The sequence below is a fragment of the Janthinobacterium sp. GW460-12-1-14-LB5 genome (genome assembly GCF_059423585.1).
Window position 1 is genome coordinate 1 of the sequence record NZ_JBWKYD010000029.1, and the last position, 55644, is coordinate 55644.

Sequence of the window (55644 nt, forward strand, 5' to 3'; positions counted from 1 at the left end):
GAATATGGCTAGGTGGGGGGCGGGGCTTGCCAATATTTGCTGCACATCCATTCCGCGAGTGTGGTATCCGGGAATGATGGTACTGGTGCGATGGGATATGCCGGAAGAACATACGCATATTGTCAAAGAAAAAATGCTGGAAGTGGAAAAATACGATGAGCCGGGAGATATCTATATGCATTTTTTTGAGAATGGCGAGGTGAGAGTAGTTGTGTCAAATGCTGGAGGGCGTGGAAAAACTCATCCTATTCTTCATGCTGGAAAACCTGCCAGTTTTCCTTGATAGGGAAATTGATAAATTTTCTATTTTTCATCGTTTCTTTTATTGAACCTTCTACGTGCCAGTCGTCCCATATTCTTGAGTCGTATTGCCGAGCTTTTCATTCGATCCCGACATGGCTGCTACTTCCTTGGCTAGCTTTCTCGGCATTAAATTTTATTTGAAGAATTTTCTGTTTCCGGAAAATGATCGCTATCCAGATATGAAAAAAATCATTCTTATCATATTGTCCCTGTTCATTCTGGCTGCCTGCAATGCCAGGGAGAAGGAGGAGCGATTGCAAAAAGAGTTAAGTGAGCAAACTTTTACGACCACTTCCTATAACTACACGCCATACGACCTGTATTCCATCGCGTTCAAGGAAATCTCGCTCCCCTTCAATATCGATGATGCGCCCAGCGGCGGCTCCGTTTTTTTTCGCGACGCAAGCGAGGGGAGATTGGATAATGGCGAAAAAGTTGCCTTCAGCAGTGGCAATTGCTGTTTAAGCTGGGATCGGCCGGTCGACAAGCCGCTGAGGGTGCGGGTGGTGTGGAGCGTGGTATTCGATATGCGCTACCACGATGGTCAATCCAGTATTTCTTATGATGAACGTACTTCCAGACAAGGTTCTCCTGGCAGCCGCTGGTGCCAGGCCATTGTCGACATTCTTCCCGCGACTGGTCCCGATCGCCCGACTAGCGTGCTCTTGCACTTTCTTGCCGATGGTACGGTTCAGGCGCGGCTGGGAACATTCAAGACGGCGGCGCCGCTTGCTGCCGCCGAGGTGAAATTGCATGCCTCGCGCCTTCCCCAAGGGCAGTTTTGCAGACAAGAAATTGAAAATCCTTTCTATGGCATTCCCCGCAAGCCGCATAGGGAATGACTGATGGGCAAACCGGCTGCGCCGCTCGGCAAGGCTGGTGCCGAAGGGAGATCAGCCGATGATGCAATCGAACTGCTTTTATAAAAGGAAAAATGATGAAATGGTTTATTTATCTTGGCACTGCCTTGCTGCTGAGCGGTTGTACGTTCCAGGCCAGGCAGGTGGAGGAAGCCGGTCCAAGGTCTACCGCGACGGCGCAGGTGGGTATTGTGAACCATACGGGGAAGTATATTTATTCCGCATCGGTGGATGGGGCGGGAGGCGCCAATATGGCCAGATGGGGAGCGGGAGGAGCCGAGGTTTGTTGTGCATCCATTCCTCGTGTGTGGTATCCGGGAATGATGGTCCTGGTGCGGTGGAATATGCCTGAAGGGCATACCGATGTTGTGAAAGAAAAAATGGTGGAAGTGGAAAAATACGATGAGCCGGGAGATATCTATATGCACTTTTTCCCCAACGACGAGGTGAGAGTGGTTGTGTCCAATGCAGGAGGAGGTAGCAAAACTCATCCGATACGTCACCATGGGAAACCAAGGGATCCCAATTCTTAGACACGGATGGTGGACCGATCTTGCGATGCAAAGGCTGCCGCGGGTACCGGTTCCGCATGTGAGATCAAGGATGGGAAATGGAGACGTTCGGATAAGGAGCGGCACCAGCGAGGCTGGCGCCGATGGAGGATCAGCCGATGAAGGAATCGAACTGCATGTCGAATTCCTGCAGCGCCTTCTGCGCATTTTGCATCTTCTTGCGGAATTCAGGCCCGCGCTGCAGGGCCAGGCCCACTGCCAGCACGTCGATCACGACCAGGTAGGCCAGGCGGGCCGAAATGGGCGTGTAGGGGTCGGTGTTGAAGACCAGGTCGATCGGGATCAGCACGGTGGCCAGGTCGGCCAGCGGCGTGCCCGATGGGGCCAGCACGACGACGTCGGCGCCGCCGCGGCGCGCCAGTTTCACGGAGCGGACCAGGGCGGGGCTGTTGCCGCGCTGCGAGATGGCCACCAGGCAGTCGCCGCCGCGCAGCAGGGCGGCGGCGATGCTGTGGATGTTCGGGTCGCTGTAGGCCACCGTCGGCACGCCCGAGCGGAAGAATTTGTGCTGCGCGTCGGCCGCCACGATGCCCGAGGTGCCCTGGCCATAGAATTCGATCTTGCTGGCGCGCGACAGGATGTCGAGTGCGCGCTGGATCGCTTCCGGGTTCAGGTTGTTGCGCAGGTCGAGCAGGGTGTTGATCGAGCGGCTGCAGATTTTATTTACCAGGTCGGCCGCCAGGTCGTCCTGCGCCGGCTGCTCGTTCGCGCCCGGCATGGCCAGGGCCAGGCCCTGTGCCAGTTTCAGCTTGAATTCATGCCAGCCGTCATAGCCCAGGGTGCGGCAGAAGCGCACCACGGTCGGTTCCGACACCTGCGCGCTTTTCGCCAGCGCCGTGATGTTCTGGCTGACCGTCTGGTTGGGCTGGTCAAGCACGGCCAGCGCGACCTTTTTCTCCGACTTGGAGAGCGAATCGAGCTGGGTGCGGATGGAATCGAGTAGCATTGATTAATCTTCTGGCAGTAATGCCGTAAGTTTGCGTCCTTTTCACCCCAAAAGCAAAGTTCCGGGGCCGAACCCTCAGGGTCCGACCCCAGTATTTTGCCGTTCAGGGTTAAGCCAAATCTTAACGGCTTTAGTCCTCTGGCAAGGCCTCTTCACGCCACTGCAAGCCGTCGCGGCCGATCAGGGCGCTGGCGGCCGCAGGGCCCCAGGTGCCGGCCGTGTACGGAATCGGCGCACTGTCGTTCTGCTCCCAGTTGTCGAGAATCGGCTCGACCCATTCCCAGGCCGCTTCCAGCTCGTCGCCGCGCATGAACAGGGTCAGCTGGCCGCGCAGGACGTCGAGCAGCAATCGCTCGTAGGCGTCCATGCGCGGGGTCTTGAACGATTCGCGGAAATCGAGTTCCAGCTCCGCCGGTTTCAAGCGCATGCCGTCGCCCGGGGTTTTCGCCATCAAATTCATGCGCAAGCCTTCGTCCGGCTGCAAACGGATCACCAGGCAGTTCGGCTGGAAGCTGGACGTCGGCTGGTTGAAGATCGAATGCGGAATCTGCTTGAAGCGCACGACGATCTCGGCCAGGCTGTCGGCCATGCGCTTGCCCGTGCGCAGGTAGAACGGCACGCCGGCCCAGCGCCAGGTATCGATTTCCGCCTTCAGCGCGACGAAGGTTTCGGTGCGCGAATGTTCCGGCGCATCGGGCTCGTCGCGGTAGCTCGGCACGGTGGCGCCGTCAACGTGGCCGGCGCGGTACTGGCCGCGCACGATGTTTTGCGCCAGGGTGGTCGGCGTGAATTTTTTCAGCGAGCGCAGCACTTGCAGCTTTTCATCGCGTACGGCGTCCGGCGCGATCGAGGTCGGCGGTTCCATGGCGACGATGCACAGCAACTGCAGCAAGTGGTTTTGCAGCATGTCGCGCAGCGCGCCCGAGGTGTCGTAGTAACCCATGCGGTTGCCCACACCCAGCTTTTCAGCGATGGTGATCTGCACGTCGGAAATCCATTCGCGGCGCCACAGCGGTTCGAACAGGATGTTGCCGAAGCGCAGGGCCAGCAAGTTCTGCACGGTTTCCTTGCCCAGGTAATGGTCGATACGGTAGATCTGCGATTCCTGGAAAACCTTGCCCACTTCGGCATTGATCTGCTTGGCGCTGGCCAGGTCGCGGCCCAGCGGCTTTTCCAGCACCACGCGCGAATTCGGCGTGACCAAGCCGTTGTCTTCGAGGTTGTCGCAGATCAAGGCGAACAGGTGCGGCGGCGTGGCCAGGTAGTACACGCGCGTCAGGTCGGCATCGCCGCGCAGCGCTTCGACCAGCGGCGCGTACGTGGCCGCATCGCTGGCGTTGAGCGACACGTACACGATGCGCGCGCAGAATTTGCTCCAGGTGGCAGCGTTCAGGGTGCTGGCCTTGATGTGCGGGCGCGAATTGGTCTCCACCATCTTCAGGAAGGCATCCTGGCCGCTGTCCTGGCGGCCCACACAGATGATGCGCGCCGTCGGCGGCAAATCGTTCGCGACGTCGCGCGCATACATTGCAGGCAACAACTTGCGCATTGCTAAATCGCCGCTGCCGCCAAACAGGACCAGGTCAAAATCGGTAAGTGCCATAAGTGAGTGTCGTCGCAAAAGTAAAAGGGCCGGAGCGGGGAGGAAGCCGACCGGAAGTGCCAGTCTGTCGCTACTATAATCGGTAGTGTAAATTTACTACGCGGAACAGGCAATTGCAAGAAATTTTACTACATCCCTGCCGCTGCCGTCGCCATTTTGCCCGGTATGCATGCCAGTGATATCGGCATGGCCATTATATGCCGTTCGCCGGCGATGGCGCAGCGCCATGCTTGTTGTCGGCTTTGCAAAGCAACCATGGTTGCCAGGGAAATTTCCAGTTCTCTCCGTCATCATTTGCGCTGTAGCAACAAGCAAATCAAGAAATGCTGTCAGGATTGCCGTTGGCAGCGTAAAGTAGCTTTGAGGAAAGTAAAAAAACGTATAATTCAAGCTCGAATCGATAGCAACTATTGGTTGTACGAAGTTGTACGATATACACTGCACCGCAGCGCCGGCCATGCCCCGAACCCGCCATCCGACGTCCATGCGACGTGCAGTCCGCACTGCCCGCAGCATCAGGGGTAGGCAGACTTAACTTTACAAGACGGCTCAAGGGGACACAATGAATTCAATGCAGCAAGATGTCGATGAACGCACCAGCCTGACAGGCAATAACAAATTCGAGCTGTTCCTGTTCAAGCTGGGCACCAGTGATCACTCGACCAGCCGCGAACTGTTCGGCATCAACGTGTTCAAAGTCCGTGAAATCATGGAAATGCCGGCCATCACGGCGGTAGCCGGGTCGCACCCGCACATGCTGGGCGTGGTCAATATCCGCGGCCAGATCGTGCCCGTGATCGACTTGCCGATGGCGGTTGGTTGCAAGAGCAGCGGCTTGAAGATCCTGATGGTGACTGAATTTGCTCGCTCGACACAGGCGTTTGCCGTGGAAGAGGTCGATGAAATCGTGCGCCTCGAATGGAACCAGGTGCTGTCGGCCGAATCGAGCGTCGGCGGCGGCCTCGTCACCAGCATCGCCCGCCTTGATGGCGACACGGACAAGACGCGCCTGGCGCAAGTGCTTGACGTAGAACAAATCCTGCGCAACGTGCTGCCGTCGGGCGACCCGGACGTGGACGAAAACAGTATCGGCCCGCAAGTGCGCTTGCCGGCCGGCGCCGTGATCCTCGCGGCCGACGACTCCTCGCTGGCCCGCTCGCTGATCGAAAAGGGCCTCGAAGCGATGGGCGTGCCTTTCATCATGACCAAGACGGGCAAGGAAGCGTGGGAGCGCCTGCAAGCGATCTCGGCCCAGGCGGCCACGGAAGGCAAGACGGCGAAAGACAAGGTCGCGCTGGTACTGACCGACCTGGAAATGCCGGAAATGGATGGTTTTACCTTGACGCGCAACATCAAGAACGACGGCCGCTTCTCCAACATCCCCGTGGTGATCCACTCGTCACTGACGGGCTCGACCAACGAAGACCACGTCAAGGGCGTGGGCGCCGACGGTTATGTGGCCAAGTTTGTAGCGGCTGAATTGGCGGAAACCATCCGCAAGGTGCTGGCCCGCTAGTCTGCACGCCGCATGTTAAAAAGCGCCGGCACCCGCGAGGGTTCGGCGCTTTTTCATGTTGGCAAACGATTACGCCTGGTAAGCCGTTTCCGGCTGGCCCGCCACGTCCACGCGCACGGACAGCACGTGGCCCGTCAGCGGGTAATCGGCGACTTCTGCGTCTGACCTGTTGTGGCTGGCGCTGGTGATGTACAGGGTGCGCAGGTCGGGGCCGCCAAAGGTCACCATGGTGGGGCAGCGCACGGGCACGGTAATTTCGCCAAGCAGATGGCCATCGGGGGCGAAGCGCAAGATCTTGCCGCCTTCAAACATGGCCGACCAGTAATTGCCTTCGCTGTCGACGGCCGCGCCATCGGGGCGTCCGCCGTAATCAAACGCTTTCTTGTCCATGGAAAAGCGCTGGAACGGTTGCGGTGCGGAAATGGCACCCGTGGCCGCGTCGAAGTCGAAGCGGTCGATGCGGTGCGTGGTGGTATCCGCGTGGTACATGGTATGCCCGTCGGGACTGAAGCCCAGGCCGTTCGACACCGTCATGCCGCCCGACCAGACCTTGCGCACTTGTCCCTTTTCCAGTACGAACATTTCCGCCGCATCGGCGCTGCGCGGCTCGAATATCGTGCCGACCCAGAAGCGGCCAGCCGGATCGACCTTGCCATCGTTGAAGCGCGTGGTGGCCATGTCGAACGGCGCCGGGGCGATTTCCGCCAGGCTGCCCGTCTTCGTGTCCAGGTGGGCAAAGCCGCTGCGCAGGGCGACGATCAGGCCGCCGCCGGCATTGATGGCCAGCGCCGACGGTTCCGTCGGCATGCTCCACTGTTCATGCTTGCCGCTGGCCGGGTGCAAGCGGTGCACGGCACGGCCATCGATGTCGACCCAGTACAGGGCCGCTTCCTTGCCATGCCAGAGCGGGCATTCGCCCACTTGCATGGGCTTGTCGCTGACTACTTTGATTTCGTAAATATTCATCTATCTCTTTTTAGTATGCTGCTTTTGCTGCTTTAGCCAGGGCAATCAAGCCATTGGTCGAGCTGTCGTGGTGGTCGGGACGGGCTTCGCCCGTCAATTCGGCCTGGATTTTCTTGGCCAGCACCTTGCCCAGTTCTACGCCCCACTGGTCGAAACTGTTGACGTTCCACAAGACGCCCTGCACGAAGGTCTTGTGCTCGTACAGCGCGATCAGGGCGCCCAGGGTGGTCGGGGTCAGCTGGTCCATCAAAATGGTGTTGCTGGGGCGGTTGCCAGGGAAAGTCTTGTGCGGCACCAGCGCTTCGATTTCGCTTTCCGGCAAGCCCTGCGCCTGCAAGTCAAGGCGCACTTCCTCGGCCGTCTTGCCCGTCATGAAGGCTTCCGACTGGGCGAAGCAGTTCGCGAGCAGGGCGTCGTGGTGGCCGGGCAAGTCGTGCGTGGCGCGCAGGGCGGCAATAAAGTCGATGGGCGTGATGTCCGTGCCCTGGTGCAGCAGCTGGAAATATGCGTGCTGGGCATTCGTGCCGCAATCGCCCCAGATGACGGGGCCGGTCGGTACGTCGACGGGCACGCCATCCTTGGTGACGCGTTTGCCGTTGCTTTCCATGTCCAGCTGTTGCAGATAGGCGGCAAAGCGGCTCAAGTCCTGGTGGTAGGGCGCGATGGAAACGGAGCCGCAATCGAGGAACTGGCGGTTCCAGAAGCCGACCATGGCCAGCACCACGGGCATGTTGTCTTCCAGCGGGGCCTGGCGGAAGTGCTGGTCCATCGCATGCGCGCCGGCCAGGAAATCGCTGAAGTATTCAAAGCCCACGGACAGCGCCACGGCCAGGCCGATCGACGACCAGACGGAGTAACGGCCGCCGACCCAGTCCCAGAACGGGAACATGTTTTCCGGCGCAATGCCGAAGTCGACGATGGCTTGCGTGTTGGTCGACACGGCCACAAAGTGTTGCGCCAGATCCTTCTCTTCGCCTTCCAGCAGGAACCAGGCGCGCGCCGTGTTGGCGTTGAGCATGGTTTCAGCGGTAACAAAGGTTTTCGAGGCCACGATGAACAGGGTGGTTTCCGGATCGACCTTGGACAGGGTCGCTTCCATGTCGTGGCCGTCGACGTTGGAAACAAAGTGCATTTCCAGGCCCGGGTTGGCGTAGGAGCGCAGCGCCAGGCAAGCCATCTTCGGTCCCAGGTCCGAGCCGCCGATGCCGATGTTGACGATGTCGCAAATCGGCTTGCCCGTGTAGCCGAGCCAGCTGCCATTGCGCACCTTGTCCGTAAACGCCTTGACGCGTTGCAGCACATCTTGCACGTCGGCATCGATATCCTGGCCATCGACCACCAGTTTCGTGCCGCGTGGCGCGCGCAAGGCCGTATGCAGAACGGCCCGATGTTCGGTAAGATTGATTTTCTCGCCGGTGAACATCGCTTCGCGCTGCGCTTCCACGCCGCGCTCGCGCGCCAGGTCCATCAGCAGCGCCATGGCGGTGGCGTCGACCCGGTTCTTCGAGTAATCGAGCAGCAGGCCGGCCGCATCGACCGTCATCGTCGAGAAACGCGCGGGGTCGGCGGCGAACAGCTGGCGCAGATGCACTTCGCGCAGGCTGGCGCCATGCGCTTGCAGGGACTGGAAACTGGCGGTGGCGGTGATGGCAGGAGTAGGTGCTGGCTGGCGCATGGCGGTCGGCTTGGGTGCTTGTCTCGGTTGAAAGGAGCGCGGCGCGTTCGTCGTGGCGAACAGCGGTTCCGGCGTTGGTGTGAGAATAATACATCAGAAAAACGTAATTTCACTACAGTTTGTGATGTCAAGCCGATTTTGTTGTGCTTTTTTTAGCGATTGCACCAGTGATACATAAGGGATGTGTCGGCAGGTGCTGGTACGCGATATTTCATGGATTTGCTTTGATATGCCGCAATCCGTGGCTTATTTGTGTTGTTTGCCCATGCAAGAGTGCGTCTTCTTCAGTATTTTGTAGTAAAATTTCACGAAATACTCATTTTTAAGGAAATCCATATGGCGCTGCATCCAGTAGTCGAATCCGTAACAGCGCGCATCATCGCGCGCAGCCGGCCATCGCGCGGCGCCTACCTGGCGCATCTGGATGCGGCCCGCATCCAGGGCGTGCAGCGCGGCGCCCTGTCGTGCACCAACCTGGCGCACGGCTTTGCCGCTTTTCCCGCCAACGACAAGCTGTCGCTGAAGGAATACAAGAAGCCGTCCGTCGCCATCGTCTCGTCGTACAACGACATGCTGTCGGCGCACCAGCCCTTCGAAGGCTTCCCGCAGATCATCAAGCAAGCCGTGCGCGAAGTGGGCGCCGTCGCCCAGTTCGCCGGCGGCGTGCCCGCCATGTGCGATGGCGTGACGCAGGGCCAGCCGGGCATGGAATTGTCGCTGTTCTCGCGCGACACCATCGCCATGTCGACGGCCGTGGCGCTGTCGCACAATATGTTCGACGCCGCCCTGTACCTGGGCGTGTGCGACAAGATCGTGCCGGGCCTGCTGATCGGTGCGTTGCACTTCGGCCACTTGCCAGCCGTCTTCGTGCCGGCCGGTCCGATGACGTCGGGCCTGTCGAACCAGGAAAAAGCCAAGGTGCGCCAGTTATATGCGCAAGGCAAGGCCACGCGCGAAGATTTGCTCGAAGGCGAATCGAAAGCCTACCACGGCGCCGGCACCTGTACTTTTTATGGTACGGCCAACAGCAACCAGATGCTGATGGAAGTGATGGGCCTGCACTTGCCGGGCGCCGCCTTCATCACGCCGAACACGCCGCTGCGCGATGCGCTGACCAGGGCCGCCGCCCAGCGCGCCGCCGTCATCACGGCGCAAAGCGCCAATTACTTGCCAGTTGGACATATCGTCGACGAGAAATGTATCGTCAACGCCGTCGTGGGCTTGCTGGCCACGGGCGGTTCGACCAACCACACCCTGCACCTGGTCGCGATCGCCAAGGCGGCCGGCATCGTCATCGACTGGAACGATTTCAATGAACTGTCTGCCATCGTGCCGATGCTCACGCGCATCTACCCGAACGGCGACGCTGACGTGAACCATTTCCACGCGGCCGGCGGCACCGGTTATCTGATCCGCGAACTGCTGGACGCGGGCTTGCTGCACGAAGACGTCAACACCATCCTGGGCCACGGCTTGCGCGCACACTGCATGGAGCCGTTCCTCGGCGAAGACGGCAAGGTCTTCTGGAAAGATGCACCGGCCGCCAGCGCCGACGAAAACGTGCTGCGCCCCGCCTCGAACCCGTTCGCGCCGGACGGCGGCATGGTTCTGGTGGCGGGCAACCTGGGCCGCGCCGTGATGAAGGTCTCGGCCGTCAAGCCGCAGCACCGCACGGTTGAAGCGCCGGCGCTGGTATTCAATTCGCAGGAAGACTTCATGGCCGCCTACAAGGCCGGCACGCTGGACCGCGACTTCGTCGCCGTGCTGCGCTTCCAGGGCCCGCGCGCCAACGGCATGCCCGAACTGCATGCGCTGACGCCCGCGCTGGCCAACCTGCAGGATGCGGGCCGCCACGTGGCGCTGGTCACCGATGGCCGCATGTCGGGCGCGTCGGGCAAGGTGCCGGCCGCCATCCACGTCTCGCCTGAAATCCTCGCCGGCGGCCCGCTGGGCCTCGTGCGCGACGGCGACATCATCCGCCTCGACGCCTTTACGGGCGTACTGGAGGCGCTGGTGCCGGCCGACGTCTGGCACGCGCGTGCGCTGGTCACGGCCGACCTGTCGCCGAACCACGTCGGCATGGGCCGCGAGCTGTTTTCCATGTTCCGTTCCACCGTCAGCGCGGCGGAAGAGGGTGCTACCACCTTCGGCCTGCCGTCGCCGATTCCCACCACCGTCGCCTTGCACGACGCCGACAATGTCGGTGATACCGTACCGGGTTCCGATGAAGACTTTTTGGCTAGGAAATAAGAGATGACCATGACACTACTGGAAATTATGCGCACCTCGAGCGTGATCCCCGTGATTGCGATCGACGACCCTGACCACGCCGTACCGCTGGCGCGCGCGCTGGTGGCGGGCGGTATCCGCGTGCTGGAAGTAACCCTGCGCACCAGGCATGGCCTGGAAGCGATCCGCGCCATGTCGGAAGTGCCAGGCGCCATCGTCGGCGTCGGCACCTTGACCCGTCCCGAGGAATTTGCCCAGGCACGCGATGCGGGCGCCGTCTTCGGCGTTTCGCCGGGCCTGACGTCGGCCCTGGTGGCGGCGGCGAAAAGCAGCGGCCTGCCTTTGCTGCCAGGCGTGATGACGCCAGGCGAAGTGATGGCGGCGCGTGAAAACGGCTTCCAGCAGCTGAAACTGTTCCCGGCCGTACCGGCGGGCGGCATCGGCATGCTCAACGCCATCTATGGCCCGTTGCCGGACATCACGTTCTGCCCGACGGGCGGCATCTCGCAAGAGACGGCGTCGCAGTTTTTGGCGTGCAAGAACGTCGCCTGCGTGGGCGGCTCGTGGCTGACGCCGAAAGACGCGATTGCGGCCGGCAACTGGGACCGCATCACGGAAATCGCGAAAGCTGCCAGCGGTTTACGATCCGCGTAAGCGGCACCGGAGCGGCAAGCTTGCATGCCTGCTGCTTCTTTCTTTTGACGGAGTGCCATGCGCGTACTGCGCCGCCCCCTCACCATCGGCGAAACCGCCATGGCCCGCAGCGTCTTCCAGGGCGCCATCGACTACGCGCGCGTGCGCGTCGTGCGCGGCTCCTTTCTACCGTTCGGCCTGCAGGACCAGAACACGGCCATGACGCCGCGCGGCAGCCTGCACTTCATGCCGGCCCAGTACCGCGACGACTTTTCCCGCGAAGGCAACAGCGGCAAGCTGTTCTTCATCCACGAGATGGTGCACGTGTGGCAGTACCAGCTCGGCTACGGCGTGCTGCTGCATGGCGTGCTGCTGGCGCTGTGCGGCGGCTACATCCGGCAACGGGCCTACCGCTACGACGCGCAGGCGGGCGGCATCCTGTCCGATTTCAACATGGAACAGCAGGGCGACATCATCGCCCACTACTTCGGCGCGCGCCAGCTGGGCATTCCCGCCTACGTGGCGCAGCTGCCGCAGCTGCAAGATATCCTGCAAGGCTTCCTGATCAATCCTGCCGACCGCCGCCTGCTGCCGCGCTGACGCCGCCGTTACTGCGCGTTCGATGCCAGGCGCACGTCCGGCGCGCGCAGGCTGGCCGCCGCATCCTTGCCCAGCAATAAACGCAGGTCGGCGCCCGCGCCGATGCCGCCACCGTCCGCCGCCTGCAGTTGCGGCATGCCGCCCAAGGCCAGGGCCAGGGCGGCGGCCGCCTGCGCATGGCCGGGGCGGTAGACGATGCTGCTGGCCTGGACGCCGTACGGCCGCTGGTTGCCCAGCCGCAGCACGCTGATGCCCATGCCACCGAGCATGCCGCGCATGCGCGCCGCCATGCCCGTTTCGCCATTGCCGTTGATGACTTCCAGCCGTGGCAGGGGGGCCGCCGGCGCCAGCGGCGCTGCCAGCTTCACGGGAACGGGCACGGCGGCGCGTGGCGCCACGGGAGCATCGCGCCAGCTCAGCGCAAAGATATTCGGCTGCAATTGCGTCAGCTGCAAGCGGCTGGCCGGTGCCGCCGGCTTGGGCGCCGGCGCCAGGTCGGGCGCGATGGCCTCCGCGGTGGCATCGACGGCATCGACCGTGCTGACACTGCGCGCCAGCGCCGCGATGGTGAGATCCAGATTGGCGCGTGCCGGCTGCTGGCCATTGTCGAGCTGCAGCGACTGGCGCAGCACGGCCGCCGCCTGGGCATACTCTCCCTGCAGGTACAGCACATAGCCGAGGTTGTTGTACGCCCTGGCCGTGGGCGCCTCTTGCGCCAGCGCCTGCAGCATGGCGCGGGCCGTGTCCAGCTGGCCCAGCTGCGCGTGCAGCACGGCGGCGCCATTGCGCGCATCGGACGAGCCGGGCTCAAGCAGCAGCGCTTCGCGGTAGGCGGCCTGCGCCGCGCGCGGGTCGCCCAGTTCCTGCATGCGCTTGCCCAGCTTGCAGAAGGCGGCGCTGCGCGCTGCGGCGCTGTCTTCGGTGCGCGCCTGGGGCGGCGCAGCGTGATTGTCTTGGCTGTGCTGGCTGGCCGGACCGGGCAGGTGGCCGCAGGCGGGCAGCAGGCCGGCGCAGGCGAGCATGAGCATCAGGGTGGTGTGCTGTGACATGGCGGTTCTCCGGTCAGTTGCCGCCGCCCATGCTGGGCAGGAGCACGCGGTAGATTTGCAGGAAGGCTGGTCCCATCAGGACGACCAGCAGCGACGGGAAGATGAAAAAGATCAAAGGAAACAACAGCTTGAGGGCGATCTTCGCCGCTTCTTCCTCGGCCATCTGGCGGCGCTTGGTGCGCAGCTGGTCCGACTGCACGCGCAGCGAGGCGGCGATGCTGGTGCCGAAGCGCTCGGCCTGGATCAGCATGGCCACCAGCGCGTCGACATCCTCGACGCCCGTGCGCAGGGCCAGGTTGCGCAGCGCCCGCTCCTTGGTGTTGCCGGCGCGCAGTTCCAGCATTACCAGGTGCAATTCCTCGGCCAGCACCTTGCTTTTCAGCGAGATTTCGGCCGCCACCCTGGCCAGCGCCGCATCCATGGCCAGGCCCGCTTCCACGCATACCGTCATCAAGTCCAGCGCGTCGGGAAAGCTTTCGAAGATGTCGCGCTGGCGCCGCTTGATCATTTGTGCCAGCACAATATTGGGCAGGTAGTAGCCGATGGCGGCCACGATCAGCAGCCAGAACAGCAGTGCCTTGCCTGCCATCTGGCTGCCCGACGCGCTCAGCCCCAGGAACAGCAGCAGGGGCAGGCCGATGGCCAGCATGGTCTTGGCGGAAAAGAACAGGATGGGCGCCGATGCCTGGCGCAGGCCGGCATTCATGAAGCGCCGGCGCATCACGGAGCCTTCCCAGCCCTGGTCGGGCAGCGACAGTTTGGCCAGGGGGCCGCTCAGGCGCACCATGCGCGCCAGCCACGGGCTGGGCGCGGATGATGCGCCAGGCGCCGCCGCGCTCTTGCCGGTGGCGTTGTCCATGCGCTGGCGCAAGGGATCGGGCGCAAAGCTGCGCATGGCCACCAGCACGGTGCCGAAGACGGCAATGAAGAGCAGGGCGAGAAAGGCGATATGCACGGGATTCATGAGAGTTCTCCTTGCGGGCTCAGACGCGGATGCGGATGATATTGCGCATGACCAGGACGCCGCACGCCATCATCACCAGGGCGCCGGCGAGCATCTTGCGTCCGCCCGGGTCGACGAACAGCATTTCCAGGAATTGCGGATTGGTCAGGTGGATCATGGCCGCCGCGCCGAAGGGCAGCAGCGACAAGATCCAGGCCGACAGCCTGCCTTCGGCCGACAGCACGCGCACCTGTCCCAGCAGCTTGATGCGTTCGCGGATGATGCGGCTGATGCTGTCGAGCAGTTCGGCCAGGTTGCCGCCCGTTTCGCGCTGGATCAGCACGGCGATGACGAAATAGCGCAAGTCCGTGCTGGGCACGCGCGTGGCCAGGTTCATCAGCGCGTCCTGCATGGCGATGCCGAAATTGACTTCATCGAAGGTGGCGCGAAATTCCACGGCCAGCGGCGCGTTCATTTCATCGCCGACCATTTTCAGGGCCGTGGGAAAGGCGTGGCCGGCGCGCAGGGCGCGCGCCATCAGGTCCAGCGCATCGGGCAATTGCTGCTCGATGCGCTGCAGGCGCTTGGCCTTGGCGCGCAAGACCACCAGCAGCGGCAGCAGGGCCGCGCCGGCCACCAGCGGCAGGCGCAGCATCCACGGCACGCTGAAGTAGCTGAGCAACAGAAACGCGGCGCCGGCCGTGGCCAGCATCACGCCGGCGAAGCTGGCCACGCTCCAGCTCAGGCCCGACTGTTCCAGCAGGCGGTCAAGCGCATGCACGCGGGGCACGCTGAGCAGCACGCGCTGCAGGGCCGGGGTGTCGCTCAGCAGGCGCTTCTTGATCATCGAGCTGCCCGTGTCGCCATGCGCGCCGGCCGACATGATGCGCAGGCGGCGCGCGACCCTTTCCGCTTCCGGGCCGCGCGAGGTGTTCCACGCCAGGTACACTCCCTCGATCAGCAGCACCACGGCGATGAAGGTGAGGATGGCGAATACGTAATAGAGATAGTCCATGATGCTCCCCTTAATGGTACTGGCGGGCGGGATCGAACAGGGTTTCCGGCAGGCTGATGCCGAAGGCGCGCAGGCGTTCCAGGAAATGCGGCCGCACGCCGCTGGCATGGAAATGTCCCTGCACCGTGCCATCCTCGCCGATGCCCGTCTGGCGGAATGTGAAGATTTCCTGCATGGTGATCATCTCGCCCTCCATGCCCGTGATTTCCTGGATCGAAATGATCTTGCGCTTGCCGTCCGTCAGGCGCGCCACCTGCACCACCACGCTGATGGCGGAACTGATCTGCTGGCGCATGGCCTTCACGGGCAGGCCCGCCGAGGCCATGCTGATCATGTTTTCCAGCCGCGTCAGCGCGTCGCGCGGGGTGTTCGCGTGGATGGTGGCCATCGACCCTTCGTGGCCCGTGTTCATGGCGCCCAGCATGTCGAGCGCCTCGGCGCCGCGCACCTCGCCCAGGATGATGCGGTCGGGGCGCATGCGCAGCGCGTTGCGCACCAGCGCCCGCTGCGTCACTTCGCCCTTGCCCTCGATGTTCGCCGGCCGCGTTTCCAGGCGTACCACGTGCGGCTGCTGCATCTGCAGTTCGGCCGCATCCTCGATGGTGACGATGCGTTCGGCCGTGCTGATGAAGCCGGAAATCGCATTGAGCATGGTGGTCTTGCCGCTGCCCGTGCCGCCCGAGATCAGGATGTTGACCTTGGCCTTGCCCAGCGCCTGCAGGGTGGTGCTCATTTCCTCCGTCAGGCTGTGCTTGAGCATCAGGTCGGCCAGGCGCAGGGGCTGGGCCGAGAAGCGCCGGATCGACATCACGGGGCCGTCGATGGCCAGCGGCGGGATGATGGCGTTCACGCGCGAGCCGTCGGGCAGGCGCGCATCGACCATGGGGCTCGATTCGTCGATGCGCCGGCCCACGCGCGAGACGATCTTGTCGATGATCTTCATCAGGTGGGCGTCGTCGGTAAAGCAGATGTCGCTCAGCTCCAGGCGGCCGTGGCGCTCGACGTACACCTGGCGGTAGGTGTTGACGAGAATATCGGACACGCCGGGATCGGCCAGCAGCGGTTCGAGCGGGCCGAAGCCGAGCACTTCGTCCTGGATGTCGCGGATCAGCGAGCGCCGTTCCAGCTCGTTGATCACCACATTGTCTTCCGTGAGCACCTCGCTGACGAGGATTTTCAGCTCTTCGCGGATCTGTTCGCGCGACAGGCGCTGCATGCCCTCCAGGTCGACGCGGTCGAGCAGCGCCTGGTGCGTGCGGTGCTTGAGTTGCTGGTAGCTCTGGCTGGCGGCGCCCTGGTGCGCGGCATCGTCGTTCAGGCTGGCGTCATCCTGGGCATAGCCCAGGCGGTCCCGCAGGGTGAGTTTTTCGGCAGTCATGGTCGGTCTCCGGTGTATGGGGGTATCTGGTTGGAACCTCAGGCACGCGCCAGCAGCCGCGCCACCCAGCCTTGCGCGGCCGGCGGGGTTTCGCCGGCCAGGCTGGCGGCCAGCTCCTGCAGGGCGCGCGAAACGGGATTGTGCGGGGCCAGCTTGAGGATGGGCACGCCCTGGCTGACGGAGGCCGCCACCGCCTCGTAGTGGTTGGGGATGGACTTGTAGACGTGCTTGCCATACGCTGCTTCCAGGTCGGCGACGCGGATGCTGTCGCTGCTGGCATAGCGGTTCAGGATCAGGCGGATCTTGTCTTCGCGGTAGCCGAGGCCGCGGAACACGTCGAGCAGGCGCTTGCCGTCGCGCACGTACGGCAAGGTTGCCTGCAGCACGGGGAAGATCAGGTCGGCCCGGTCCAGCGCGCGCACGCTGACGGCATCGAGGCCGCGTCCGACGTCGAGCAGGATGTAGTCGTATTGGCTGCGCGCCAGGCTCAGCAGACGGTCGATATGGTCCGCTTCGATGTCGGCCGCGTGGGCGGGATCGTCGGCGGCGGCCAGCACGCTGTAGGCGGGCGTGATCTGGATCATGCTGGCGTTCAGCAGCGAGGCGTCGAGGCGCACGATTTGCTGCGACAGCTGCGACAGGGTGGTGGCCGGCTTGTGGTCCGAGACGAACAGGGCGGCATCGCCGAACTGCAGGTTCAGGTCGAACAGCGCCACCTTGCGCTGTTCGCCGGCGGCCAGCGCGTAGCCGAGGTTGGCGGCGATGAAAGTGGCGCCGCTGCCGCCCTTGCACGAGACGAAGGCCAGCACCTGGCCCTTGCGCGTGACCTGCTTCTGCAGCTTGTCCTCGATGCGGCGCAGGGCGGCGCACAGGGCCGCGTCGTCGTCGGGCTGCAGCACTTCGCGCACGCCGGCGCGCATCGAGCGCAGCAGGAATTGCGGACTTTGCTGCGGACATTGCACGATGATGGCCAGGTTCGGATGGCGCCCGCCCAGCAGCTCCAGCCGTTCCAGTTCCGCCTCGCCCGTCTGCTCCTGCTCCAGCAGCAGCAGGTCGGGCGTGACGCCGTTGTCGAACACATCCGGTATGCTCGCCAGCAGCGCGACGCGGTCGGCCGCGCTGCGTTCGCGCAGCAAACGGGTGAGCCGTTTGAGCTGGGCTTCATTCTTCGAGACGATGACGATATTCACTTGGTACTCCCTGGTAAAGGCGTTCAGTTGATCTGGAAGCCCAGGCTTTCGGCGTGCATGACCACCACCGAGGCCGGCACGGCGATATTCAGAAAGCCGAACAGGCTGACCATCGGCGTATAGCTGACGTTGTCGATCGACACGCGCACGCTGTCGATGCAGCTGGCCGTGCGCGTGATGTCGCCGCAGGCCGACAGGTTGTCGCCCGGGTCAGTCGGCGGCAAGGTCACTTCGGCGCCGCTCTTGTTCAGGTAGCTGATGGTGATGTTCGCGGCCGTCAGTTCCGGCGCGGCCGGCAGGGCCGTGCCGCCGAACAGGGCCAGGGTCTTGATGGCGGCGGTCTGGTCGATCCAGCGCACCACCGCTTCGCGCGCGGCGCGGCGGCTCACTTCCTGCACCGTGTTGTACAGGAACAGCATGCGGCCGAATTCCAGGATGCCGAACAGCAGCGTGAAAAACAGCAGCGCCACCAGGGCGAATTCAACGGCGGCGGCGCCGCGCTGGCGGCCGGCCCGGGGGGCAAGTGGAAGGCGGTGGCGCATGGCGTTCTCCTTACAGCATGTAGCGCATGGTGGTGCGCGGCGAGAGCGGCGTGGCATAGCTGCTGGCCGCGCCGATCACGAAGGGCAGGTACTGGCCCACCGACAGCGTGTAGTTGACGACTTCGACGCGGATGCCGCCCGGCGCCGTGCCATCGGTGCAGCTGCTGTCGTTGAACGCCGCGTCCAGGCAGGTGACCGTCACGTTGGCCGTGGTGAAGTCGCTGATGCCGGCGCTGACGGCCGCGTCGGCCACCGTCTGTTTGGCGGCAGGCACGCCCTGCGAGGCGATGCTGGCCTTGGCCTTGACGGACATGTTGCGCGCCGCGTCGCGCGTCGCCTTGGTCAGCGCGTCGTAGTACCAGAAGGCGCGGCCGAAGCCGAAGATGCCGGCCAGCAGGGTGACCAGCAGGGCCAGCACGATGCCGAATTCGACGGCGGCGCCGCCGCGCTGGCGGGGATGGGAAAGGGGGATGCGCATGGCCGCCTCACTTGTAGAGTTTGATTTCGGAATTCGGCACGGGCTCGATCAGGCCTGCGAACTCGACGTCGAGGCGCTTGGTGCCGCCGCTGAAATCGGCCTTCATCGTCATGAAGAACTTGCCGATACCCACCGCGTTGATGCTGCCGCACGAGGCCGGCCCTACTGGCGCCGTGCGGCAATCGACCAGCACCACGTTGAGGATGCGCCGGTTGCGCTGGCCCGGATGGCCCGCCGACGGCGCCTGGAACGTGGGGCCGCTGGTCTGGTTGTACGGCGAAGGCGGCGTACTGGCAGGAAAGCCGGCGCCGGGGCTGACGGGATAGCTGGCCGTGTCGAAGTAATTTGCCTTGGCCGTGCTGTACATGGGGTTGGCGTTGCCGTCCGCGACGCTATACGCCGTGCCTGCCTTGGCCGGCGTGGCGCCATTGCTTTGGTAGGCGGGGCCGTAGGACCACAGCACGCCGTAGCCGGCGAACTGGGCGAACGTGGCCGAGGGCACGGGCACGCTGCCCGCCGATGGCAGCTGGTAATTCGGCTTGTTGCCGGCCAGGCTGACCGGCTGCTGGCTGGGCAAGGTGCTGGCGCCCGGCTGCATCCAGCCCGTGGGCGGCGAGTTGGCGGCCGTGGCGGCGCAGGGGGACGCGCCGCCCACGCACGGATATTCCTTGATGTTGGTGTCGGGCGGCGCCGTTGCGGGGTCGCACACGGAGGGGCCGCCGTAGTCGTCGAAGCGTGAATTGAGCGAGGCGGCCAGCGAGGCCGTCATGCCCGTGTTCGTGTAGACCTGGCCCGTGCCGCTGGTGATGACGGCGCTGCTGCCCGTGCACATGAACGGCGCGGTGGAGGCGGCGCTCGAATGCGAGGCGCTGCAGCTGCCGGGCGGTGCGTCGACGGGGTTGATCAGGTAGGGATCGGACGGGCCGCCCAGCGGATTGAGGCCGAACAGGTTGTAGGTGACGCCGCGGCGAAAGCCGAATTCCACCAGCTCCGTCAGGCCGCTGCCGGCGGGCGCGGCCGGATACGTGTATTGCGCCGTCTTGTTGGCCGGATCGACGGCGCATACGCCGATCGGCGTGACGTCGTTGACGAAGCGCCCCGCCACGGCCACGCCCGAGGTGCTGGTACTGGCGATGCCGGCAATGCCCATCAGGTAGGTGGCGAAGGTCTTGCTGCCCGTGTCGACGCGGATGAAGGTCTGGCCTTGCGGGCTGGTGCGGGCGCTGGCGCCGGATGACCAGGGACCGTCCGGACTGGGGCCGAACTCGATGTTGGCAGCCGTCAGGGTCAGTGCGGTGGAAAAATCGTAGCGGTTCTTTTGCGCGATGGCGATGGCCTTGGCCTGCGCATTGTCGATGCCGGCGGCGCTTTGATTGAGTTCCACGGCGCCGGCCAGGGCGGCGCTGTCGGCGCCGTTCTGCAGTTCGCTCTTGGCGATGTACAGGTGGCCCAGGTCCAGCACCAGGCCGCCCATGGCAAACAGCACCACCAGGGTCAGTCCCAGCACGATGGCGATCGCGCCTTGCTGCCTGTCGTGCCTGCGGAATGCGGTTTTCATGGACGTCTCCTGGTGGCCTGGGGGGAATTCATCGTGGGGCTGGCACCTACTGGCGCCCGCCCACGCCGATGGCGAAGACATTGACTTGCGGTTCCGGCGCGCTGAACGATTTCTGATAGCGCTGGTAGGCGCTGGCGCCGGCCTTGCCATCGATGCCGCTGACGGGATTGGTATTGCGGTAGGCGTCCGGGTGGATGATCTGTTGCGCCTTGAGCAGGGCCACCGATTCGCCAAAGTGGGAATCGAGCACGGGCGTGGTGGTGGCGGCGCAGCCGGCCAGCAGGCATAACAGGGCGGCGCCCGGCAGGCAATGTACGGTTTTCATGGTGTTCTCCTATTTGAGGTCGAAGCCGGCGGCAGGCTGGGGCGCGGCCGCTTGCGGCTGCATGGGCGCTGCTGGCGCTGCGGGGGTGGGCGCAGTGCCTTCCATTTTTCCCTGCATGAACATGTCGCCGCGCGTCGGCTGGATGTACTCGTCGGTGGGCAGCTTGTAGTCGGGCGGCAGCGGCTTGACCAGGTGCGGCGTGATGATGAAGACCAGTTCCGAACGGTCCGTCTGGAAGTCCGTGCTGCGGAACAGGGCGCCCAGCACGGGCACTTCGCCCAGGCCCGGCAAGGCCTTGATATTGCTGGTCACATTGTTCTTGATCAAGCCGCCGATGGCGAAGCTCTGGCCGTCGAATAGCTGCACCGTGGTGGTGGCGCGCCGCGTCGTGAACGAGGGCAGGATGGCCGTCGCCGAGATGCCGGTGGCGGTGATGCCGATGCCGTCCTTGTTCAGGTCCGACACTTCCGGCGCCACCTTCAGATTGATGCGTCCCCCTTCGAGCACGGTGGGCGTGAATTTCACGGCCACGCCGAACTCCTTCTCTTCCAGCGTGATGGTGGGCACGCCGTTGTTGTTGGTCTGGCTGACGGGGATGAAGATTTTGCCGCCGGCCAGGAAGCTCGCCTCCTGGCCGCTGATGGCCATGATGTTCGGTTCGGCCAGCACCTTGATCAGGCCATCGCGCTTTTGCGCGTCGAGGCTGAAGAAGTTGTTCTTGCTGGCGCCGCTCAAGCCGCTGGGATTGTTGCTGAGCAGGCTGGACAGGAACGAATAAGACCAGCTGCCGATGGTCTTGTTGATGCCCAGGCTGGCGCCCAGCTGGTCGACCAGCACCTTCGACACTTCGGCCACCTTCACTTCCAGCATCACCTGCTGCGGCGCGGCGATCGACAGCAGGTTGATCACGCGCGGCATGGCCGCATCCGGCGTTGCGGCGGGCGCCGGGGCGGCGCCGGCGGCAGGCGCCGCGGCACCGGCGCTGGCCGCGCCGCTGCGGGCGCTGCGCTGCACATAGGCGTTGGCCAGCGACAGGGCCTGGTCGGCCTTGACGGCGTCGCTGACCATGCCCGACAGGATCAGGGTGTCGCCTGCCACCGTGACGTGGATTTTTTCGTTCGGCAGCAGTTCGGCCATGCGTGCCTGCAGGCTGCTGCTGTCGATGCCGACGGCCAGGTCGATGATGGTGGCGTCATTGCTCTTGTTCCACAGGATCAGGTTGGTGGTGCCGACGGAACGCCCCAGCAGGTACACCTCGTTGGGATTGAGCAGGATGACGTCGGCGATGCGCGGGTCGCCGACGGACATGCGGCTGGCGGCGAACGGCAGGCGCATCAGGGTCGACTTGCCTTCGGCCAGGCTCATTTGCGGCGCCATCTCGGTGCGGCCGGCGCGCGATTCGCTTTGCGGCGGCGTGGACTTGGGACGGACGGCCGCCCGGCTGCTCCTGGCGGCGCCCGCTTCGGCAGCGGCGGCGGTAGCGGCCGTGGCGGCGACTGGCTCGGCGTGCGCCCGGGGCGCCAGGGCGCCGATGGCGGCGATGGCAAGCGCCAGGCGCAGGCCCCGGATGCCGCTTGCTGTGCGATATGTACTCATGGCTAGGCTCCTCTGGTGCAGGTTAGAATTGTTGGGAGCTGCGTTCCAGCCCCTTGATGACATCGACGCGGGGACCGGCCTGTGGCGCAGGTGCGGCGGCAGGACGGCGGCGTGGGAGCGGCTTGGCTTGCACCATGGCGGCGGGTGCTGCCACGGCGACTTTTTCATCGAGCAGGCTGGATTTGGTGGCGCCTTCCGTGTTGACGGGCTTGTCCTCGACCTGGTTGCGCAGCACCAGCGACAGGGTGCCCACGCTGCGCGCCAGGTCGAGTTTTTCCGCCTGTTCCGGCGTCAGCTCCAGGGTCACCGCGTTGACCACCTTGGGCTTGGTGTCGTCGCGGTTCGATTCCTGGGCGATGGCCAGCACGAGTATGCGTTCGAGCACGATCTTGGAAATGTTCGGATCGCGGTCCGGCGTCTTGCGGGCGCCTTCGCCCTGGGTGTTGACGAGGATGTCGACGAAGTTGCCGGGCAGGGCGAAGCCGGCCACGCCCACCACATCGTTGACGCGCACGGTCATGGCGCGCTTGCCCTCGGCGACGACGGCCGACAGGCCGCCTTGCGTGCCGGGAGGCGCCAGCTTGCCTTCCATGATCGGTTCGCCGTGCTGGATGCTGGTGCGCGTGACGCGCGTTTCCAGCAGCTTCGGATCGTTGATGGCGCCCGGCGGCAGCGCGTTCGATGGCCAGTCCACCATGCGCACCATGTCGGGCGTCAGGCGTGCCCCCAGGCTGATGTCGACCTGGGCCACGGCCACCTTGTTGATGTTGCCCGAGGCTTGGGCATTGATCCAGCGCGCGGCCACGATGACCGCGGCGAACGCCAGGATGACCGCAATGGCCATCATCGTCAGAGCGCGTGCGTTTCTCATTTTGCTTCCCCTTTGTGCTGGACCGCTGCCGGTCCGTTATGTGTGCTTGCAAGGTCGTCATCGCTGCCGAAATAGTTTTTCCATGCCCACAGCAGCACTTCCGGAGACAGCTGCGCCGCGTGGTCTTCATAGCGCGCCTGGTCGCAGACCTGCGCCAGGATGTCGCGCGGATAGCAGGCCAGCAAGGGCCGCTGGTACTGGCTGTGCAGGTACAGCAGATAGGTGTAGGCCGCTTCGTCGAAATTGATGCCCAGCTGGGCGCAGGTGCTGCGGAACACGGCCAGGTAGTGGTAGGCGCTCAACGGGCCCACGTGGATCTTGTAGCCGATGCGGCGCAGGAAGGAGTCGTCGGCCAGCTGCTGCGGCGCCAGGTTCGACGAGAACACGACGATGACGTCGAAAGGCACGGGGAACTTGTACCCCGTGTGCAGCGACAGGTAGTCGATATGCCGCGCCATCGGCACGATCCAGCGGTTCATCAGTTCCACGGGCGAGCAGCGCTGGCGGCCCAGGTCATCGATGATGAAGATGCCGTTGTTGGCCTTCAGGTGCGGCGGCGCCTGGTACAAGCGGGTGCCCTGGTCGAATTGCAGGTCCAGCATGTCGAGCGTCAGCTCGCCGCCCGTCAGCACGGCGGGGCGCTCGGCGCGCACCCAGCGGGGGTCGGATGGCACGGGGCCTTTGCTTGACAGGGTGTGCAGCATGGGGTCGAGGAAGGGCAGCACTTCGCCGTCGACCATCACGGCATGCGGCAGGGCGATGGCGCCGCTGAGCAAGCCGTTCAGGCGCTCGGCCAGGTAGCTCTTGCCGCTGCCGGCGGGGCCGTGGAAGAACAGGGCGCGCCCGGAATTCATGGCCGCGCCCAGCTGGTCTAGCACGGACGAACTGGCCACCACGTCGCGGAATTCGCGCTGCACGTCGTCGCGCGTGACGTGCATGTCGGCCACGCTTTGCGCCAGCACCTGGTTGCTGTAATCGGCCAGGGTGACGGGCGCGGGACCGCTGTAGGCATTGCGGCGCATGTATTCGGCGGCGCGCAGGCGGCCCTGGTCGCCCAGCAGGTAATACAGGTCGGCGTCGGTGCCGCTGCCGCCGTTGCGGCGCGCTTCGCACAGCTTTTCGGCGCGCATGAAGGTGAGCAGCGGTTCGAGCACGCCGGCGCCCAGTTTCACATGCGTCGACAGTGCGGGCAGGCCGATCTGGCCGCGCAGGAAAAGGATCTTCACCAGCAGTTCGACCAGGAACAGGAAGGGCAATCCCGTTTCCTCGACCGTGCGTGGCGCGCGCTTGGCCGCCGGTTCGACGCCGCCGCCGTCGCTGCGTTCTGGATAGGTGTCAGGCATGATGGATACTCCTCGTTCGGGTGGCCGGTGATCAGAAGATGAAGGGCAGCAGGCGGTACTTCACCTGCCGCATGTAGACGCGATAGCGCACGTCGGTGGACAGGAAGCGTTCTTCGCGCAGCAAACGCGCCACCATCATGCTCATCGTCGCAACATAGGTGACGGTGTTGGCGGGCGAGGTATTGGCCAGCAGGTAGCCGCTCAGCGAAATCAGGTAGCTGGCATACAGGGGATGGCGTATCACGCGGTACACGCCGCCCGTCTTGATCTCGCGCTGCGCCGCCACCAGGCCGAAGCTGCGGTTCAGCGACAGCAGGCCGGCGATCTGCAGCAGGCTGCCGACGGCCAGCAGGTAGCGCGCGCCGGGCCAGATGGCCATGTCGGCGGGGGACAGAAGGAAGGGGGCGAAGGTGGCGCCGATGGCCAGCAGCCAGTCGCCCGCATCGGTGGAGACGCTGACGGGGGCCGAGCGCACGATGAAGAACAGGGCGGCCAGGGTTTCGGCGGCGCAGAACAGCAGATAGCTCCAGTCGCCGCTGTGCAGGAATCCCACCACGTGGGCACTGGCAAACAGCGCCCACAGGCAAGCCATGGTGATGCTGGTGAACAGGCTGGCGCGGCGCGAGTGGCAGAGGGTGGCGATGGTGTCCATGGTCAGTTCCTGGGGTGGCGGGCAGGCGGCGCGTTTCAGCGCAGACTCCACAGATGGTTGTATTGCAGGAATAGCTGCAAGCCGGTGCCGCTGGCGATGGCGAAGGCGTAGGCCAGCTTGCCGGTGGCCGGCGGCGGTTCGGCGATCGTGGCGGCGCCGCCGGCAAGGCTGTGCAGCAGCGCGCCCAGCATCATGTGATAGGTGTTTTTCAGCACCTGGTGCAGGCGCTGGCCGGCCAGCGCGGCGGCCAGGGCCAGCACGCCGCCGCACAGGAAGGTCAGCAGGGCCGCTTCGAGCACGGCGTCGGGGCCGAGGAAGGCGCCGCACATGGCCATCAGCTTGACGTCGCCGGCGCCCAGGGCGCGCAGCAGGTACATGGGCAGCAGCAGGGCCAGTCCGGCGGCGGCGCCGGCCAGCGCCTGCAGCAGTCCCAGGCCGCCGAAGGAGGCGTCGAACAGGCCGGCGCCGGATGGCACGAAGCCGTTGAGGATCAGTCCCGCCAGCGTGCCCCACAGCACCAGGCGGTTCGGGATGCGGCGCGTGCGCAGGTCGTGCCACAGGGCGCTGGCGAGCAAGGTGGCCAGCACGGCCAGGCACAGCAGCATGGGCAGGTGGGCGTTCATGATGGCAGTCCTTCCTTGCTCATGCAGGGCACCGTGGCCAGGTGCATGGCGGGTGCGGCGGCCTGGCTGCCCAGCAGCCGTCCCACCAGGCGCCATACCAGCGCCGCGCCGGCCGCGCCCACATAGCCGTCGAGCGCATAGTGCCAGCCCAGGTGGATGGAGCCGAGCAGGATCAGCACGGCGAAGGCGGACAGGGCGATCCCGGCGGCGCGGCTGACTCTCCAGCCCATCATGGCCATCAGCACGGACGTGGCCACATGCATGCTGGGCATGGCGGAGATGCCCAGCTCGCCGTTCGCGCCCTTGCTTTGATAACCCTGCCACAGCATGTCCTGCACCTGCAGGGCCCAGACGGGGACGTGCTGGTTGGCGTCATGCAGGTAGGCCATCAGCGGCGCATACGGGTCGCTGGCGTGCAGGTGGCCGTAGTAGCAGGGGCCGACCGAGGCAAACAGCACGGCCAGGATGCTGCCGAGGGCGATCCAGGTCAGCGCAAAGCTGAGCAGGAACTGCATGCGCAGCAGCGGGCGGCGCGTATCGAGGATGAGCCAGTACAGGATGGCGTAAAACAGGAAGAACCAGAAGTGGTAGTTGAAGTTGAGCAGGCCCGTGATCAGCGGGTGGCCCAGCAGCGGCTGCAGCCTTTCCCAGGGGGCCATGCCGCCATGCAGCGCCATGTCCCAGGCGGACAGGCTGGCATCCCAGGTGTAGGGATGCAGGCGCGGGATGGCGGCCTTGAAGACGGTGAAGCTGGAGGCGAAGATGGGGATCAAGAGCATGGCCGGCAGCGCGTGCAGCAGGCGCTCGTTGCTCAGGTAGCGGCGCAGATCGTGGTACAGATAGTGGCACAGGCGGTGCGGGCGTTTCGTCACCATGACGTGGATGGTGTAGCCGCACAGGATGAAGACGGGGCCCGTGAGGATGGCCACGAGGAAGCCGGCCAGCACGTTGAGGGCGTCCGAGGCGCTGGGCAGGCTGCCGGCCAGCAGCGCCGCCGCGGCGGCGTACGGCAGCACGATCAGCAGCAGGGCGCGGTGGGTGCGCAGCGAGGCGCGCAGGGTGTTCATGACAGGGCCAGGACCACCTGGTCCTTGACGTAGACAAACAGCAGCTTGACCTGGTCGCCGAGCAGGGTGATCGTGAGCACCAGCACTGCCGCTATCAGGCCCGCCAGCAGCGCGTATTCGATCGCCGTGACGGCCGACTCGTCGGATAAACGGCGGAAGAGAGATTTCACGATGGGCCTCGCTATGCGTTCGTCAAGGTGGGCGTGCCGGGAATGTGGGGCAGCGTAGTCCGGGCTGGCGCTGGGCCGGCCCGGACAGCACCGCGTCAGGCATTGGCGGTGGTGAGCTTGGAGCCGATGGTGCTGAAGGTTTTTTTCAGCTGCGTGCCGACGATGGTGACGGCGGCGATGATCACCACGGCAATCAGGGCAGCGATCAGGCCATACTCAATTGCGGTGACGCCATCTTCTTCGCGGATAAAGTTTTTGATGAGGTTCATGACAACTCCTGGTGGTGGTTAAGGTACAGCGGTGGGTAAAACGGCATTGCAGTGTTGCTTTCTGGTGCTTTGACCTGGCGGGGTCATGGGCTCTCGCCCAGTGCCAGCAGTCCGATGATGCAGACCACCGCCATGAGGGCCGCCACCAGGGCATAGCGGTAGAACGCAGCCTTTTCCTTGCCCTGCAAATAGGTGATCAGGGCTGTCGGAAGGAACTTGTCAAAGCGCATGCTGTGCTCCGTGTCGTGGTGGGCCGCGCGGTGATTTGCACTCCGGTAAATCCACTATAGAAGTCGGCACATTGATCTACATCAGAAGAACATCCTTTTATTGCAAGGAGGAACTGCTTGTTTTTTTCGTGACAATTGTCATGGTCGAGCTGGACGCGCGGGGGCGTGCCCAGGCTGGCCATTGAGGCCGCTGGCGTCGCTGCAGGGAGGGGGAGGCGCGCGGCGAGGCAGGCGCCGCGCGGTGCTGCGGTGGTGTCAGGCGCCGGGCGGCAATTGGCCCAGCTGGTGCTTGGTGGCGTAGGCGTACAGCTCCAGGCGGTTGTACACGCCCAGCTTGCGGTAGATCGAGGTCAGGTGATTGCGCAAGGTATGTTCGGAGATGAACAGCTGGTCCGCCAGCAGCTTGGCCGGCGTGCCGCTGCCGTGCACCAGCGCGGCGATGATCTTGCGTTCCTTGATGGTCAGGCTGGCGACGGCGATGGCTTGCGCCGAGCCGCCGCCCGGCTGGGTCAGCTGCGTCAGCATGCGTCCCAGCATCGCGTGCTCCAGCCACAGTTCGCCGTGATACACCTTTTCGATGGCCTTGAGCACCATTTCCGCCGGCGCATCCTTGCTGACGATGCCGCGCGCGCCTTTGAGCACCGTCTGGTCCAGGATGGCCTGGTCGTGGCTGGCCGTCAGCACCAGCACGCGCGTGCTGCCGCATTGCGCCAGCGCGGGCAGGATGGCCAGCGAGCTGATGCCCCCCAGGTCCAGGTCCAGCACGATCACATCCGGTTGCAGCGCCTTCGCCAGTTCCAGCGCCTCGGCGCTGTCGGACGCCGTGGCGACCACGCGCATGCCCGAGTGTTCGCCGCCGATCAGCCGCTCCAGGCCCCACAGCATGGTCTTGTGATCGTCCACCAGCATGACGCTGATGGTATGGCTGGGCGGTGGCATGGCACGACTGTCATTCATATGGGGATCTCGATTTGCACGGAAGTGTTGCCCAACATGCTATGCGTGACGCGGGCCGTGCCGCCCAGGGCGGCGGCGCGCTCGGCCAGCGAGTCGGGCAGGAAGTCGGGTACGTGCGCGGCCGCGCATTCGTTGTCTATGCTGATGTGCAACGCGCCCTGCACGCAGGTCAGCTTGACGGCGCCATGGCGCGCCGACGTATGCTTGCGGATATTGCTCATGCCCTCGTTGACGATCTGGAACACCTCGGCCGCCAGGCGGTCGTTGATGTGCAGGTCGCCTTCGATATGCAGGGCGATGTCGATGCCGTAGAACTCGCGGATTTGCGTGGCCTGGCGGCGCAGCGCCACCAGCAGTTCCGGCTCGCTTTGCACCTGGCCATTCTTGAACGTGCGCGCGTAGCTGCGCAGGTCGGTGATCACCTGGCCCGACATGAGGATCAGCTTTTCCAGCTCGGGCAGCAGCGGGTTGCCCGGCGTGGCTTCGTTGCGCAGGGCGGCCAGGCCGTGGCGCAAGCCGATGTACGGCTGGATGGCCGTGTCATGCAGGTCGCGCGCGATCTTTTCGCGCTCGCGCGAGGCCGCCTGCGACGCCAGGCGGTCGAGCAGGTCGATATTTTCAATGACGGGAAACGCTTGCGCGCCGATATGGCTGAGAAACAGGGCATCCGTCTTGCTCATGCTCGTGGCGGACACGACAAAGATGCGTCCCTTGCCATTGCGCAAGGGCAGCGGCGCGCTGATGAATGCATGCGCTTCGAGCAGTTCGGCCAGGCGGGCGCCGGCCGCATCGTCATGCCGCAGCCAGCGCCCGCTGTCGGGATCGAGCATGCGCGCGCCGCCCGTCCACGGCAGCCAGCGGCCGGCGGGCTGGTTGTACAGCGCGATTTTATCGAGCGGAAAAGCAAGCAGGGGGCTGGCCGCGTCGTCGCTGAGGAGCGAACTGGTATGCACGACGCCCGTGCCCGTATAAATCACGCTGCGCAGCGACCAGACCCGCGAGCCCTTGTCCTGCATGATCAGCAGGCAACTGCGGCCATTGAAATAACTGCGGGTCTTTTCCAGCACCGAGGTGATGGTCTGGTCGACGCCGAAACGGGGATTGGACAGCTGGCTGACGTCGCGCAGCAGCGCCAGGTGGCTGCGCTGGGTGATGGCCGAACCGCCCCAGTAGGCGATCATGTAGCCGAGCGCCAGCAGGAAGGTGGTGCGCAGCAGCAGGCGCGACAGTTCCGCATCCGTTTCGCCGAACAGGGCGGTGGCGGCGAACAGGCCGGCCGAGGCCAGGGTGACGCGCGCACCTTCCTCGAAGCCCCGCTGGAACGAGGAGGTCAGGATGGCAAAGAAAAAAAACAGGAAGAATAAATTGTTGTGGCTGCTGGTGGAAAACACGATCAGCGCATACCAGGCCACGTCCAGCCAGTACAGCAGGATGTCCTGCGGCAGGCTGAAACCCAGCAGGGCCAGCAGGTAGAGCAGCAGGCTGTGCAGGGTGTACGCGGAAAAGATCAGCCAGGTGATCTTGCTCAGCTTGCCGGCGCTTTCGGGGTCGATGAACAGGGTCAGCAAGGTAGCGCTCGACAGCAGCAGGCGCATGCCGTTCACCATGGTCGTATCCATGCCGGCACCCGGCAAGCCGGATCTGAGGGGAGGGTCGAGATTCACAAGCGCTCCTGGCCGTGCCCCGCATGGGCGGGCCGCGCAGGGATAGATACCACAGATAAATTCTTGTTGTTGTTGCTGCAATCAGTAACGAGTCTACGCACACGCCGTAAAGATGTCTACTGGAATCCTTTGCCCTGCGTTGCTTTTTTTTACAGCGGCTGCACCATCACGCGGTTGCGCCCGGCACCCTTGGCCAGGTACAGGGCGCGGTCGGCGGCGCCGATCAGGGCGGAGATGGCCAGCGGCTGCTGCGGGTGCTGCGTGGCGATGCCGATGCTGACCGTGACGTGCTTGACGTCGTTGCCCGTCTTGGCATGCGGAATGCGCAAGTCGGCCGCCCGCTGGCGGATCGCCTCGGCCATGCTCAGCGCTTGCTCGGCCTCCGTGTCGGGCAGGATGGCGGCAAACTCTTCGCCGCCATAGCGCGCCAGCAGGTCGGTGGGGCGCTGCAGCATGGCGGCCAGTTCGGCCGCCACGCGGATCAGGCAATCGTCGCCCTGCTGGTGGCCGTAGTGGTCGTTGTAATCCTTGAAGTGGTCGATGTCGATCATCAGCAGCGACAACGGGCTGCTGGTACGCGTGGCGCGCCGCATTTCCTTTTCGATGGCCACGTCGAAGTGGCGGCGGTTGGCGATGCCCGTCAAGCCATCGGAAAAGGTTTGCGAGCGCAAGACCATGGTCTGTTCGCGCAGCAGCTTTTCGCGGCCCACGGCGATGGTGACATCATTGATCTGGATCAGGCAGTGGCGCGGCGAAGCGGGTAAATTGATCGGTGTGACGGCGATCGCCTGCTGCATGCGTTCCTCGCCGTCGTTGCCACCTGCGGTCGCGCCATGCGTGTACAGGGCAAACGGCGCCTTGTGCAGCGTTTGCGACAGCAGCGACTGGAAATTGTCGCGCAGGGCCTGGGTGATGGCCGAATCGATGCGCTTGTGCCGCAGTTCCGGAAAGACGGCGAAAAAATCCTGGCCCAGCACGGCGTTCGCCTGACAGGCCGAGTGGCGCGCCATCCAGTTATTCCACAGCACGATGCGGTGCTGCTCATCGAGCACGATGGCGCCCAGGTTCACGGCGCCGAGTATGCTCTCGAGCAGGGCAAGTCGGTGTAAGGCATCCGGCATGATCGTCACGCCTGTCCCAGAACCTTGGCCAGGTAGCGGCTGACCTGCTGCTTCAGGTCGTGCAAGGCGGACAGGTCGAGCACGAATGCCACATAGCCATGGATCTGGTGCTTGGACAGCACGAAGTCGATATGCAGCATCAGCACGACGGCCTCGTCATCCTGGCCGCCGAACGAGGACAGGATTTCCGCGCTGGTGCCCACGTGGTACAGAGGCAGCGAACCATGCAGTTCGCTGTCGAACAGGTTGGCCAGGGTTCCGACGCAGGAATTGAGGATGATGTTGCCGATCTCGCTCATCGCTTCCTGTTCCATCTCCGTCAGTTCCTGCAGCGGCATGGCGTCGCCCACCATCAGGCGCACGATTTCCAGGCTCTTATCTTCGGGAAACATCAGGATGGCTTCGGTGGCGAAGGCGCCATCGTAATGCTGGCTGACGCCGCAGATGCGATCGCCATCCTTCTTGCTTCCCAGCAAGGCGGCCGCGTCGGCACGGTTCAGGAAGGTGATCGACGGCACCGACATGGTGACTTCTTCATTCACGATCTCGCTCATGGCCGCCGCCGCATGGCCCACCCCGATGTTGAATATCTCTACCAAGGCATCGTTTTCGAGTTCGGAGAGATTGACCATGCTCACAGTCCCAGGGAATCGATCAGCTGGTGGATGCGCGTTTCCGTGATCGGTTTTTCCATGAAGCCGACTTTCATTTCGCTGGCGCGGTTGCGGGTTGCGTTCTGCACATTGGCCGTGACGAGAATGATGTGCGTCTGCGGGCACAGCGCGCGCAATTGTTCCGCCGCTGCGATGCCGCCCATGCCGGGCATGTTGACATCCAGTAGTATCAGCACAGGGGTAACGGTCTTGACTTTTTCCAGGGCTTCCTCACCCGTCGCCGCCTCAATCACTTGCCAGTCGGCATGTTTGCTGAGGATGAACTGATGCGACATCAAACGTGAAACCCGGCTGTCATCGACAACAAGTACCTGCTTACTGTGATTCATGTGCTATTCCTGAAACGTCATATCGGTCAATCGTTCCATTTTCGCATATTTTAGAGGGCATAGAGTGTAATTGGGTGCGCAATTGCCCTAGGGCAAGGTTTTCCCGTTTGCCTGTTGTATTGAGTCGCCCCATCGGTCATGATGGCCGGCTGGCCGGGCTGGCAATCCGTTAAAATAGCGCCATTCCTCACTTTAGCCTGAATGCCATGACCCAAGACGAATTGAAGCAAGCCGTAGCCCGCGCCGCCATTGACTATGTAGTCGATGGTGAAATCATCGGTGTCGGTACCGGCTCCACCGCCAACTTTTTCATCGATGAACTGGCCAAGATCAAGGACCGCATCAAAGGCACGGTTGCGTCGTCCGAAGCGACGGCCGCGCGCCTGGCAGGCCATGGGATTCCCGTCTTCGACCTCAACGACGTCGAGTCGATCGCCGTCTACATCGACGGCGCCGATGAAATCACGGCCAGCGGCGCCATGATCAAGGGCGGCGGCGCGGCATTGACGCGCGAGAAGATTGTTGCTTCCGTAGCGAAACAGTTCGTCTGCATCGCCGACGGCTCCAAGCTGGTCGAGACCCTCGGTGCCTTCCCGCTGCCGGTGGAAGTGGTGCCGATGGCGCGCGCCGCCGTCTCGCGCCGGCTGGCCGCGCTGGGCGGCACGCCCCGCTTGCGCCTGAAGGCCGCCAGCACCGAAGCGTTTATTACCGACAACGGCGGCGAAATCATCGACGTCGTGGGCTTGCAGATTGCCGACCCGGTGGCGCTGGAGCAGCAGATCAACCAGATCGTCGGCGTCATCGCCGTCGGCCTGTTCGCCGTGCGCGGCGCCAACGTTTGCCTGCTGGGCATGCCGGAAGGCGTGCGTACGCTGGCCTACTAAGACGATAGCCGGCGTTTGCATCTGATCTACACGGCGGCCCCTTGCGGGCCGCTTGTCATTTGCGCCGCCCGGTACACGGCCACGGTACGCAGCAAGCCACCGAGGAAGATGCCGCTGAAGCAGCCATAGGCGAGGCAGACGGGCAGGCTGAAGCCGATTGCATGGGCGTAGGCCGGCGCGATGGCCAGGGTCACGGCGACAGCATATTTCATGCAGAAGATGCTCATCATCAAGGTCAACGGCACCCAGCTGCCGGGGCGCTGCACGCTGGCCCGTTCGGGAATGGCGACTATCTTGCGCGTATCGACCAGCGACCATGCCAGCGCCGCGCCGGCCAGGGCGCCGATTGCCCAGGCGAATGGCGCGCTGCCGGCCAAGCCGAAGCTGCCATGCACGCCGCTCAGGGACAGGGCCAGCATGACCAGGGGAATGATGCACAGCTTGCGCAAGGTCACTTCGCGCGCGCGGCTGGCGAGCACGCCGCGGTACACGAGGAAGCCCAGGATGGCCCAGACATACAGGGGAGTGTGGCTGAAGATTTGCTGCAACATGGTGTCCGCCTTGGAATGAGGTTGTCGATGGACGTACTGTGCCAGCCGGCGGCAGGGGCGGCGAGCGGGGGGCGACGAAACGGGGAAGGTCAGCCGTGAAACAGCATCAGGCGGCGTGAAACGGGGAGGGGAATGCTACCCGTGGCGCGGCGGCCACGGGCATTCAAAGCGAAAAACTTACTCGGTAGGGGGGACGTAGCCCATGGCCGCATCGGCGCCATCACCGAAGAAATGTTTTTCCATCTGCGTGGCCAGGTATTTGCGGGCGCGCGCGTCGGCCAGGTTCAAACGGTTTTCATTGACCAGCATGGTCTGGTGCTTGAGCCAGGCGGCCCACGCTTCTTTCGACACCGATTCGTAAATCTTCTTGCCCAGTTCGCCCGGGTACGGCGGGAAATCCAGTCCTTCGGCTTCCTTGTTGAGTTTGATGCAGTGGATCGTGCGGGCCATCTGTGCTCCTGAATCAGTGTAGAGATAAAGCGTGATTATAAGGTACTTTGCGTGTCTCCTCGCGGGGCCGTCGCGGCCTGGCCACGCGCCGTTTGCCGCGCCCTTGCGCTGGATCAAATTTGATCTGCGCCGCCCTAGCTAGTAAGATGCCTTGTCGCGCCAGCCGCTGGCTGCGCCTCTTCCAAGCAAGTAGTAATAATTAACCAATATGGAATCCCTATGACCTCAGTGAAAGTCCATGGCATCGATGTCAGCAATACAGGCAGCTTCGCGCTGTTTGGCGGCATCAACGTGCTCGAATCGCGCGATCTCGCCATGCGCGCCTGCGAAGAATATGTGCGCGTCACGCAAAAACTGGGCATTTCCTATGTGTTCAAGGCCAGTTTCGACAAGGCCAACCGTTCCTCGATCCATTCCTACCGCGGCCCGGGCCTGGAAGAAGGCATGCGCATCTTCCAGGACGTCAAGGCGGCGTTCGGCGTGCCCGTGATTACCGACGTGCATGAGCCATGGCAGGCTCAGCAGGTGGCCGAAGTGGTCGACGTGCTGCAATTGCCCGCCTTCCTGGCGCGCCAGACGGATCTCGTCGTGGCGCTGGCGAAAACGGGTAAAGTGATCAACATCAAGAAGCCGCAATTTTTGAGCCCTGGCCAGATGGCCAATATCGTCGAGAAATTCAAGGAAGCGGGCAACGACCAGTTGATCCTGTGCGACCGCGGCACCTGCCTCGGTTATGACAACCTGGTAGTCGACATGCTGGGCTTTGGCGTCATGAAGAAGACCTGCGACGACTTGCCCATCATCTTCGACGTCACGCATGCGCTGCAGCAGCGCGATCCCGGCGGCGCCGCTTCGGGCGGCCGCCGCCAGCAAGTGGCGGACTTGGCCCGCGCCGGCCTGGCCGTCGGCATCGCCGGCCTGTTCCTGGAAGCCCATCCTGACCCCGACAACGCCCGCTGCGACGGCCCCAGCGCCTTGCCGCTGGACCAGCTGGAGCCGTTCCTGGCGCAATTGAAGGCGCTCGACGACCTGGTCAAATCGTTTGCCCCGCTGAACATCAAATAATTGATTATCAAATATTGATGTTGCGCAAAGAAAAAGCCCGGCATGCCGGGCTTTTTCACGTGTTACAGGGTTTTAATCAAGACTTGCGATTTACGCTGCCAGTTATACATATGCTGGCGGTCCTTCGGCAAATCGTCGACGGTGGCGGGCACGAAGCCGCGTTTCTTGAACCAGTGCGAGGTGCGCGTGGTCAGCACGAACAGTTTGTTCAGGCCGGCGGCGCGCGCGCGGTTTTCCATGTGTTTCAGGATGCGTTCGCCGTCGCCCTGGGCTTGCACTTCCGGATTGACGGTCAAACAGGCCATTTCCGCCATTTTTTGCGCCGGGAACGGGTACAGGGCGGCACAGCCGAAGATCACGCCGTCATGCTCGATGACGGAGAAGTAATCGATTTCGCGTTCGATCAGCTCGCGGCCCCGCTTCACCAAAGTGCCGTCCGCTTCCAGCGGTTCGATCAGTTTGATGATGCCGCCCACGTCCTCGATGGTGGCCTGGCGCAGGCTTTCCAGGTTTTCGTGGCTGATCATGGTGCCCACGCCATCATGGGTGAACAATTCCAGCAGGGCCGAACCGTCCATCGAGAACGGTACGATGTGCGAGCGCTCGACGCCGTTGTGGCATGCCTTGACGCAATGTTTCAGGTAAAACGCCGTGGCGTCGGGCAGGAAGCCGGCCATCAGCACGGCTTCGGCCTGGTGCGACGACAGTTCGCGGATTTCCACGCCCGTGGCGTCTTCCATCATCGGCGTTTCGGTAATGAAAATCAGCTTGTCCGCGTGCAGGGCGATGGCGGCGCTGCACGCCACGTCTTCCATGGTCAGATTAAACGCTTCGCCCGTCGGCGAGAAGCCCAGCGGCGAGAGCAGCACCAGGCCGTCCGAACCGAGGATGGAGTGGATGGTTTCGGCGTCGACCTTGCGCGTGATGCCCGTCAGCTCCAGGTCCACGCCATCGATCACGCCCAGCGGGCGCGCCGTGATGAAGTTGCCGGAAATGATACGGATGGCCGCATGCGACATGGGCGTGTTCGGCAAGCCCTGGCTGAACGCGGCCTCGATATCGAGGCGCAGCTCGCCGGCCGCTTCCTTGGCGCATTCCAGCGCGGCGATATCCGTGATGCGCACGCCGTTGTGGAAGCGGCCTTCGACGTTACGCAGCGCCAGTTGTTCCGCCACCTGCGGCCGCGAGCCGTAGACGACGGTGACATTGATGTCCAGCGCATGCAGCAGGGACAAATCATGGGCCAGCACCTGCAGCGCCCCGGCGCTGACGAGTTCACCGGGGAAGGCGACCACGAAGGTCTTGCCGCGAAAGGCGTGGATGTAGGGCGCGACGGAGCGCAGCCATTGGACGAATTGGGTAGGGTTTTCCATTAAGCGCATTATAATTCGCTGCGCGATGTGCGCGCTTAAAATACCTGTAAAAAACAATGTCTTCAGCCAGCAATAAGTCTTCCCCTCCTTCCACCGTTGCAAATGTGCCCGCCAGCGGGGATGTTGCCATGCCTGCCGCCACGCCTGCGCAAGGCCGCCAGCGCCCGCCCGTGAGCCAGCAAAGGCCGCAATCGCCGCGCGCGGAGCAGCCGAAAGTACAACAGCGGCAGCAACAGCAGCAGCGCGCCCAGCGTCCGCCGCGCGAGGGGCAGGCGCCGCGCAATGACCAGGCCAGCCGCGAGAGCCGTGACGCGGCCCGCGCCGCGCGCGAAGCGGAAAAGGCTTTCCGCAATCCGCTGCCGCCGATTACCTATCCGGAAGACTTGCCCGTCTCGGGCCGGCGCGAAGAAATCGCCAAGGCCCTGATGGACAACCAGGTCATCATCGTCTCGGGCGAGACGGGTTCCGGCAAGACGACCCAATTGCCGAAGATTTGCCTGGAACTGGGACGGGGGCAGAAGGGCCTGATCGGCCACACGCAGCCGCGCCGTATCGCCGCTTCCTCGACGGCCAAGCGCATCGCGCAGGAGCTGGGCACGCCGCTGGGCGAAACCGTGGGCTTCAAGGTGCGCTTTGCCGACACGCTGACCAAGGGCGCGTCCGTCAAGCTGATGACGGACGGCATCTTGCTGGCCGAGACGCAGACCGACCCCTTGTTGAAAAATTACGACACCATCATCATCGATGAAGCGCACGAACGCAGCCTGAACATCGATTTCCTGCTCGGCTATCTGAAGCAGCTGCTGCCGCGCCGGCCGGATTTAAAGATCATCATCACCTCGGCGACCATCGATGCCGAGCGCTTCGCGCGCCATTTCGGCACGCCGGAAAAGCCCGCGCCCGTGATCGAAGTGTCGGGCCGTTTGTACCAGGTGGAAGTGCGCTACCGCCCCGTGGAACGCGAGCAGGTGGCCATGCCGGGTGCCGCGAACGCGGACAAGCCCGGCCAGAGAACGGCTGCCGCGCGCGAAAAGCGCGACCTGATGGACGCCGTCGTCGATGGCGTGGAAGAGCTGTGCCGCATCGGCTCGGGCGACGTGCTGGTGTTCTTGCCGGGCGAGCGCGAAATCCGCGACTGCGCCGAAGCGCTGCGCAAGCACCATCCGCCGCACGTGGAAATCCTGCCCCTGTTCGCCCGGCTGTCGGCCGAAGAGCAGGAGCGCGTGTTTAAAACCAGCAATGCGCGCCGCATCGTGCTGGCCACCAACGTGGCGGAAACCTCGCTGACCGTGCCCGGCATCCGCTACGTGGTCGACGCGGGGCTGGCGCGCGTGAAACGCTACAGTTATCGCAACAAGGTGGAGCAGCTGCAGGTCGAGCCGATCGCCCAGTCGGCCGCCAACCAGCGCGCCGGCCGTTGCGGCCGCGTGGCCGATGGCGTCTGCATCCGCCTGTACGAAGAGCAGGATTACCTGCTGCGCCCCAAATTCACGGAGCCGGAAATCCTGCGCTCCTCCTTGGCGGCCGTCATCCTGCGCATGAAGTCGCTGCACCTGACGGACGTGGAAACCTTCCCCTTCATCGAGCCGCCGCTGGCGCGCGCGGTGGCCGACGGTTATCAACTGCTGCAGGAACTCGGTGCCGTCGATGAAGTCAATAAACTCACGCCGCTGGGCAACAAGCTGGCCAAGCTGCCGCTCGACCCCCGCGTGGGCCGCATGATTTTGGCCGCGCTCGATAACGCGTGTCTGACGGAAGTGCTGATCGTCGCTTCGGCCCTGTCCGTGCAAGACCCGCGCGACCGCCCGATGGAGCACCAGCAGGCGGCCGATGAGGCGCACAAGAAATTTGCCGATGAAAAGTCGGAATTCTTGAGCTATCTGAAAATCTGGCGCTGGTTCGAGTCCGCCATCGAGCACAAGAAAACCAACCGCCAGTTGCAGGACAATTGCCGCACGAATTTCCTGTCGCAGATGCGCTTGCGCGAATGGCGCGACGTGCACTCGCAGTTGTTGACCATCGTCAAGGAACAGGGCTGGCGCCTGAACGAAGCGCCCGCCACCTATGATAATCTGCACATGGCCTTGTTGACTGGCTTGCTGGGCAATATCGGCTTCAAGGGCGAGGACGAGCCGGGCGCGGGGTATTTGGGCGCGCGCGGCATCAAGTTCCACATCTGGCCTGGTTCTTCGCTGCTGAAAAAGCCGGGCAAGTGGATCATGGCGGCCGAGCTGGTCGACACGACGCGGCTGTACGCGCGCTGCGTGGCGCAGATCCAGCCCGAGTGGCTGGAAAAAGTGGGCGAGCACCTGCTGAAGAAGTCGTGGGGCGAACCGCGCTGGGAAAAACGCTCGGCGCAAGTGACGGCGTCCGAACGGGCGACTTTATATGGACTGGTGGTGTACAGCCAGCGGCGCATCAATTACGGCAATTTCAACTTGCCGGAAGCGCGCGAGATTTTCATCCGCGACGCCCTCGTCGGCGGCGACTTCGACACGCGCGCGCCGTTCTTTGCGCACAACCATAAACTGATCAAGGATATCGAAAACCTTGAGCACAAGTCGCGCCGCCTGGACGTGCTGGTCGACGATGAACTGATCGCCGCCTTCTACGATAAATTGCTGCCGGCGGACGTGTGCAATGGCGCCGGTTTCGAGAAGTGGCACAAGGAAGCCACGCGCGAGAATCTGAAGCTGCTGTACCTGAACCGCGAAGAGCTGATGCGCCACGAGGCGGCCGGCGTGACGACGGATCTGTTCCCGAAAACCATGTCCGTGACGGGCCTGGAAATGGGCCTCACGTACCACTTCGAGCCGGGCAGCGTGCGCGATGGCGTGACCTTGAGCGTGCCCCTGTATGCCTTGAACCAGTTGCCGCGCGAGCGTTGCGAATGGCTGGTGCCGGGCATGCTGAAGGAAAAAGTGCATCTGCTGTTGAAATCGCTGCCGCAAAAGCTGCGCCGCCACTGCGTGCCGCTGCCCGATTACGCAGCGAAATTCTGCGAGCGCGTGCATGCGGCGGGCGTGTTCGGTCGGGGCGACCTGGTCGACGCCATCATCGCTGACATCCGCGCGCAGATCACCATCAACGTGCTGACGACGGATTTCAAGCCGGAAACCTTGCCTGCCCATCACTTCATGAATTTCAAGGTGATCGACGAGCATGGCCGCCAGCTGGACATGGGCCGCAACCTGGCCACCCTGCAGGCGGAATTCGGCGGCCAGGCGCGCCAGAGTTTCCAGAAACTGGCCGAAGTGTCGGGCGTCTCCGGCACGGGCACGCCCGGTGCCAAGGTGGCGGGCGCGCAAGTGGCGTCGCGGCTGCAGGCGCAGAGCGCTACAGTTGCAGCAGGCAAGGGCGCGTCCGCCCCTGCCGCGGTGGCATCGCCGAATGCCACCGTCTCGCAGCACATGGGTTTGACGGCCTGGACCTTCGGCGAGCTGCCGGAACTGCTGGAAATCGTGCAGGGCAAGCTGACCCTGATCGGCTTCCCGGCCCTGGTCGACAAGGGCACGCATTGCGATCTGGAAGTGTTTGACGACCCGACCGTGGCCGCCCGTACGCACAAGGTCGGTTTGCGCCGTTTATTTGCGCTGCAGATGAAGGAGCAGATCAAGTACGTCGAGAAAAGCATTCCTGGTTTACAGCAGATGGGCATGCAATTCATGGCTCTGGGCTCGCAGGAAGAGCTGCGCGAGCAAATCATCAACAAGGCGCTCGATATTGCCTGCTTGCAAGATCCGCTGCCGCTGGACGCCGCCTCGTTCGCCAAGCGCCAGGCGGAAGGCAAGTCGCGCCTGGTCTTGCTGGTCAATGAAATCGCCCGTTTGCTGTCGCAAGTGCTGACGGAATTCCACGGCTTGCCGAAGCGGCTGCAGAATATTCCCGCAGCGGCGGCCAGCGATATCCAGTCGCAGCTGCAGGGCCTCGTGCATAAACGTTTCCTGACGGAAAACGAGTACACGCAACTCGCGCATTTCCCCCGCTATCTGAAGGCGATCAATGTGCGCCTGGAAAAACTGCGCGCCGACCCCGCCCGCGACACCAAGTTGATGGCCGAATGGCAATCGGCGGCCGCGCCGTACTTGCGCCAGGCCAAGGACCGCCAGGCCGGCAAGAACACGGACCCGAAACTGGTCGACTTCCGCTGGATGCTGGAAGAGCTGCGCGTGTCGCTGTTTGCGCAGGAGTTGCGCACGCCGATGCCGGTGTCTGCCAAGCGGCTGCAGAAGGTATGGGAATCCATGCAGCGGTGATGGCACCTCTATAAACCTAGAGGCGCCGTGACGCTAACGATGGTCAGCAATGTAGCTAATCCCACCTTCGTTTATCCTATTCATCGTCGCTGAGTGATGAGCGCGAGCCGCTCTGGCTGCCCGTGCCGGCGCGGCTGCCGCTCATGGAGGTGCCGGACATGCTGCCTTCGCTGCCCGATTGCAGGCTGGCGCCGCCGCGCAGGTCGCTGCCGGATGGCATGCGGCTGCCTGCCATGCTGCCGTAGCGCGTGCCGCTGCCATAGAAGGCTTCCATCTGCTGGTTCCAGGCGTCGCTGCCCATGTCGGGCCAGTTGTTCTTGTCGAAGCCGGGCGCGTCTTTCAGCTGGCTTTTGTCCACGTTCAGCAGGAAGCGCTTGTTGACGGTGTCCAGCGTCAGGCGTTCCCAGGGCACGGCAAACAATTTGTCGCCCATGCCCAGGATGCCGCCGAAGGACAGCACGGCATAGGCGATCTGGCCCGTGCGCATGTCGAGCATGATTTCCTTGATATCGCCCAATTCCTCGTCGTTGTGATTGTAGACTTCGTCCCCGATCAGGGTATCGGCGCCCATCAGGGCCGGCCCGGGGCCGTCGTGGTTGCGGTACATGCCCAGGATGTCGCGATCCAGGTAGCTCATGGTGTTCTCTCCTCGTGAAGTGCTGATCGAACACCCAGATTACGCATGCACACAGGGTCGCATTTGATCTGCCTCAATGGTGCCAGGGGCACTTTTATCCGTGCGCAAACGTACGGTGCCATGGTCCAGTTGCGGTACTCTATGCATTCTACGGAGGAGGCCGCACATGCTGATGATGCAACGATGCAGGGGGATGAACTTGCGGGCCGCTCCACCACGATACCTGCGCTGCCAGCCATGGTGAAGCCCGCCACCAAATGGCTGCGCGGGCTATTGCGCGCAGGCAAGGCGCAGCAGCGCACGGCGACCAAGCTGGCCAAGGTGCTGTTCGGGCCCGTTCCCGCCAAGCCCAGGGCCAAGCCACGCAGCAAGCCCGTGGTCAAGCCCGTGGTCAAGACCGTCGCCAAGCCGCGCGCCAGGCCGGCCAGCGACGCCGTGCCCGCGCTGGCGCCGTTTGCCACGCCCCTGTCGCCCCCGCGCGTGCGCAAGCGAACGGCGCCCCCGCCGGGCAAGTGGCTGGCCGCCCACTATGCGCCGCTGCCGGAGCTGGGGCAGTTGCCGGGCCGGCGCCTGCCGTATTTCCTGTACCTGCCCGAGAAGGCGCCCAGCGCCGCCATGCGCAGCCGGGGCCGGCCGCTGCTGGTGATGCTGCACGGCTGCGAGCAGAGCGCCACGCAGTTTGCCGAAGGCACGCGCATGAACCGCCTGGCCGAACGCAAGGGCTATGCCGTGCTGTATCCGCAGCAATCGCTGCGTTCGCATGCGCGCCGCTGCTGGAAGTGGTACGACAAGCTGACGCAGGAGGGCGGCGGCGACGTGCGCCTGATCGTCGGCGCCATCGAACAGGTGGTGGCCCGCCATGCGATCGATCGCGCGCGCATCTATATCTGCGGCATTTCCGCCGGCGCCGGCATGGCGCATATCGTGGCCCTGAACCATCCCCATCTGTTCGCCGCGCTGGGCCTGCATTCGGGGCCCGTGTTTGGCGCCGGGCATAACCTGATCGGCGCGCTGGGCGTGATGCAGCATGGCGCCGCCGCCCGCGCCGATGCTGCCATCGATGAAGTGCTGGCGCGCCAGCCCGCGTTTCCCCGCCTGCCCACCATCCTGCTGCAGGGGCTGGCCGACAAGGTGGTGCGGCCCATTAACCAGACGCAGCTGGTGCGCCAGAGCGTGCGCGTCAACCGCATGCCTGCCGACACGCTGGTGACGGCGCAGCGCCTGCCCGGCGGCGCGGCGGGCGGGCGCAATCCGGCCCATGCGTATGCGCTGCACGATTATCAGGTGGGCAAGCAGGTGCTGCTGCGCGTGGCGCAGGTCGAGCACCTCGAGCACGCGTGGAGCGGCGGCGACGCCAGCCTGCCGTTCAACGACAAGGCCAAGCCCGACGCCAGCAAGATGCTGCTCGATTTCTTCGCCGGCCACCGCCGCCGCTGAGCCGCCGCGCCGCGCGCCGCAACGGCGCGGCAGGGCACTGGTACGCATCGCTCTTTCCTTCCCCGCATGCCCGCTGCCGCGCGCCGGCATGCGGGCCGCGCCCTTTTCAGCCCGGGTGCCATTGCCGCCATACCATGCGCATTTTCATAAGTGGTATTGCTGCGGTATTTAAAAATCACAAAAACAGGCGTCAAAAACCCTAACTGGTATACAATTGGTACACGTTTTCAGTGTGAGACGTGTCTACCGTCCCATGCCCCGACGGCCGGCATGCACTGACGGCAGCCACCCACGTTACGGAACGCGCCATGTCCATCAAGTCCAGGCAGTTGCTGTGTTTTTTTGCGTTTTTTCTCGTTTTTGAGTTGAATATCTATCTGTCGAACGACATGATCATGCCGGCGATGCTGGGCATCGTCGACGAATTCAAGGCGGAGGAAAAATTCGTCCCCCTGTCCCTGAGCCTGTATTTGCTGGGCGGCAGCTCGCTGCAGATATTCCTGGGGCCTTTGGCCGATACCATCGGCAAGCGCAAGCTTGTGCTCACCGGCAATACCTTGTTCCTGCTGGCGACCTTGGCCGTACCGTTTGCCACTTCCATCGAGCAATTTCTCGCCGTGCGCTTCATCCAGGGCATGGGCTGCTGCTTCATCTTCGTCGGCTATGCCATGATCCATGAACTGTTCGACGACATGGCGGCCGTCAAGCTCAGCAGCATTCTGTCGAGCACCACCATCCTCGCGCCCCTGGCCGGCCCCATCCTCGGCAGCGCCATCATCAGCCAGTTGGACTGGCGCTATGTGTTTTTCCTCTCGGGCCTGCTGGCGCTGCTGTCCCTGCTGGGCCTGTTCAAGACCATGCCGCGCACGGCGCCGGCGCGGCCGCGCCTGGACCTTGCCGCCATCGTGCGCAGCTATGCCGCCATTTTCAGCAACGGGCGCTTCATGTTCGGCATGTTCACGGCCGGGCTGGCCACCGTGCCCCTGACGGCCTGGATCGGCTTCTCGCCCATCTTCGTGCTGCAGGAAATGGGCGCGTCCTACGCCACGTATATCGCGCTGCAATGCGTGATTCTGTCGGGCTTCGTGATCAGCAGCATCGCCATCCAGCGCCTGCGGCAGGATTTTCCGCTCGTCCATCTGCTGCGCCTGGGCGGGCTGATCGCGGCCGCCGGCATGCTTGGTGCGGGCCTGGGCCGCCATCACGTCGACGTGTTTGCCGCCTGCATGTTTGTCTATTCCATCGGCTTCGGCCTGTTCAACGGCGCCCTGATACGCAGCGCGATCACGGCCAGCAAGGAATCGATGACCTTGACGACGGCTGCCATGAGCTTGCTGTACTGCATTTATCTGTCCGCCTGGCTGCAGTTGTACAACGTGCTGTGCCAGCGCTTCGGCTATGCGCTGGAAACGTATGCGCTGCTGAATATTCCCGTCATCGTGGTCATCACGGCCTGCCTGCTGTTGTTTACGCGGGGCATGGCGGGGCGCCGGGAAAGCGGGGTGCGGCTGGCCCGGCACTGATGGCGCAACGATGCGCGTGTTCCCGACCTTGTTTTACCTCCTGCGACGTTTATTGACACTCTCCTGCGGAAAATGGTGCGCCCATGAAAATAGATGACCTGGCCTCGAAACACGATCAAGCAAAGATTTTCAACCTGGAATATGAGTTCCGCATCCACCGGCTGAAACTCGATTACATCACTCTGGCCGATATCCGGCCCCCCGGCATTGATCTGGAACAATTGGCTGCGGAGCACCAGGCGGGCATCGCCGCCCTGCGCAGCTTCGTCGCCGGCAATTTTACGCATTTCAATGCGGCAAGCTGTTCTTCGCTCAGCTGCATCCCCACGCGCGCGCTCGGCGACGACGAGCGCTACCTGCACCGCATCTGGATGGGCGGGCCGCTGCCGGCCATCGCTGCCGAGGCGATCGGGCAGTGGGGCGCGGCGCTGGAAGAAGTGCGGATTAACGGCGGCGCGCCGTATGTCTCCATCCTGTGGGTGTGGGATGCGCAGCAGCTGCGCAATGACGAGCGCTTCAGCCCCACGGGCGGCGCCGGGCGCTACACGATAGGCCGCTACGCCATCGGCGGCACGACCCTGCACATCAACTCGCTGCGCGCGCTGGCGCTCGATTTCGCGCCGGCCCGCTTCGACATCCTCGACACCCTGCATACGCAGCGCTACTTCGCCACCCTGTCCGATTATTTCCGCATCCTCATCATGTGCGAATACGGCGGCATGTACATGGATGTCGATACGATCCCGCACAATCCGGCGACGATTTTCCTGATGAAGCCGGAAGTGCCCGATTATTTCCAGCGCAACGCTGATGACAGCGAAGAGCGCCGGCATGTCAGCTGGATGAATCTGTTTCTCGATGAAACGGGCATGCTGATCGCCAAGAAGAACGACGCCGCGCTGCGCGTGATCCAGCGCAATGTGAATCTCGCGTATGCGGGCATCGATGCGCAGATTCCCCGTTCCTGCCCGCAATTCGAGGCGCAGCTGTTCGGCCAGTTCTATGCCGAATGGAAGAAAAACCTGGGCGTGACCGTGCTCAGCCATGCCGAGTTCTACCAGCGCTATTGCGTGCTGTACGACGGCGTGCGCGAAGCGGTGGCGGGCGGCATCCGCGGCATGCGGCTGCTGGACGATATCATTACCGGCATGCACATCCCCTTGAGCGACGAGGAGCGGCGCGCGTATGCGCGCTGCGTGGCGCGGCTGGACGACATCGGCTGGCAGCTCGACGATCCTTTGATCTTGCCCAATATCGTCGACGTGTTCGACATCGAGGAAGTGCCGCGCATGGCGTATGCGGCCCAGCTGCGGGCGGATATCGACCATTTTCACTATTACTCCGTGCTGTCGGACGACCCGCAGCTGGACCGCGTGAATGACGTCTTTTGCCGCTACCTGCTGGCCCACCGTTCGCAGCATATTGCCGCCGGCAATTTCTGGCGCCCCACCGTGGGCCGCCACGGCAGCCGCATGCCGGCCCCCGGCGATGCCGTCCCGCCGGGCGACGAGGCGCAGGCGGGCTTGCTGTCGCATGCGCCGCTCAAGCTGGTGGCGGGCGAACTGCTGGGCGACGAGGAAAAGAACCGCATGGCCAAATTGCTGTTTGCCACCAGCTACCTGGAATACTGTTCGTTCGGTAATAAATTGAATCTGCAGTTCGTCGAATTGCAGCGGCGGCAGAACATCGACCCCTACCTGGCGCACATCCACGGCCTGCATGACGAGGACGACCGTTTCATCGGCTTTTTCACGGCCGCGACGATGGCCGAGTTCCAGGCCTGCGGCGCCGAGTCATATTACCGCGATGACATGAAGGCGCTCGACGATGCGTATGACGCCTTCGTGCTCGCGCATGCGCGCGCCGACGACTGTTTCGTCAGCAGCCTGGCCATCGACGAGAAATACCGGGGCCAGGGCTTGTTCCGGCAAATGTTCCATGAAATCCGCGACCTGGCCAGCCGCAAGGGCTGTGCGCGCATCACCCTGACGGTGTGGGAAAAGAGCGAAGCGCTGCAAGTGTATCTGCACAAGGGTTTTCGCAGCGTGGGCACGTTCGACTATGCCTACAGCCTGTTCTATGACCGGCTGCATTTCCTCGTGTATGAAGGAAACTGAGGAGGGTAACTGAGGGGGCGGGGGCGGCAGGCAGCCGCCCCGCGAGGGTGCTTACAAAGCCAGGAAGGCCAGGCCGGCCACGGCCGTCGGCAGCAGGGCGCCGGCCAGCAGGCCGACGGCGCCGATCGATTCATCCTTGAAGCCGCGGCGCAGCAGGGCCACGCCGGCCGGGTTCGGCGCATTGGCGATGACGGTCAGGCCGCCGCCGGCCACGGCGCCCGCCATCAGCATGTATTTCGCTTCGTCCGTCATGCCGACGATCAGCGAACCGAGGTAGGTGAGGGCCGCATTGTCCGTGATCGCCGTCAAGCCCAGGGCGCCGAAGAACAGGGCCAGCGGTTTCAGGCTGGAAACGATGGGCTGCAGCCACCATTGCTGCATGCCGCCCAGTACCACCAGGCCGCCGAGGAAGAAGCCGACCAATAAACCTTCCTTGAGGATCAGCGGGCTTTGATAGCGCTCATACGCCTGCACGAAGCCGAGGAAGAACAGGAACAGGCCGATGAACAGCACGGGATGATGCGCCAGGGTAACGACGCCGGCCAGCACGATCATGTGCACGAGGCTGACGGCCAGCGGCACTTTCGGCGCTTCCACTTCGCCCGCTTTCGGCTTGATGTCGGAGGTGTTGCTGTGCAGATATTTGCGCAGCAATATGCTCACGCCCGTGGCGTTGATCAGCACGGCGATGGCGGCTTTCCAGCCGAAATGGGTGGCCATGTAGGCGCTGTCCCAGTTCCATGTGGTGGCCACCATCAGCACGGGCGGCGCCGCGTACGAGGTGAGGGTGCCGCCGATGGAAACGTTGACGAACAGCACGCCCAAGGCGCCATATTTCAGCCATTCGGGGATGCCCGGACGGAAGATTTGCGGCGCCAGCATCAGCGCGGCCAGGGTCATGGCGGCCGGTTCCGTGATCAGGGAGCCCGTCAGGGGCACGAGCGCCAGGCCCAGCCAGACGAGGGCCAGTTCCGTGCGCAGCGGCATCACGCGCGCCACGCCCTTGAGCAGGCGCTGCACGGCGTCCAGCACGGGGCGCGAGGCGGCCACGACCATGACGACGAAGACGAACAGCGGCTCCGTGTAATGGCGCGACTCGGCATACTCAATGGCCGCATCGCTGCCCGAGACAAAGGCCATGATGATGATCAGGATGAAGGCCCAGAAGCCGAACACGACTTCCACTTCGCCCAGCAGATGCAGCAAGCCCGCATGGCGGGGGTGGCGCCGCGATAATGTTTCAAACGACTTGGCGGCGAAGGTGTGGATGAGCGCAAGGCCGAAGACGATGGCGCTGATGATTTGGATGGTGGTCAAATGCGTTTCCTTATGGACGGAGGAAGCCGCCCGGTGCATTGCCGAGCGGTAAGGAGAGTGCTTATGGTACAGCAATCGATGCCAGAAACGGGGTTTTTCGGACATGGCGGAGCGGCCCCGGGCATGTTCTCTGGCAGATAAGCCTTGCCAAAAGCCGGGCCGGATAGTACTGTATATGCATACAGTATTTATCTCCCTAGCCAATTATGCAACATTCCCAATTGATGGCGTCGCCGGAAGCCTTGCACCCGTCTTTATGGCGCGCATCGCAGCTGGGCCAGGGCGCCGCGCGCTGCCTGGATACGGGCTTTGCCTCCCTGTCGGCGCAGCTGCCCGGCGGCGGCTGGCCCAGCGGCAGCCTCATCGATCTGCTGGTGCAGCAGCCGGGCAGCGGCGAATTGCGGCTGCTGGCGCCCGCGCTGGCGCAGCTGCCGGGCTTGCCCATCGTGCTGCTGCAGCCGCCCCATCCGCCGCAGGCGCTGGCGCTGGCCGCGCAGGGGCTGGCGCCGTCGCAATTGCTGTGGATCAAAAGCGCCGGCAGCAAGGATGCCCTGTGGGCGGCGGAAAACATCTTGCGCAGCGGCACGTGCGGCGCCCTGCTGTTCTGGCAATCGCACGTGCGCGCCGACAGCCTGCGCCGGCTGCACCTGGCGGCGCAGTCGGGCAATACCCTGTTCTGCATGCTGCGCCCGCTGCACGGCGCGCAGGATGCGTCGCCGGCGCCCTTGCGCCTGTCCGTGCGCCCGGCCGCCGGCGGCATCGAGATCGGCTTCATCAAGCGCCGGGGACCGCAGCGCGACGCGCCGTTGTTCCTGCCCCTGCAACCTCCTTCTTTACTGCTGCGCCATGCGACTCTGGATCGGCCTGTACCTGCCCCGGCTCCCGCTCGAAGTGTTTTGCCCGCGCTGGTCGGCTGACAGCCTCGGCGTGGTGCTGGAGCAGGAGCAAGTGATGGCCGTGTCGCCGCTGGCGCGGGCGGCGGGCATCCGGCCGGGCATGCGCCGCGCGGGCGCGCTGATGCTGGCGCCGCAGGCGCGTTTGCATGAACGCTCGCCCGAGCTGGAAGCGCAGGCCCTGCAAGCGGTGGCGCTGGCGCTGCTGCAATACTCGCCGCTGGTGGCGCAGGGCGAGGAAGCGACCCTGCTGGTCGACGCGGGCGCCAGCCTGCGCCTGTTCGGCGGCGTGCGCGCCCTGTGCCGGCACATCGCGGCCAGCCTGCGCGCGCTCGGCTACACGGCCCAGCTGGCGTGCGCCCCCACGGCACGCGGCGCCTGGCTGCTGGCGCGCGCCGGCACGCGCCGGGGCCGCGTGCTGGGCATGGCCAGCCTGGTGCGCCGTCTGGACGGCCTGCCGTGCGCCCTGCTGCCGCCTGCGCGCGCCTGGCTGGACTGGTTCGAAGGCATCGGCTGCCGCACCCTGGGGCAGCTGCGCCACTTGCCGCGTCCGGGCTTGCAGCGCCGCTGCGGCGGGGCCTTGCTGGCCATGCTCGACGATGCGCATGGCCATGGCACGGAACTGTTCGTCTGGCTCGAAGCGCCGCCCACGTTCCGCGCCAGCCTGGAACTGTTCGATCGCGTCGAGCATGCCGACGCGCTGCTGTTCGGCGCGCGCCGCCTGCTGCAGCAAATGACGGGCTGGCTGTGCGCGCGGCAATTCGCCGTCGAGCGTATTCAATTGCTGCTGGCGCACGAGCGGGGCAGGGTGGCGCGTCCGCCCACCGTCATCGACCTGGCCTTGGGCGAGGCCGTCTGGCGCGACGAGCATTTGTTGCGTTTGCTCAAGGAGCGCCTGGCGCAGCTGGTGCTGGACGCGCCCGTGATCGGCCTCACCCTGGAAGCGCTGCAGGTGCAGCCGATGGCGCCGCCCAGCGATAGCCTGTTTCCCGAGCCGGGCGGCACGCCGCAGGAACGCCAGCGCCTGCTGGAATTGCTGGTGGCGCGCCTGGGCGCCGAGAATGTCTTGCAGGCAGTGCCGCGCGCCGATTACCGCCCCGAGGCGGCCAACCGGTGGCTGCCGCTGCCGGCCAAGGTCAGCGGCAAGAGCGCGCCACCCGACTTGCCGCCCGGCTTGCCCGGCATGCCCCGTCCCGGCTGGCTGCTGGCCCAGCCCATCGCCCTGTTGATGCGCGAGCACCGGCCCTTCTATGGCTCGCCTTTGAAAATGGTGTCCGTGGCCGAGCGCATCGAGGCAGGCTGGTGGGGCCAGTCGCAGGCGCGCGATTATTTTATTGCGGAAGGCCTCGACCACGCCCATTACTGGGTCTACCGCGAACGCATCGCCGGCAGCGGAGAAGACGCCGCGCCGCGCTGGTTTTTGCATGGCTTGTTTGGCTGAAGGCGCTGTCCTGCTGAAACTGCCATGCTTGGCTATACTTGCTTTCTTGCGCCACGTCATACACTCAATAAGGATTTTCATGTCCCAACTTTCCGACTTCCCCATCACCCAAAAATGGCCGGCCCGGCATCCCGAGCGCCTGCAGCTGTACTCGCTGCCCACGCCGAACGGCATCAAGGTGTCCATCCTGCTGGAAGAGCTGGGCCTGGCGTACGAGCCGCACCTGGTCAGCTTCGAGCAAAACGACCAGCTGTCGCCCGCCTTCCTGTCCCTCAATCCCAACAACAAGATTCCCGCCATCCTCGATCCGGACGGTCCCGGCGGCCGGCCGCTGGCCCTGTTCGAGTCGGGCGCCATCCTGCTGTACCTGGCGGAAAAGACGGGCAAGTTCCTGCCGCAGGACGCGGCCCTGCGCTACGAAACCATTCAATGGCTGATGTTCCAGATGGGCGGTATTGGCCCCATGTTCGGCCAGGTGGGCTTCTTCCACAAATTCGCCGGCAAGGAATACGAAGACAAGCGTCCGTTGCAACGCTATATCGGCGAAGCGAAGCGTTTGCTGGGCGTGCTCGAGCAGCGCCTGCAGGGCCGCGACTGGATCATGGGCAGCCAGTACACGATTGCCGACATCGCCATCTTCCCGTGGGTGCGCTGCCTCGTGGGCTTCTATGGCGCCGGCGACCTGGTCGGTTTTGACAACTTTCCGAACGTGCGGCGCGCGCTGGACGCGTTTCTTGCCCGTCCCGCCGTCATCAAGGGGCTCGACATCCCGCAGCGCGGATAAGGTTGGCCAACTGCGGCAGCGGCCGGCCGGCGCTACAATGCGTCATCGGCCGCCCTGCGCGGCAGCTTTGATCTGAGACAATGAAATCCACCCGGCAAGATTTTCCCGGCGCGCACGGCCATGTGCTGGCGGCGCGCCTCGACGCGCCCGACGGCGCCATCCGCGCCTACGCGCTGTTCGCCCACTGTTTTACTTGCGGCAAGGACGTGCTGGCCGCGCGGCGCATCGCGCAAGGCTTGACGGAACACGGCATCGCCGTGCTGCGCTTCGACTTCACGGGACTGGGCGCCAGCGAGGGCGAGTTCGCCGCCACGAATTTCTCGTCGAATGTGGACGATTTGATCGCCGCCGCCGATTTCCTGCGGGCAAAACATGCTGCGCCGCAATTGCTGATCGGCCACAGCCTGGGCGGCGCCGCCGTGCTGGCGGCCGCCGCGCAAGTGCCGGAAGCGACCGCCATTGCCACCCTGGCCGCGCCGAGCACGCCCGCCTACGTGACGCGCATGTTCAGCGAGCATCTGGAGCAGATCGCCGCAGAGGGCGAGGCGCTGGTGCAGCTGGAAGGGCGGCCCTTCCGCATCCGCCAGCAATTCGTCGACGACGCGGGCAGCCATAGTTTAAAGGAGCACATCGCCGGCCTGCGCCGTGCCCTGCTGGTGATGCACGCGCCGAACGACACGACGGTAAGCCTGTCGAACGCGATGGATATCTTTACGGCCGCAAAGCACCCGAAAAGTTTCGTCTCGCTTGACGATGCCGACCACTTATTGACGGGGCGCAATGATGCGGCCTATGTGGCCAACGTCATCGCCGCCTGGAGCGCGCGTTATCTGCAGGCCGTGCCTACGCCATGAGGCCTGCAGGCGCGGCCAGTTTTTTCCTGACAAGCAGAAACACGATGGCGCCCAGCGGCAAGGAGATGATGAATGTCCAGGGCTGGTAGGCGCTGGTGCCGGCGGCAACGCCAAACAGCTGGATGGCGATGGGCAGGAACAGGTACTGTCCCGTTGCCCAGTTGAACGACAGCTGGCCGAAGCCGATGCTGATGAACAGCAACCAGGGCCATTTCCTGACGGTCAGCTTGCTGCGCAGGCATAACCCCAAAGCAAACAGGATCAGCAAGGGGGAGAGGATGGCAGCGCCGAGCACCACATAGTGGAGCAGCGAATTGCCGCCCAGCGTGAAGGTCGCCTGCTGTTCCAGCGATGTGGTTTGTGGCGCCACGCTCAAGCCCATGATGGTGGCGTCAGTGCCATATTTTCTCAGCACGATGGTGCTGACGATCCATTTTTCAGGATAGGCATATTCGAAGCTGACACTCAGCAATTGCGGCATATCGCGCTGTTCGATGCGCTGGTAGCCCACCACCCTGACGGACTGGGGCTCGCCTGCGGGGAAGGTGGCGCTCAAGGTGGGCAGCGCCTGGCGGATCTGATCGCCGTTGTTGCCCGGCTCGGTTGCCATGCGTACATAGTCCAGCTGTTTTTCACGCAGCAGATCGCTGTAATGCCGCGCCAGCTGCTGGTCTTGCAGCGGGACTTTTTGTTCAAAGTCCTTGATCAGGTCGGATTGCTGGCATCCGGCCAGCATGCAGAGCAGGAAGGGCAGGGCGCAGGTACGCAGAAAGAGCAGGAGCATGGGTGAAGGAAGCAAGGGGACGATGAAAAACGCCGCCCCTGCAGGGGCAGGCGCGGCGCATGATGGCGTTCCGGTGGCGAAGGCTCAGTCTTCGTCAAACTCTGCCGAAAGATCCTTCCAGCCTTTACTCACTGCAAAGGCGGAAAATTCCTCGGGCGCTTCCAGGACGATCAGTTTCTTGTCCTGCAAGCCCAGGTCGCCGTGGCCGAAGTCGGGGCCCACGTAGCCGAGGCTGCGCAAGCGGGCCAGGATGTGGCCGACCAGGGTCTTGTCCTTGTAGGCGCCCGCTTCGAGCGGGGCTGCGAAGTCGACGTAGACGTCGATGATGCCGTAGCCTTCGTCGAAGATGCGGATGGCCTTGATGTCGTGGGCACGGCCGGAGCCGTCGGTGGCCTTGAAGGGGCCGCTGAGCTGGATGTCGGTGTCATTATTCATGCCGCCAGCATACACCAAAAGCCGGCCCCGCATGGGGCGCGCGGCGCAAAATCACCGGGCAATCACCGCCTCAGCGCGCCTGCAGGATGGCCGACAGGCGGTCGCGCGTGCCGGCGATGCGCTCCAGTTGCGGGTAGCGCAAGCCGCCGTGGTAGTCGAGCGCCACCGTCTGGAATTGCTTGCCCTTTCTGACCAGCAAGTTGATCGGCTGCGGGCTCGTCTTGGCCGCCTGGATGGCCGCCTTCAGCAGCTTGGGCGTATAAGCCGTGCCATTCACGGCGAGCAAGGTCGTGTTGCCCGACAAACCCGCCCGGAAGGCGGGGCCATCCCACAGCAGCTTGCCCAGCTTGCCATCCTTGTCGATGGTCAAGCCCAGAGAATAGCTCAGGTCCGTGCTCTCGCCGCGCTCTTCATTGGCTTTCAGGAAGAGCGTGGGCGTGTCGCGGTAGACCAGCTTCCAGCCGGCGCGGGCCAGGCCATCGAGCGGCGCGCCGGGGCCGTGGCTCTCCAGGCGCGTGCGCAAAAAAGTGGCCCAGTCGTGCGGCTGCACGGCGTTCAGGGCCGCCACCACATCCTCGAAGGTGTAGGGCAGGGGCGTGGTGCTGCCATCCTGCACGCCAAAGAAGGCGCGGGCGAAGTCGTCCAGCGAGCGGCGCTCGCGGGACAGTGCGCGGATGGTGGTGTCGACGTCGAGCCAGACCAGCGCGCCTTCCATATAGTAATCCTCGTCGCGCTGCCAGCTGCTCCAGGCTATGGGGCGCCGGCCATTGATGATGGGATCGTTCGTCGTATCCTGCATGGTGCGCCAGCCGCGCCCGGGCATGACGTCGTAATGGGCCGCCGTCGCGGCGAACAGGTCGCGCATGTGGGCTGCCGCCACCAGGCCGGAGCGGGCCGCCAGCACATTGCCCCAGTACTGCGTCTGGCCTTCGTAGACCCACAGCAGGCTGTTTTGCAGCGGCGTGTTGAAATCGGGCGTGTCCTGGCCGGCGGGGCGGCGGAACTTGCCGTTCCACGAATGCGCCAGCTCGTGCGGCAGCAGCACGCGCTCCGCCTCGTTCTTGTCCCACTCGCTGAAATAGCCGGGCTTGACGCCGTTTTCGCTCGATTGCAGGTGTTCGCGGCCGATGCCGCCGAACTCGTCGCTCAGGGCCAGCAGGAAGTCATAGTGGCGGTAGTGGCGCGCGCCGAACAGTTTATAGGCTTGCTGCAGCATGGCCCGGTGTTGTTCGATTTGCAGCGGCGACGCTTCCAGGCTGTCGGCGCTGTCGGCCATCACGTTCAGGTGCACGGGGATTTTGGCGCCCGGATCGAGGTCGATGCGCTCGAAATGGCGCCCCGCGAAGACGGGCGAGTCGACCAGGGTGTCGAGGTCCAGCGGCTCGAAATCGACTTGCTGGCCGGCTGGCGTGGCCGCCCGCGCGCGCACTTCCAGGGCGCTGGCAAATTCCCAGCCGGCCGGCAGGGTCAACGATGGCTGCACGAGGATGTCGCGCGCGGCGCGCCCGGCCGGATACAGTGTCATCGCATGCCATTGCACGCCCAGCATGGCGCCCGTCATGGTGATGCGGCCCTGGCTCGTGTCGACGGGCGAGAGGAACTGGTATTGCGCTTCCACGCTGCTGGCGCCGGCCGGCACGTCGAGGTGAAAGGCGAACATGTTGACGGGATCGCGCCGCCATTCCAGGGGCTGGCCGTTGGCGGACAGGCGCAGGCCGGCCAGCTGGTTCAGGGGGCCGCTGGGACCGTGGTTGCCCGGCACCCATTGCGGATACAGCAAGGTCAGCTTGCCGGGCGCGGCGGGAATGCTTGCGCGGATGCTGAACAGTTGCTGCGCCACATTGCTGGCGTCCACCTGCAGCACGATGGGGGGAGCCGTGGGCGAGGCGGCCTGGGCCGCAGTGGAAACGAGCAGGGACAAGGCGAAAGAGAGGAAGGCACGGGACATGGGGCGGCGGCTGGGTGGCAAACGGCGAGTCTAGCATTCTGTAAAAATTTCTTACAAATTTGAGGCTGTCTGGGGCGTTTTGCGCCAATTTCAAGGCCTTGAAAGGCGCTGGAGAGGCCGTATATCGGTAACAGGCGGATGCTCACGGTGAGGTCCGCCCCTCTTATCGCTTCATTTGAAAAGGATATTTATCATGCGTACTTTTGACCTTGCCCCCCTGTACCGTTCCGCCATCGGCTTCGACCGCCTGGCACAGTTGCTCAACGAACAACGCGCCGATGCGCAACCGAGCTATCCTCCATACAACATCGAACTCGTGTCGGAAGATAAATACCGCATCGTGATGGCCTTGGCCGGCTTCTCGCGCGAAGAGATCGACATCATCACGGAACGCGATTCGCTGCACGTCACGGGCCGCAAGCAGAAAGATGGCGTCGAGCGCACGTTCTTGCACCGCGGCATCGCTGCCCGCGATTTCGAACAGCGTTTCCAGCTGGCCAACCACGTGAAGGTCACGGGCGCCACGTTTGAAAACGGCATGCTGACCATCGACCTGGTGCGTGAAGTGCCGGAAGCGCTGAAACCGCGCAAGATCGAAATCGGCACCGGCGGCGATACCATCGCTGCGGCCGCTAACGTGAATGCGCTGGAACAGCGCCAGGCGGCCTGATCTGACTGCGGCGCCCCTCGGGCGCCCGGGCTAGCCTCTCCCATGCAGTAAAATACTGGCCGGTTGATCCGGCCAGTGTCACGTCTGGAGCCAGTTCGGGTCCTCCTTGATCGGCATGCAACATGCGTGCGGCAGGCAAGATTAAACCTTGCTTAAAGGCGCAAATGCCTGTTTCCAAATGGAAAAATGTTAAGCACCGCCTAAGACTCGTGGCCCACTATTGCATACATCAAAATCTCATTAAATGAGGAGCAATTCATGGAACAGCAAACGAATAC

The 55644-nt window shown here is 64.0% G+C and carries 55 protein-coding genes (1 of these 55 only partly in view); 19 read left to right on the forward strand and 36 right to left on the reverse strand.

Annotated elements, in window-relative coordinates; all coding sequences use genetic code 11:
- From AC07X6_RS24280 to AC07X6_RS24290, 3 genes are all read left to right on the forward strand, one after another.
- Positions 1–283 (forward strand): DUF3304 domain-containing protein (locus AC07X6_RS24280; RefSeq protein ID WP_494792647.1); only part of this gene is annotated, 283 nt, incomplete at its 5' end.
- A 112-nt stretch (positions 284–395) separates the two neighbouring features.
- Positions 396–1145, forward strand: a complete 750-nt coding sequence (locus AC07X6_RS24285) for a lipoprotein (protein WP_494792648.1) — start codon at positions 396–398, stop codon at positions 1143–1145.
- A gap of 95 nt (positions 1146–1240) precedes the next feature.
- Entirely contained in the window at positions 1241–1696 is a 456-nt protein-coding gene (locus AC07X6_RS24290; RefSeq protein ID WP_494792649.1) for a DUF3304 domain-containing protein, read from the forward strand.
- 130 nt (positions 1697–1826) lie between these two features.
- Here AC07X6_RS24290 and AC07X6_RS24295 read toward each other — a convergent pair whose 3' ends face one another.
- The 3 genes from AC07X6_RS24295 to AC07X6_RS24305 form a co-directional block, all read right to left on the reverse strand.
- On the reverse strand, positions 1827–2681 hold the full coding sequence (locus tag AC07X6_RS24295; protein ID WP_034750862.1) for an SIS domain-containing protein: 855 nt from the start codon (positions 2679–2681) through the stop codon (positions 1827–1829).
- A 130-nt stretch (positions 2682–2811) separates the two neighbouring features.
- Positions 2812–4284 (reverse strand): glucose-6-phosphate dehydrogenase, encoded by a 1473-nt coding sequence (zwf, locus tag AC07X6_RS24300; protein ID WP_034750861.1) that lies wholly within the window; start codon positions 4282–4284, stop codon positions 2812–2814.
- 96 nt (positions 4285–4380) lie between these two features.
- The gene (locus AC07X6_RS24305) at positions 4381–4674 is read right to left on the reverse strand and encodes a hypothetical protein (protein ID WP_494792650.1); all 294 of its coding nucleotides are present in this window, start codon (positions 4672–4674) and stop codon (positions 4381–4383) included.
- A 172-nt stretch (positions 4675–4846) separates the two neighbouring features.
- Between AC07X6_RS24305 and AC07X6_RS24310 the strand changes: the two genes are divergently transcribed.
- On the forward strand, positions 4847–5800 hold the full coding sequence (locus tag AC07X6_RS24310; RefSeq protein ID WP_219136035.1) for a chemotaxis protein: 954 nt from the start codon (positions 4847–4849) through the stop codon (positions 5798–5800).
- Positions 5801–5869: 69 nt separating this feature from the next.
- Here the strand turns inward: AC07X6_RS24310 and AC07X6_RS24315 are convergent, their stop codons facing one another.
- A complete protein-coding gene (locus AC07X6_RS24315; RefSeq protein ID WP_494792651.1) occupies positions 5870–6766 on the reverse strand; it encodes an SMP-30/gluconolactonase/LRE family protein in 897 nt (298 codons plus the stop codon).
- A 10-nt stretch (positions 6767–6776) separates the two neighbouring features.
- Positions 6777–8441 (reverse strand): glucose-6-phosphate isomerase, encoded by a 1665-nt coding sequence (gene pgi / locus AC07X6_RS24320; protein WP_230541219.1) that lies wholly within the window; start codon positions 8439–8441, stop codon positions 6777–6779.
- 336 nt (positions 8442–8777) lie between these two features.
- Here pgi and edd point away from each other — a divergent pair, with 336 nt between their 5' ends.
- From edd to AC07X6_RS24335, 3 genes are read left to right on the forward strand one after another with little or no spacing between them, the layout of a single operon-like run.
- Positions 8778–10691 (forward strand): phosphogluconate dehydratase, encoded by a 1914-nt coding sequence (edd, locus tag AC07X6_RS24325; RefSeq protein WP_494792652.1) that lies wholly within the window; start codon positions 8778–8780, stop codon positions 10689–10691.
- A 3-nt stretch (positions 10692–10694) separates the two neighbouring features.
- Positions 10695–11324, forward strand: a complete 630-nt coding sequence (gene eda / locus AC07X6_RS24330; RefSeq protein ID WP_494792653.1) for a bifunctional 4-hydroxy-2-oxoglutarate aldolase/2-dehydro-3-deoxy-phosphogluconate aldolase — start codon at positions 10695–10697, stop codon at positions 11322–11324.
- 57 nt (positions 11325–11381) lie between these two features.
- Complete coding sequence (locus AC07X6_RS24335) at positions 11382–11903, forward strand: Rhs element Vgr protein (protein ID WP_494792654.1); 522 nt, start codon at positions 11382–11384, stop codon at positions 11901–11903.
- An 8-nt stretch (positions 11904–11911) separates the two neighbouring features.
- Here the strand turns inward: AC07X6_RS24335 and AC07X6_RS24340 are convergent, their stop codons facing one another.
- The 23 genes from AC07X6_RS24340 to AC07X6_RS24450 all read right to left on the reverse strand — a co-directional run bounded on the left by AC07X6_RS24340 (position 11912) and on the right by AC07X6_RS24450 (position 31947).
- A complete protein-coding gene (locus AC07X6_RS24340; protein WP_494792655.1) occupies positions 11912–12952 on the reverse strand; it encodes a LytR C-terminal domain-containing protein in 1041 nt (346 codons plus the stop codon).
- 13 nt (positions 12953–12965) lie between these two features.
- A complete protein-coding gene (locus AC07X6_RS24345; protein WP_494792656.1) occupies positions 12966–13916 on the reverse strand; it encodes a type II secretion system F family protein in 951 nt (316 codons plus the stop codon).
- Positions 13917–13935: 19 nt separating this feature from the next.
- The gene (locus tag AC07X6_RS24350) at positions 13936–14910 is read right to left on the reverse strand and encodes a type II secretion system F family protein (RefSeq protein WP_230541213.1); all 975 of its coding nucleotides are present in this window, start codon (positions 14908–14910) and stop codon (positions 13936–13938) included.
- A 10-nt stretch (positions 14911–14920) separates the two neighbouring features.
- On the reverse strand, positions 14921–16288 hold the full coding sequence (locus tag AC07X6_RS24355) for a TadA family conjugal transfer-associated ATPase (RefSeq protein WP_230541212.1): 1368 nt from the start codon (positions 16286–16288) through the stop codon (positions 14921–14923).
- A gap of 38 nt (positions 16289–16326) precedes the next feature.
- The gene (locus tag AC07X6_RS24360) at positions 16327–17478 is read right to left on the reverse strand and encodes a CpaE/TadZ family protein (protein ID WP_230541211.1); all 1152 of its coding nucleotides are present in this window, start codon (positions 17476–17478) and stop codon (positions 16327–16329) included.
- 23 nt (positions 17479–17501) lie between these two features.
- Entirely contained in the window at positions 17502–18020 is a 519-nt protein-coding gene (locus AC07X6_RS24365; RefSeq protein WP_494792657.1) for a TadE/TadG family type IV pilus assembly protein, read from the reverse strand.
- Between the two features lie 10 nt (positions 18021–18030).
- Positions 18031–18498, reverse strand: coding sequence for a TadE/TadG family type IV pilus assembly protein (locus AC07X6_RS24370; protein ID WP_494792658.1), 468 nt, complete (start codon positions 18496–18498; stop codon positions 18031–18033).
- A gap of 7 nt (positions 18499–18505) precedes the next feature.
- Positions 18506–20056, reverse strand: coding sequence for a pilus assembly protein TadG-related protein (locus tag AC07X6_RS24375; protein ID WP_494792659.1), 1551 nt, complete (start codon positions 20054–20056; stop codon positions 18506–18508).
- 46 nt (positions 20057–20102) lie between these two features.
- On the reverse strand, positions 20103–20381 hold the full coding sequence (locus AC07X6_RS24380) for a pilus assembly protein (protein ID WP_494792660.1): 279 nt from the start codon (positions 20379–20381) through the stop codon (positions 20103–20105).
- A gap of 9 nt (positions 20382–20390) precedes the next feature.
- On the reverse strand, positions 20391–21977 hold the full coding sequence (locus AC07X6_RS24385) for a type II and III secretion system protein family protein (RefSeq protein ID WP_494792661.1): 1587 nt from the start codon (positions 21975–21977) through the stop codon (positions 20391–20393).
- A 22-nt stretch (positions 21978–21999) separates the two neighbouring features.
- Positions 22000–22848, reverse strand: a complete 849-nt coding sequence (gene cpaB, locus AC07X6_RS24390) for a Flp pilus assembly protein CpaB (RefSeq protein ID WP_152259249.1) — start codon at positions 22846–22848, stop codon at positions 22000–22002.
- The gene (locus AC07X6_RS24395; RefSeq protein ID WP_494792662.1) at positions 22845–24191 is read right to left on the reverse strand and encodes a DUF8689 domain-containing protein; all 1347 of its coding nucleotides are present in this window, start codon (positions 24189–24191) and stop codon (positions 22845–22847) included. Before AC07X6_RS24395 ends, cpaB begins: the two co-directional genes overlap by 4 nt.
- Before the next feature lie 31 nt (positions 24192–24222).
- Entirely contained in the window at positions 24223–24843 is a 621-nt protein-coding gene (locus AC07X6_RS24400) for a methyltransferase family protein (protein WP_230541205.1), read from the reverse strand.
- Positions 24844–24878: 35 nt separating this feature from the next.
- On the reverse strand, positions 24879–25466 hold the full coding sequence (locus tag AC07X6_RS24405; protein WP_494792663.1) for an A24 family peptidase: 588 nt from the start codon (positions 25464–25466) through the stop codon (positions 24879–24881).
- Positions 25463–26533, reverse strand: coding sequence for a phosphatase PAP2 family protein (locus tag AC07X6_RS24410; RefSeq protein WP_494792664.1), 1071 nt, complete (start codon positions 26531–26533; stop codon positions 25463–25465). Before AC07X6_RS24410 ends, AC07X6_RS24405 begins: the two co-directional genes overlap by 4 nt.
- The gene (locus AC07X6_RS24415; RefSeq protein ID WP_230541202.1) at positions 26530–26703 is read right to left on the reverse strand and encodes a Flp family type IVb pilin; all 174 of its coding nucleotides are present in this window, start codon (positions 26701–26703) and stop codon (positions 26530–26532) included. The genes AC07X6_RS24410 and AC07X6_RS24415 overlap by 4 nt, the downstream gene beginning before the upstream one ends.
- A gap of 95 nt (positions 26704–26798) precedes the next feature.
- The gene (locus AC07X6_RS24420) at positions 26799–26972 is read right to left on the reverse strand and encodes a Flp family type IVb pilin (RefSeq protein ID WP_230541201.1); all 174 of its coding nucleotides are present in this window, start codon (positions 26970–26972) and stop codon (positions 26799–26801) included.
- Positions 26973–27055: 83 nt separating this feature from the next.
- Complete coding sequence (locus AC07X6_RS24425) at positions 27056–27202, reverse strand: hypothetical protein (protein WP_158300249.1); 147 nt, start codon at positions 27200–27202, stop codon at positions 27056–27058.
- 255 nt (positions 27203–27457) lie between these two features.
- Complete coding sequence (locus tag AC07X6_RS24430) at positions 27458–28159, reverse strand: response regulator (protein ID WP_230541200.1); 702 nt, start codon at positions 28157–28159, stop codon at positions 27458–27460.
- Positions 28156–29823 carry a sensor histidine kinase gene (locus AC07X6_RS24435; RefSeq protein WP_230541199.1) on the reverse strand — a complete coding sequence of 556 codons (1668 nt, stop codon included), beginning with the start codon at positions 29821–29823 and terminating at the stop codon, positions 28156–28158. Before AC07X6_RS24435 ends, AC07X6_RS24430 begins: the two co-directional genes overlap by 4 nt.
- Positions 29824–29972: 149 nt before the next feature.
- Positions 29973–30944, reverse strand: a complete 972-nt coding sequence (locus tag AC07X6_RS24440) for a sensor domain-containing diguanylate cyclase (RefSeq protein WP_230541198.1) — start codon at positions 30942–30944, stop codon at positions 29973–29975.
- 5 nt (positions 30945–30949) lie between these two features.
- Entirely contained in the window at positions 30950–31576 is a 627-nt protein-coding gene (locus AC07X6_RS24445; RefSeq protein ID WP_230541197.1) for a chemotaxis protein CheC, read from the reverse strand.
- Between the two features lie 2 nt (positions 31577–31578).
- A complete protein-coding gene (locus tag AC07X6_RS24450) occupies positions 31579–31947 on the reverse strand; it encodes a response regulator (RefSeq protein ID WP_230541196.1) in 369 nt (122 codons plus the stop codon).
- 206 nt (positions 31948–32153) lie between these two features.
- On the opposite strand from AC07X6_RS24450, the gene rpiA reads away from it, so the two are divergent.
- Positions 32154–32831, forward strand: coding sequence for a ribose-5-phosphate isomerase RpiA (gene rpiA, locus AC07X6_RS24455; protein ID WP_494792665.1), 678 nt, complete (start codon positions 32154–32156; stop codon positions 32829–32831).
- Positions 32832–32857: 26 nt separating this feature from the next.
- Here the strand turns inward: rpiA and AC07X6_RS24460 are convergent, their stop codons facing one another.
- Together AC07X6_RS24460 and AC07X6_RS24465 are read right to left on the reverse strand one after the other, a co-directional pair.
- Positions 32858–33382: a DUF6622 family protein gene (locus tag AC07X6_RS24460; protein WP_230541194.1), complete on the reverse strand. Its 525-nt coding sequence runs from the start codon at positions 33380–33382 to the stop codon at positions 32858–32860.
- A 177-nt stretch (positions 33383–33559) separates the two neighbouring features.
- Positions 33560–33832 (reverse strand): oxidative damage protection protein, encoded by a 273-nt coding sequence (locus AC07X6_RS24465; RefSeq protein ID WP_034750797.1) that lies wholly within the window; start codon positions 33830–33832, stop codon positions 33560–33562.
- Between the two features lie 219 nt (positions 33833–34051).
- Here AC07X6_RS24465 and kdsA point away from each other — a divergent pair, with 219 nt between their 5' ends.
- Positions 34052–34897, forward strand: coding sequence for a 3-deoxy-8-phosphooctulonate synthase (kdsA, locus tag AC07X6_RS24470; RefSeq protein WP_494792666.1), 846 nt, complete (start codon positions 34052–34054; stop codon positions 34895–34897).
- A gap of 62 nt (positions 34898–34959) precedes the next feature.
- Here kdsA and argA read toward each other — a convergent pair whose 3' ends face one another.
- Complete coding sequence (gene argA, locus AC07X6_RS24475; RefSeq protein ID WP_046685875.1) at positions 34960–36270, reverse strand: amino-acid N-acetyltransferase; 1311 nt, start codon at positions 36268–36270, stop codon at positions 34960–34962.
- A gap of 56 nt (positions 36271–36326) precedes the next feature.
- On the opposite strand from argA, the gene hrpA reads away from it, so the two are divergent.
- Positions 36327–40526 (forward strand): ATP-dependent RNA helicase HrpA, encoded by a 4200-nt coding sequence (gene hrpA, locus AC07X6_RS24480; RefSeq protein ID WP_494792667.1) that lies wholly within the window; start codon positions 36327–36329, stop codon positions 40524–40526.
- A gap of 76 nt (positions 40527–40602) precedes the next feature.
- Here the strand turns inward: hrpA and AC07X6_RS24485 are convergent, their stop codons facing one another.
- Entirely contained in the window at positions 40603–41163 is a 561-nt protein-coding gene (locus AC07X6_RS24485; RefSeq protein ID WP_230541192.1) for a PRC-barrel domain-containing protein, read from the reverse strand.
- A 183-nt stretch (positions 41164–41346) separates the two neighbouring features.
- On the opposite strand from AC07X6_RS24485, the gene AC07X6_RS24490 reads away from it, so the two are divergent.
- The 3 genes from AC07X6_RS24490 to AC07X6_RS24500 all read left to right on the forward strand — a co-directional run bounded on the left by AC07X6_RS24490 (position 41347) and on the right by AC07X6_RS24500 (position 46240).
- Positions 41347–42600 (forward strand): extracellular catalytic domain type 1 short-chain-length polyhydroxyalkanoate depolymerase, encoded by a 1254-nt coding sequence (locus AC07X6_RS24490; RefSeq protein WP_494792668.1) that lies wholly within the window; start codon positions 41347–41349, stop codon positions 42598–42600.
- A gap of 308 nt (positions 42601–42908) precedes the next feature.
- Positions 42909–44123 carry an MFS transporter gene (locus AC07X6_RS24495; protein ID WP_494792669.1) on the forward strand — a complete coding sequence of 405 codons (1215 nt, stop codon included), beginning with the start codon at positions 42909–42911 and terminating at the stop codon, positions 44121–44123.
- Between the two features lie 83 nt (positions 44124–44206).
- Positions 44207–46240: a GNAT family N-acetyltransferase gene (locus tag AC07X6_RS24500; protein WP_494792670.1), complete on the forward strand. Its 2034-nt coding sequence runs from the start codon at positions 44207–44209 to the stop codon at positions 46238–46240.
- 51 nt (positions 46241–46291) lie between these two features.
- Here the strand turns inward: AC07X6_RS24500 and AC07X6_RS24505 are convergent, their stop codons facing one another.
- Entirely contained in the window at positions 46292–47557 is a 1266-nt protein-coding gene (locus AC07X6_RS24505; protein WP_474292365.1) for a putative Na+/H+ antiporter, read from the reverse strand.
- A 206-nt stretch (positions 47558–47763) separates the two neighbouring features.
- On the opposite strand from AC07X6_RS24505, the gene imuA reads away from it, so the two are divergent.
- The 4 genes from imuA (at position 47764) to AC07X6_RS24525 (ending at position 51529) form a co-directional block, all read left to right on the forward strand.
- Positions 47764–48474 (forward strand): translesion DNA synthesis-associated protein ImuA, encoded by a 711-nt coding sequence (gene imuA / locus AC07X6_RS24510; protein ID WP_494792671.1) that lies wholly within the window; start codon positions 47764–47766, stop codon positions 48472–48474.
- On the forward strand, positions 48404–49891 hold the full coding sequence (locus AC07X6_RS24515; RefSeq protein WP_494792672.1) for a Y-family DNA polymerase: 1488 nt from the start codon (positions 48404–48406) through the stop codon (positions 49889–49891). Before imuA ends, AC07X6_RS24515 begins: the two co-directional genes overlap by 71 nt.
- Positions 49892–49970: 79 nt before the next feature.
- On the forward strand, positions 49971–50675 hold the full coding sequence (locus AC07X6_RS24520; protein WP_494792673.1) for a glutathione S-transferase N-terminal domain-containing protein: 705 nt from the start codon (positions 49971–49973) through the stop codon (positions 50673–50675).
- A gap of 80 nt (positions 50676–50755) precedes the next feature.
- On the forward strand, positions 50756–51529 hold the full coding sequence (locus tag AC07X6_RS24525; protein WP_494792674.1) for an alpha/beta hydrolase family protein: 774 nt from the start codon (positions 50756–50758) through the stop codon (positions 51527–51529).
- Here AC07X6_RS24525 and AC07X6_RS24530 read toward each other — a convergent pair.
- The 3 genes from AC07X6_RS24530 to AC07X6_RS24540 form a co-directional block, all read right to left on the reverse strand.
- Positions 51519–52313: a hypothetical protein gene (locus tag AC07X6_RS24530; RefSeq protein ID WP_494792675.1), complete on the reverse strand. Its 795-nt coding sequence runs from the start codon at positions 52311–52313 to the stop codon at positions 51519–51521. The genes AC07X6_RS24525 and AC07X6_RS24530 overlap by 11 nt on opposite strands.
- A gap of 84 nt (positions 52314–52397) precedes the next feature.
- Complete coding sequence (locus AC07X6_RS24535) at positions 52398–52748, reverse strand: hypothetical protein (RefSeq protein ID WP_034783462.1); 351 nt, start codon at positions 52746–52748, stop codon at positions 52398–52400.
- A gap of 70 nt (positions 52749–52818) precedes the next feature.
- Complete coding sequence (locus AC07X6_RS24540) at positions 52819–54696, reverse strand: M61 family metallopeptidase (protein WP_494792676.1); 1878 nt, start codon at positions 54694–54696, stop codon at positions 52819–52821.
- A 193-nt stretch (positions 54697–54889) separates the two neighbouring features.
- On the opposite strand from AC07X6_RS24540, the gene AC07X6_RS24545 reads away from it, so the two are divergent.
- Positions 54890–55366, forward strand: coding sequence for an Hsp20 family protein (locus AC07X6_RS24545; protein WP_230541183.1), 477 nt, complete (start codon positions 54890–54892; stop codon positions 55364–55366).
- A gap of 258 nt (positions 55367–55624) precedes the next feature.
- Positions 55625–55644 carry the start of a Do family serine endopeptidase gene (locus tag AC07X6_RS24550; RefSeq protein ID WP_230541182.1) on the forward strand. The gene runs 1498 nt beyond the window's last position, so 20 of the gene's 1518 nt are visible here — the first part of the coding sequence; it begins with the start codon at positions 55625–55627; its stop codon lies off the right edge, out of view.

Excerpts from the sequence above, each read along its gene's own strand:
- AC07X6_RS24285 (WP_494792648.1), top strand. The coding sequence starts at position 396 with ATGGCTGCTACTTCCTTGGCTAGCTTTCTCGGCATTAAATTTTATTTG.
- AC07X6_RS24290 (WP_494792649.1), top strand. The coding sequence starts at position 1,241 with ATGAAATGGTTTATTTATCTTGGCACTGCCTTGCTGCTGAGCGGTTGT.
- AC07X6_RS24295 (WP_034750862.1), bottom strand. The coding sequence starts at position 2,681 with ATGCTACTCGATTCCATCCGCACCCAGCTCGATTCGCTCTCCAAGTCG.
- zwf (WP_034750861.1), bottom strand. The coding sequence starts at position 4,284 with ATGGCACTTACCGATTTTGACCTGGTCCTGTTTGGCGGCAGCGGCGAT.
- AC07X6_RS24310 (WP_219136035.1), top strand. The coding sequence starts at position 4,847 with ATGAATTCAATGCAGCAAGATGTCGATGAACGCACCAGCCTGACAGGC.
- AC07X6_RS24315 (WP_494792651.1), bottom strand. The coding sequence starts at position 6,766 with ATGAATATTTACGAAATCAAAGTAGTCAGCGACAAGCCCATGCAAGTG.
- pgi (WP_230541219.1), bottom strand. The coding sequence starts at position 8,441 with ATGCGCCAGCCAGCACCTACTCCTGCCATCACCGCCACCGCCAGTTTC.
- edd (WP_494792652.1), top strand. The coding sequence starts at position 8,778 with ATGGCGCTGCATCCAGTAGTCGAATCCGTAACAGCGCGCATCATCGCG.
- eda (WP_494792653.1), top strand. The coding sequence starts at position 10,695 with ATGACCATGACACTACTGGAAATTATGCGCACCTCGAGCGTGATCCCC.
- AC07X6_RS24335 (WP_494792654.1), top strand. The coding sequence starts at position 11,382 with ATGCGCGTACTGCGCCGCCCCCTCACCATCGGCGAAACCGCCATGGCC.
- AC07X6_RS24340 (WP_494792655.1), bottom strand. The coding sequence starts at position 12,952 with ATGTCACAGCACACCACCCTGATGCTCATGCTCGCCTGCGCCGGCCTG.
- AC07X6_RS24345 (WP_494792656.1), bottom strand. The coding sequence starts at position 13,916 with ATGAATCCCGTGCATATCGCCTTTCTCGCCCTGCTCTTCATTGCCGTC.
- AC07X6_RS24350 (WP_230541213.1), bottom strand. The coding sequence starts at position 14,910 with ATGGACTATCTCTATTACGTATTCGCCATCCTCACCTTCATCGCCGTG.
- AC07X6_RS24355 (WP_230541212.1), bottom strand. The coding sequence starts at position 16,288 with ATGACTGCCGAAAAACTCACCCTGCGGGACCGCCTGGGCTATGCCCAG.
- AC07X6_RS24365 (WP_494792657.1), bottom strand. The coding sequence starts at position 18,020 with ATGCGCCACCGCCTTCCACTTGCCCCCCGGGCCGGCCGCCAGCGCGGC.
- AC07X6_RS24370 (WP_494792658.1), bottom strand. The coding sequence starts at position 18,498 with ATGCGCATCCCCCTTTCCCATCCCCGCCAGCGCGGCGGCGCCGCCGTC.
- AC07X6_RS24375 (WP_494792659.1), bottom strand. The coding sequence starts at position 20,056 with ATGAAAACCGCATTCCGCAGGCACGACAGGCAGCAAGGCGCGATCGCC.
- AC07X6_RS24380 (WP_494792660.1), bottom strand. The coding sequence starts at position 20,381 with ATGAAAACCGTACATTGCCTGCCGGGCGCCGCCCTGTTATGCCTGCTG.
- AC07X6_RS24385 (WP_494792661.1), bottom strand. The coding sequence starts at position 21,977 with ATGAGTACATATCGCACAGCAAGCGGCATCCGGGGCCTGCGCCTGGCG.
- cpaB (WP_152259249.1), bottom strand. The coding sequence starts at position 22,848 with ATGAGAAACGCACGCGCTCTGACGATGATGGCCATTGCGGTCATCCTG.
- AC07X6_RS24395 (WP_494792662.1), bottom strand. The coding sequence starts at position 24,191 with ATGCCTGACACCTATCCAGAACGCAGCGACGGCGGCGGCGTCGAACCG.
- AC07X6_RS24400 (WP_230541205.1), bottom strand. The coding sequence starts at position 24,843 with ATGGACACCATCGCCACCCTCTGCCACTCGCGCCGCGCCAGCCTGTTC.
- AC07X6_RS24405 (WP_494792663.1), bottom strand. The coding sequence starts at position 25,466 with ATGAACGCCCACCTGCCCATGCTGCTGTGCCTGGCCGTGCTGGCCACC.
- AC07X6_RS24410 (WP_494792664.1), bottom strand. The coding sequence starts at position 26,533 with ATGAACACCCTGCGCGCCTCGCTGCGCACCCACCGCGCCCTGCTGCTG.
- AC07X6_RS24420 (WP_230541201.1), bottom strand. The coding sequence starts at position 26,972 with ATGAACCTCATCAAAAACTTTATCCGCGAAGAAGATGGCGTCACCGCA.
- AC07X6_RS24425 (WP_158300249.1), bottom strand. The coding sequence starts at position 27,202 with ATGCGCTTTGACAAGTTCCTTCCGACAGCCCTGATCACCTATTTGCAG.
- AC07X6_RS24430 (WP_230541200.1), bottom strand. The coding sequence starts at position 28,159 with ATGAATGACAGTCGTGCCATGCCACCGCCCAGCCATACCATCAGCGTC.
- AC07X6_RS24440 (WP_230541198.1), bottom strand. The coding sequence starts at position 30,944 with ATGCCGGATGCCTTACACCGACTTGCCCTGCTCGAGAGCATACTCGGC.
- AC07X6_RS24445 (WP_230541197.1), bottom strand. The coding sequence starts at position 31,576 with ATGGTCAATCTCTCCGAACTCGAAAACGATGCCTTGGTAGAGATATTC.
- AC07X6_RS24450 (WP_230541196.1), bottom strand. The coding sequence starts at position 31,947 with ATGAATCACAGTAAGCAGGTACTTGTTGTCGATGACAGCCGGGTTTCA.
- rpiA (WP_494792665.1), top strand. The coding sequence starts at position 32,154 with ATGACCCAAGACGAATTGAAGCAAGCCGTAGCCCGCGCCGCCATTGAC.
- AC07X6_RS24460 (WP_230541194.1), bottom strand. The coding sequence starts at position 33,382 with ATGTTGCAGCAAATCTTCAGCCACACTCCCCTGTATGTCTGGGCCATC.
- AC07X6_RS24465 (WP_034750797.1), bottom strand. The coding sequence starts at position 33,832 with ATGGCCCGCACGATCCACTGCATCAAACTCAACAAGGAAGCCGAAGGA.
- kdsA (WP_494792666.1), top strand. The coding sequence starts at position 34,052 with ATGACCTCAGTGAAAGTCCATGGCATCGATGTCAGCAATACAGGCAGC.
- argA (WP_046685875.1), bottom strand. The coding sequence starts at position 36,270 with ATGGAAAACCCTACCCAATTCGTCCAATGGCTGCGCTCCGTCGCGCCC.
- hrpA (WP_494792667.1), top strand. The coding sequence starts at position 36,327 with ATGTCTTCAGCCAGCAATAAGTCTTCCCCTCCTTCCACCGTTGCAAAT.
- AC07X6_RS24485 (WP_230541192.1), bottom strand. The coding sequence starts at position 41,163 with ATGAGCTACCTGGATCGCGACATCCTGGGCATGTACCGCAACCACGAC.
- AC07X6_RS24490 (WP_494792668.1), top strand. The coding sequence starts at position 41,347 with ATGCAGGGGGATGAACTTGCGGGCCGCTCCACCACGATACCTGCGCTG.
- AC07X6_RS24495 (WP_494792669.1), top strand. The coding sequence starts at position 42,909 with ATGTCCATCAAGTCCAGGCAGTTGCTGTGTTTTTTTGCGTTTTTTCTC.
- AC07X6_RS24500 (WP_494792670.1), top strand. The coding sequence starts at position 44,207 with ATGAAAATAGATGACCTGGCCTCGAAACACGATCAAGCAAAGATTTTC.
- imuA (WP_494792671.1), top strand. The coding sequence starts at position 47,764 with ATGCAACATTCCCAATTGATGGCGTCGCCGGAAGCCTTGCACCCGTCT.
- AC07X6_RS24515 (WP_494792672.1), top strand. The coding sequence starts at position 48,404 with ATGCGACTCTGGATCGGCCTGTACCTGCCCCGGCTCCCGCTCGAAGTG.
- AC07X6_RS24520 (WP_494792673.1), top strand. The coding sequence starts at position 49,971 with ATGTCCCAACTTTCCGACTTCCCCATCACCCAAAAATGGCCGGCCCGG.
- AC07X6_RS24525 (WP_494792674.1), top strand. The coding sequence starts at position 50,756 with ATGAAATCCACCCGGCAAGATTTTCCCGGCGCGCACGGCCATGTGCTG.
- AC07X6_RS24530 (WP_494792675.1), bottom strand. The coding sequence starts at position 52,313 with ATGCTCCTGCTCTTTCTGCGTACCTGCGCCCTGCCCTTCCTGCTCTGC.
- AC07X6_RS24535 (WP_034783462.1), bottom strand. The coding sequence starts at position 52,748 with ATGAATAATGACACCGACATCCAGCTCAGCGGCCCCTTCAAGGCCACC.
- AC07X6_RS24540 (WP_494792676.1), bottom strand. The coding sequence starts at position 54,696 with ATGTCCCGTGCCTTCCTCTCTTTCGCCTTGTCCCTGCTCGTTTCCACT.
- AC07X6_RS24545 (WP_230541183.1), top strand. The coding sequence starts at position 54,890 with ATGCGTACTTTTGACCTTGCCCCCCTGTACCGTTCCGCCATCGGCTTC.